This is a genomic window from Nitrosospira sp. Nsp1 (genome assembly GCF_900100985.1).
GTDB lineage: Bacteria > Pseudomonadota > Gammaproteobacteria > Burkholderiales > Nitrosomonadaceae > Nitrosospira.
On sequence record NZ_FMUF01000007.1, the window covers coordinates 57,672 to 115,342 of the forward strand.

55 protein-coding genes and 3 pseudogenes (2 of these 58 cut by a window edge) are annotated in these 57,671 nt (G+C 51.3%); 31 read left to right on the forward strand and 27 right to left on the reverse strand.

Going from position 1 to position 57,671, the window contains the following annotated elements; genetic code table 11:
- Positions 1-31, reverse strand: the beginning of a protein-coding gene (locus BLP78_RS06180) for a ChaN family lipoprotein (protein ID WP_256330119.1). The gene continues 1,208 nt to the left of window position 1, outside the view; 31 of the gene's 1,239 nt are visible here — the first part of the coding sequence; it begins with the start codon at positions 29-31; its stop codon lies off the left edge, out of view.
- 91 nt (positions 32-122) lie between these two features.
- Complete coding sequence (purL, locus tag BLP78_RS06185) at positions 123-4,157, reverse strand: phosphoribosylformylglycinamidine synthase (protein ID WP_090457610.1); 4,035 nt, start codon at positions 4,155-4,157, stop codon at positions 123-125.
- Between the two features lie 324 nt (positions 4,158-4,481).
- Here purL and BLP78_RS06190 point away from each other — a divergent pair, with 324 nt between their 5' ends.
- Positions 4,482-6,029 carry an NAD(P)H-hydrate dehydratase gene (locus tag BLP78_RS06190; RefSeq protein WP_090457612.1) on the forward strand — a complete coding sequence of 516 codons (1,548 nt, stop codon included), beginning with the start codon at positions 4,482-4,484 and terminating at the stop codon, positions 6,027-6,029.
- Positions 6,030-6,800: 771 nt separating this feature from the next.
- The gene (locus BLP78_RS06195; RefSeq protein WP_143002898.1) at positions 6,801-7,784 is read left to right on the forward strand and encodes a glycosyltransferase family 2 protein; all 984 of its coding nucleotides are present in this window, start codon (positions 6,801-6,803) and stop codon (positions 7,782-7,784) included.
- A 212-nt stretch (positions 7,785-7,996) separates the two neighbouring features.
- Here the strand turns inward: BLP78_RS06195 and BLP78_RS06200 are convergent, their stop codons facing one another.
- Positions 7,997-9,211: a hypothetical protein gene (locus BLP78_RS06200; RefSeq protein ID WP_176752797.1), complete on the reverse strand. Its 1,215-nt coding sequence runs from the start codon at positions 9,209-9,211 to the stop codon at positions 7,997-7,999.
- Between the two features lie 755 nt (positions 9,212-9,966).
- On the opposite strand from BLP78_RS06200, the gene BLP78_RS06205 reads away from it, so the two are divergent.
- Positions 9,967-10,569, forward strand: coding sequence for a peroxiredoxin (locus tag BLP78_RS06205; protein WP_090457617.1), 603 nt, complete (start codon positions 9,967-9,969; stop codon positions 10,567-10,569).
- Between the two features lie 133 nt (positions 10,570-10,702).
- A complete protein-coding gene (locus BLP78_RS06210) occupies positions 10,703-11,179 on the forward strand; it encodes a ferritin-like domain-containing protein (protein ID WP_025041698.1) in 477 nt (158 codons plus the stop codon).
- A 129-nt stretch (positions 11,180-11,308) separates the two neighbouring features.
- Here BLP78_RS06210 and BLP78_RS06215 read toward each other — a convergent pair whose 3' ends face one another.
- The 12 genes from BLP78_RS06215 to hemP all read right to left on the reverse strand — a co-directional run bounded on the left by BLP78_RS06215 (position 11,309) and on the right by hemP (position 21,076).
- Entirely contained in the window at positions 11,309-11,551 is a 243-nt protein-coding gene (locus BLP78_RS06215; RefSeq protein ID WP_090457619.1) for a hypothetical protein, read from the reverse strand.
- 153 nt (positions 11,552-11,704) lie between these two features.
- A complete protein-coding gene (locus tag BLP78_RS06220; RefSeq protein WP_090457621.1) occupies positions 11,705-11,995 on the reverse strand; it encodes a hypothetical protein in 291 nt (96 codons plus the stop codon).
- A gap of 238 nt (positions 11,996-12,233) precedes the next feature.
- Positions 12,234-12,698, reverse strand: coding sequence for a hypothetical protein (locus BLP78_RS06225; RefSeq protein WP_090457623.1), 465 nt, complete (start codon positions 12,696-12,698; stop codon positions 12,234-12,236).
- Positions 12,695-13,270, reverse strand: coding sequence for an acyl-homoserine-lactone synthase (locus BLP78_RS06230; protein WP_025041701.1), 576 nt, complete (start codon positions 13,268-13,270; stop codon positions 12,695-12,697). The genes BLP78_RS06225 and BLP78_RS06230 overlap by 4 nt, the downstream gene beginning before the upstream one ends.
- Positions 13,271-14,036: 766 nt before the next feature.
- Positions 14,037-16,283, reverse strand: a complete 2,247-nt coding sequence (locus BLP78_RS06235) for a TonB-dependent receptor (protein ID WP_090457625.1) — start codon at positions 16,281-16,283, stop codon at positions 14,037-14,039.
- A gap of 160 nt (positions 16,284-16,443) precedes the next feature.
- On the reverse strand, positions 16,444-17,193 hold the full coding sequence (locus BLP78_RS06240; protein WP_090457627.1) for a PepSY-associated TM helix domain-containing protein: 750 nt from the start codon (positions 17,191-17,193) through the stop codon (positions 16,444-16,446).
- Positions 17,190-17,849 (reverse strand): hypothetical protein, encoded by a 660-nt coding sequence (locus BLP78_RS06245; protein WP_090457629.1) that lies wholly within the window; start codon positions 17,847-17,849, stop codon positions 17,190-17,192. Before BLP78_RS06245 ends, BLP78_RS06240 begins: the two co-directional genes overlap by 4 nt.
- 52 nt (positions 17,850-17,901) lie before the next feature.
- Positions 17,902-18,918, reverse strand: coding sequence for a multicopper oxidase domain-containing protein (locus BLP78_RS06250; protein WP_090457631.1), 1,017 nt, complete (start codon positions 18,916-18,918; stop codon positions 17,902-17,904).
- Positions 18,919-19,038: 120 nt separating this feature from the next.
- The gene (locus BLP78_RS06255; protein WP_143002899.1) at positions 19,039-20,061 is read right to left on the reverse strand and encodes a DUF2325 domain-containing protein; all 1,023 of its coding nucleotides are present in this window, start codon (positions 20,059-20,061) and stop codon (positions 19,039-19,041) included.
- Between the two features lie 100 nt (positions 20,062-20,161).
- The gene (bfr, locus tag BLP78_RS06260) at positions 20,162-20,626 is read right to left on the reverse strand and encodes a bacterioferritin (RefSeq protein ID WP_090457635.1); all 465 of its coding nucleotides are present in this window, start codon (positions 20,624-20,626) and stop codon (positions 20,162-20,164) included.
- Positions 20,627-20,628: 2 nt separating this feature from the next.
- On the reverse strand, positions 20,629-20,862 hold the full coding sequence (locus BLP78_RS06265; protein ID WP_090457637.1) for a bacterioferritin-associated ferredoxin: 234 nt from the start codon (positions 20,860-20,862) through the stop codon (positions 20,629-20,631).
- 28 nt (positions 20,863-20,890) lie between these two features.
- On the reverse strand, positions 20,891-21,076 hold the full coding sequence (gene hemP, locus BLP78_RS06270; RefSeq protein WP_090457639.1) for a hemin uptake protein HemP: 186 nt from the start codon (positions 21,074-21,076) through the stop codon (positions 20,891-20,893).
- Positions 21,077-21,242: 166 nt separating this feature from the next.
- On the opposite strand from hemP, the pseudogene BLP78_RS06275 reads away from it, so the two are divergent.
- The 3 genes and pseudogenes from BLP78_RS06275 to BLP78_RS06285 all read left to right on the forward strand — a co-directional run.
- A pseudogene (locus BLP78_RS06275) lies at positions 21,243-21,392 on the forward strand (recombinase family protein); the annotation flags it as partial.
- Between the two features lie 106 nt (positions 21,393-21,498).
- The gene (locus BLP78_RS06280) at positions 21,499-21,951 is read left to right on the forward strand and encodes a type II toxin-antitoxin system RelB family antitoxin (protein WP_090457643.1); all 453 of its coding nucleotides are present in this window, start codon (positions 21,499-21,501) and stop codon (positions 21,949-21,951) included.
- 38 nt (positions 21,952-21,989) lie between these two features.
- A complete protein-coding gene (locus tag BLP78_RS06285; RefSeq protein WP_090457645.1) occupies positions 21,990-22,298 on the forward strand; it encodes a type II toxin-antitoxin system RelE/ParE family toxin in 309 nt (102 codons plus the stop codon).
- Between the two features lie 347 nt (positions 22,299-22,645).
- On the opposite strand, the gene BLP78_RS06290 is transcribed toward BLP78_RS06285, so the two are convergent.
- The 8 genes and pseudogenes from BLP78_RS06290 to BLP78_RS15780 all read right to left on the reverse strand — a co-directional run bounded on the left by BLP78_RS06290 (position 22,646) and on the right by BLP78_RS15780 (position 24,807).
- Entirely contained in the window at positions 22,646-22,927 is a 282-nt protein-coding gene (locus BLP78_RS06290; RefSeq protein WP_090457647.1) for a helix-turn-helix domain-containing protein, read from the reverse strand.
- Positions 22,924-23,250 carry a type II toxin-antitoxin system RelE/ParE family toxin gene (locus BLP78_RS06295; RefSeq protein ID WP_090457649.1) on the reverse strand — a complete coding sequence of 109 codons (327 nt, stop codon included), beginning with the start codon at positions 23,248-23,250 and terminating at the stop codon, positions 22,924-22,926. The genes BLP78_RS06290 and BLP78_RS06295 overlap by 4 nt, the downstream gene beginning before the upstream one ends.
- A gap of 46 nt (positions 23,251-23,296) precedes the next feature.
- Positions 23,297-23,425: a hypothetical protein gene (locus BLP78_RS15935; RefSeq protein ID WP_256330121.1), complete on the reverse strand. Its 129-nt coding sequence runs from the start codon at positions 23,423-23,425 to the stop codon at positions 23,297-23,299.
- A 153-nt stretch (positions 23,426-23,578) separates the two neighbouring features.
- A pseudogene (locus BLP78_RS16215) lies at positions 23,579-23,693 on the reverse strand (IS3 family transposase); the annotation flags it as partial.
- Between the two features lie 77 nt (positions 23,694-23,770).
- Positions 23,771-24,100 (reverse strand): DUF2442 domain-containing protein, encoded by a 330-nt coding sequence (locus BLP78_RS06305; RefSeq protein WP_090457653.1) that lies wholly within the window; start codon positions 24,098-24,100, stop codon positions 23,771-23,773.
- Positions 24,055-24,234, reverse strand: coding sequence for a DUF4160 domain-containing protein (locus BLP78_RS06310; RefSeq protein ID WP_090457655.1), 180 nt, complete (start codon positions 24,232-24,234; stop codon positions 24,055-24,057). Before BLP78_RS06310 ends, BLP78_RS06305 begins: the two co-directional genes overlap by 46 nt.
- Positions 24,235-24,250: 16 nt before the next feature.
- Entirely contained in the window at positions 24,251-24,406 is a 156-nt protein-coding gene (locus tag BLP78_RS16220; RefSeq protein ID WP_371128861.1) for a zincin-like metallopeptidase domain-containing protein, read from the reverse strand.
- A gap of 53 nt (positions 24,407-24,459) precedes the next feature.
- Entirely contained in the window at positions 24,460-24,807 is a 348-nt protein-coding gene (locus tag BLP78_RS15780; RefSeq protein ID WP_218118929.1) for a zincin-like metallopeptidase domain-containing protein, read from the reverse strand.
- 252 nt (positions 24,808-25,059) lie between these two features.
- Between BLP78_RS15780 and BLP78_RS06325 the strand changes: the two genes are divergently transcribed.
- From BLP78_RS06325 to arfB, 21 genes and pseudogenes are all read left to right on the forward strand, one after another.
- Positions 25,060-25,881 carry an ABC transporter permease gene (locus BLP78_RS06325; RefSeq protein WP_090457661.1) on the forward strand — a complete coding sequence of 274 codons (822 nt, stop codon included), beginning with the start codon at positions 25,060-25,062 and terminating at the stop codon, positions 25,879-25,881.
- A gap of 111 nt (positions 25,882-25,992) precedes the next feature.
- Positions 25,993-26,769, forward strand: coding sequence for a sulfotransferase family 2 domain-containing protein (locus tag BLP78_RS06330; protein WP_090457664.1), 777 nt, complete (start codon positions 25,993-25,995; stop codon positions 26,767-26,769).
- Between the two features lie 464 nt (positions 26,770-27,233).
- Positions 27,234-28,610: an ABC transporter ATP-binding protein gene (locus tag BLP78_RS06340; protein ID WP_090457668.1), complete on the forward strand. Its 1,377-nt coding sequence runs from the start codon at positions 27,234-27,236 to the stop codon at positions 28,608-28,610.
- A 362-nt stretch (positions 28,611-28,972) separates the two neighbouring features.
- Positions 28,973-32,161 carry a glycosyltransferase gene (locus tag BLP78_RS06345; RefSeq protein WP_176752798.1) on the forward strand — a complete coding sequence of 1,063 codons (3,189 nt, stop codon included), beginning with the start codon at positions 28,973-28,975 and terminating at the stop codon, positions 32,159-32,161.
- Positions 32,162-32,192: 31 nt separating this feature from the next.
- A complete protein-coding gene (locus BLP78_RS06350) occupies positions 32,193-32,891 on the forward strand; it encodes a hypothetical protein (protein ID WP_090457672.1) in 699 nt (232 codons plus the stop codon).
- A gap of 33 nt (positions 32,892-32,924) precedes the next feature.
- Entirely contained in the window at positions 32,925-33,875 is a 951-nt protein-coding gene (locus BLP78_RS06355; protein WP_090457674.1) for a glycosyltransferase family 2 protein, read from the forward strand.
- Positions 33,876-34,334: 459 nt separating this feature from the next.
- Positions 34,335-35,720 carry an ABC transporter ATP-binding protein gene (locus BLP78_RS06365; protein WP_218118930.1) on the forward strand — a complete coding sequence of 462 codons (1,386 nt, stop codon included), beginning with the start codon at positions 34,335-34,337 and terminating at the stop codon, positions 35,718-35,720.
- Between the two features lie 81 nt (positions 35,721-35,801).
- On the forward strand, positions 35,802-37,847 hold the full coding sequence (locus BLP78_RS06370) for a DUF4915 domain-containing protein (protein ID WP_143002901.1): 2,046 nt from the start codon (positions 35,802-35,804) through the stop codon (positions 37,845-37,847).
- Between the two features lie 36 nt (positions 37,848-37,883).
- On the forward strand, positions 37,884-38,897 hold the full coding sequence (locus BLP78_RS06375; RefSeq protein WP_090457680.1) for an acyltransferase family protein: 1,014 nt from the start codon (positions 37,884-37,886) through the stop codon (positions 38,895-38,897).
- A gap of 99 nt (positions 38,898-38,996) precedes the next feature.
- The gene (locus tag BLP78_RS06380) at positions 38,997-39,848 is read left to right on the forward strand and encodes a class I SAM-dependent methyltransferase (RefSeq protein ID WP_090457682.1); all 852 of its coding nucleotides are present in this window, start codon (positions 38,997-38,999) and stop codon (positions 39,846-39,848) included.
- The gene (locus BLP78_RS06385; RefSeq protein ID WP_176752799.1) at positions 39,845-41,236 is read left to right on the forward strand and encodes a glycosyltransferase WbsX family protein; all 1,392 of its coding nucleotides are present in this window, start codon (positions 39,845-39,847) and stop codon (positions 41,234-41,236) included. The genes BLP78_RS06380 and BLP78_RS06385 overlap by 4 nt, the downstream gene beginning before the upstream one ends.
- 194 nt (positions 41,237-41,430) lie before the next feature.
- On the forward strand, positions 41,431-42,540 hold the full coding sequence (gene wecB, locus BLP78_RS06390) for a non-hydrolyzing UDP-N-acetylglucosamine 2-epimerase (protein WP_090457686.1): 1,110 nt from the start codon (positions 41,431-41,433) through the stop codon (positions 42,538-42,540).
- An 89-nt stretch (positions 42,541-42,629) separates the two neighbouring features.
- Entirely contained in the window at positions 42,630-43,637 is a 1,008-nt protein-coding gene (locus BLP78_RS06395; protein ID WP_218118931.1) for a glycosyltransferase family protein, read from the forward strand.
- A 423-nt stretch (positions 43,638-44,060) separates the two neighbouring features.
- On the forward strand, positions 44,061-44,921 hold the full coding sequence (locus BLP78_RS06405) for a sulfite exporter TauE/SafE family protein (protein ID WP_090457691.1): 861 nt from the start codon (positions 44,061-44,063) through the stop codon (positions 44,919-44,921).
- Entirely contained in the window at positions 44,918-45,235 is a 318-nt protein-coding gene (locus BLP78_RS06410; protein ID WP_090457693.1) for a DUF1634 domain-containing protein, read from the forward strand. Before BLP78_RS06405 ends, BLP78_RS06410 begins: the two co-directional genes overlap by 4 nt.
- A 620-nt stretch (positions 45,236-45,855) precedes the next feature.
- Positions 45,856-46,098, forward strand: a complete 243-nt coding sequence (locus BLP78_RS06415; protein ID WP_090457695.1) for an AbrB/MazE/SpoVT family DNA-binding domain-containing protein — start codon at positions 45,856-45,858, stop codon at positions 46,096-46,098.
- Positions 46,052-46,318, forward strand: coding sequence for a type II toxin-antitoxin system PemK/MazF family toxin (locus tag BLP78_RS16225; RefSeq protein ID WP_371128862.1), 267 nt, complete (start codon positions 46,052-46,054; stop codon positions 46,316-46,318). The genes BLP78_RS06415 and BLP78_RS16225 overlap by 47 nt, the downstream gene beginning before the upstream one ends.
- 1,293 nt (positions 46,319-47,611) lie before the next feature.
- Positions 47,612-48,004 (forward strand): annotated as a pseudogene (locus tag BLP78_RS15940) (glycosyltransferase); the annotation flags it as partial.
- 89 nt (positions 48,005-48,093) lie between these two features.
- Positions 48,094-48,537: a glycosyltransferase family 2 protein gene (locus tag BLP78_RS15945; RefSeq protein WP_256330126.1), complete on the forward strand. Its 444-nt coding sequence runs from the start codon at positions 48,094-48,096 to the stop codon at positions 48,535-48,537.
- 58 nt (positions 48,538-48,595) lie between these two features.
- Positions 48,596-49,483 carry an SDR family oxidoreductase gene (locus BLP78_RS06435; RefSeq protein WP_090457697.1) on the forward strand — a complete coding sequence of 296 codons (888 nt, stop codon included), beginning with the start codon at positions 48,596-48,598 and terminating at the stop codon, positions 49,481-49,483.
- Between the two features lie 115 nt (positions 49,484-49,598).
- Entirely contained in the window at positions 49,599-50,033 is a 435-nt protein-coding gene (arfB, locus tag BLP78_RS06440; RefSeq protein ID WP_090457797.1) for an alternative ribosome rescue aminoacyl-tRNA hydrolase ArfB, read from the forward strand.
- 88 nt (positions 50,034-50,121) lie between these two features.
- Here the strand turns inward: arfB and BLP78_RS06445 are convergent, their stop codons facing one another.
- From BLP78_RS06445 to BLP78_RS06455, 3 genes are all read right to left on the reverse strand, one after another.
- Positions 50,122-51,669: a sensor histidine kinase gene (locus BLP78_RS06445; protein WP_090457699.1), complete on the reverse strand. Its 1,548-nt coding sequence runs from the start codon at positions 51,667-51,669 to the stop codon at positions 50,122-50,124.
- 38 nt (positions 51,670-51,707) lie between these two features.
- Positions 51,708-52,172, reverse strand: coding sequence for a response regulator transcription factor (locus tag BLP78_RS06450; RefSeq protein WP_090457701.1), 465 nt, complete (start codon positions 52,170-52,172; stop codon positions 51,708-51,710).
- Positions 52,173-52,387: 215 nt separating this feature from the next.
- Positions 52,388-53,074: an alpha/beta hydrolase gene (locus BLP78_RS06455; RefSeq protein ID WP_090457703.1), complete on the reverse strand. Its 687-nt coding sequence runs from the start codon at positions 53,072-53,074 to the stop codon at positions 52,388-52,390.
- Between the two features lie 129 nt (positions 53,075-53,203).
- On the opposite strand from BLP78_RS06455, the gene BLP78_RS06460 reads away from it, so the two are divergent.
- Positions 53,204-54,301 (forward strand): transglutaminase-like domain-containing protein, encoded by a 1,098-nt coding sequence (locus BLP78_RS06460; RefSeq protein WP_090457705.1) that lies wholly within the window; start codon positions 53,204-53,206, stop codon positions 54,299-54,301.
- Between the two features lie 331 nt (positions 54,302-54,632).
- Here the strand turns inward: BLP78_RS06460 and yjgA are convergent, their stop codons facing one another.
- Positions 54,633-55,163, reverse strand: coding sequence for a ribosome biogenesis factor YjgA (gene yjgA, locus BLP78_RS06465; RefSeq protein WP_090457707.1), 531 nt, complete (start codon positions 55,161-55,163; stop codon positions 54,633-54,635).
- Between the two features lie 384 nt (positions 55,164-55,547).
- Between yjgA and pmbA the strand changes: the two genes are divergently transcribed.
- Together pmbA and BLP78_RS06475 are read left to right on the forward strand one after the other, a co-directional pair.
- Positions 55,548-56,906 carry a metalloprotease PmbA gene (gene pmbA, locus BLP78_RS06470; RefSeq protein WP_090457709.1) on the forward strand — a complete coding sequence of 453 codons (1,359 nt, stop codon included), beginning with the start codon at positions 55,548-55,550 and terminating at the stop codon, positions 56,904-56,906.
- Between the two features lie 137 nt (positions 56,907-57,043).
- On the forward strand, positions 57,044-57,671 hold the 5' portion of the coding sequence (locus tag BLP78_RS06475) for a phosphoglycerate mutase (RefSeq protein WP_090457711.1). 413 nt of this gene lie beyond the right edge of the window; the window shows 628 of its 1,041 coding nt (coding positions 1-628); the start codon lies at positions 57,044-57,046; its stop codon lies beyond the right edge, outside the window.

Sequence of the window (57,671 nt, forward strand, 5' to 3'; positions counted from 1 at the left end):
GAGCAAAGATAGCACTCCAAAAGATCTTCAAGCGGGATATTCCTTCATCGAACCCTCCTTTTCATATCCAAACTATCCGGCTCAGCAAGCACCGGCACCGCGGGCGTCGGCATGCTCATGCCTCACCCCATCCATTTACGTGCATTCCTGAACATCCGCATCCATGGCGCATCCTCACACCAACCGGGATGCCATGAATGCTGGATAGCGCGAAAGCCGCGCTCCGGGTGAGGCATCAGTATGCTGAAACGCCCGTCTGCTGTCGTCACGCCGGTAATGCCCTGAGAAGATCCGCTGGGATTAAGCGGATAAATCTCGGTGGGTATTCCGTGATTATCCACGAAACGCAGCGTAACCAGCGGCGAGATTAACGCGATTTCGTTCTTATCGGTGAATTCAGCACAACCCTCACCGTGCGCAACGACAACAGGCATCCGGCTCCCCGCCATGCCGTCGAAAAACAGCGAAGGACTTCGCTGGACCTCCACCATGACCAGACGTGCTTCGAATTGCTCGGATTTATTTCTCACGAACCTTGGCCAATGCTCAGCCCCCGGAATGATTTCGTGCAGATTGCTCATCATTTGGCAGCCATTACATACGCCCAGCGCAAAGGTATCATCCTGCGAGAAAAAAGTTTCAAACTCATCGCGGGCACGCGCGTTGAACAGGATGGAGCTGGACCATCCTTCCCCTGCCCCGAGCACGTCGCCATACGAAAAGCCGCCGCAAGCGGCGAAGCCCTTGTAATCACCCAGGGAAACGCGCCCTGCAATGATATCGCTCATGTGTACGTCCGTCGCATCAAACCCGGCACGATCAAAAGCTGCGGCCATTTCGACGTGGCCGTTCACGCCCTGCTCGCGCAAAATCGCAATCCGGGGTCTGGCGCCGTGAACGTAAGGCGCGGCGATGTCGTTGTCTACATCGAAGCTCAACCGCGCATGCAGACCCGGGTCACGGACATCGAGTATGCGATCGTACTCCTGCTGAGCACACTCGGGGTTATCGCGTAGCTTCTGCATCCGATAAGTCGTCTCCGACCAGGCGCGATGCAACTCGACGCGCTTTTCCAAGAATACCGGCTTGTTGTTGCGCAGAAACCGGATTTCATCCCCGTCATTGACGCTACCGATAATAAAGCTCAGGTCGCGCAAACCTTCCGCCGATAGAATATCCAGCACATGCTGGCGCTGTGCCGTCTCTATCTGGATCACCGCGCCCAATTCCTCGTTGAACAGCGCAGACATGATGCGCTCCAGGAATCTTCCACCCAGCGCTTCCGGCTTCAATTCGCTGCCATCGATGTCGCTTGCCGCCGCATCGAAACACAACTGATCCAGATTGACCGTTATGCCAACACGCCCTGCGAAAGCCATCTCGCACAATGTGACAAACAGCCCGCCATCCGAGCGGTCGTGATAGGCAATTATCCTGTTTTCACGATTCAGGCGTTGTATGGCGGCGAAGAACCCCTTGAGTCGCTCCACACCCTCCACTCCAGCCATGTCCGGCACATCGTTGCCCACCTGCTTATAAACCTGGGCCAGCGCCGAACCGCCCAAGCGGTTTCTGCCCGCACCGAGGTCGATCAGGATCAGTTCGGTCACGCCGCAATCCGTGCGCAATTGCGGCGTGAGCGTTTTACGCACATCCGCTACTCTTGAAAATGCGGAAACGATCAGCGACAAGGGCGCAATCACCTCTTTCTTGACTTTCGCGTCCCCGAGGCCGGCTTCCGCTTCCCACACCGTCTTCATCGACATCGAATCTTTGCCCACTGGAATGCTGATTCCCAACCGCGGACACAATTCCATCCCTACCGCCCGCACCGCGTCGAACAGGGCTGCATCTTCACCAGGATGCCCCGCCGCGGCCATCCAGTTGGCGGAAAGCTTGATCTCTCCGATATGTTCAATCAACGCTGCCGCCATATTGGTGATAGCTTCGCCTACGGCCATGCGGGCTGAAGCGGCTGGATCAATCAGCGCCACCGGCGTACACTCGCCCACCGCGAATGCTTCGCCCAGATAGGCGCGGTAACCCATCGACGTCACCGCCACATCCGCTACGGGGACCTGCCACGGTCCCACCATCTGGTCACGCGCAGTCATTCCCCCCACGCTGCGGTCGCCGATGCTGATGAGAAAAGTCTTGTCCGCTACCGCCGGCAACCGAAGCACGCGGTATGCCGATTCTCGGAGATCAAGATCCGCCACATCAAACGGCGCCAGCGTTTTGTTGATATGCGTCGCTTCCCGTGTCATTTTTGGCGGTTTGCCCAGCAGTACGGAGAGATCCATGTCCACCGGCCGGTTGCCGAATGCCGGATCCGCCACGACAAGCTGCTCGAGTGCCGTTGCGGTGCCCACTACTGCGAATGGGCAGCGTTCCCGCGCGCAAATCGCCCGGAACGACTCCAGCGATTCGGGCCTGATCGCAAGCACATAACGTTCCTGCGCCTCGTTGCTCCAAATCTGCATCGGCGACATGCCTGGCTCTTCCGAGGGAATATCACGTATATTGAAATAGCCGCCCCGTCCGGAATCGTGCAGCAGCTCGGGCAACGCATTCGATAAACCGCCCGCGCCAACGTCATGAATCGAAAGAATCGGATTAGGCTCGCCCCGTCTTTCCAGTTGCCAGCAATTATCGATGACTTCTTGCGCGCGCCGTTCCATTTCCGCATTGCCGCGCTGCACTGAATCGAAATCGAGACTCTCGGTGTTCGTTCCCGTATCCATGCTCGAGGCCGCGCTACCACCGAGGCCGATCAGCATTCCGGGTCCGCCCAGTTGAATGAGCAGCGCGCCGGCTGAAAATTTTTCCTTGAAAGAATGCTGCTCGGCAATATGGCCGATGCCTCCGGCTAACATGATGGGCTTGTGGTAACCGCGCATCTCGCCGCCGACGGATTCCTCGAATGTGCGGAAGTATCCCGCCAGATTGGGTCGCCCGAACTCGTTATTGAACGCTGCACCACCGATGGGGCCTTCAAGCATGATTTGCAGAGCCGATGCGATCCGCGCCGGCCTGCCGTAAGAATGATCCGTCCCCGTTTGCCCGTACGCTTCCCAAGGTTGGATAAATCCCGGGATATTCAAATTGGAAACCGAGAAACCGCTGAGCCCGGCCCTTGGTTTGGCACCGCGTCCGGTGGCCCCTTCGTCGCGGATCTCCCCGCCCACACCGGTGGCGGCGCCCGAAAAAGGCGAAATAGCAGTGGGATGATTATGCGTTTCCACTTTCATCAGGATGTGTGTCTGCTCATCGGCATAACCATACGCATTACCCTTGCCGGGGTAGAAGCGCGCGATTTTCGCCCCCTGTATGACGGATGAATTATCGGCATAGGCCACCACCGTGCCTTGCGGATGCTGCTGATGGGTATGGCGAATCATCGAGAATAGCGATCTCGTTTCGGGCTTGCCGTCAATCACCCAGTCAGCGTTGAAAATCTTGTGGCGACAGTGCTCCGAATTGGCCTGAGCAAACATCATCAATTCCACATCGGTGGGATTGCGTCCAATGCGCATGAAATAGGCTGCGAAATAGTCGATTTCATCGGGTGAAAGCGCGAGCCCCATTTCGTCGTTGGCCTTTTCCAACGCCGCTTGTCCGCCTGCCAGCACATCCACTGACTGGAGCGGCGCGGGGGCAAAATGCCTGAATAAACTCTCTGCCGCGTCGAGCGAGTCCAGCACCGCCTCAGTCATACGGTCGTGTATCAGCGCGGTCAGCGCGCCTTTGGCATGAGCGGAAAGCTCGCCCGCTGCCTGATCTACTGTGCGGAAATGAAAGATGACGCCCCGCTCCAGCCTTTCCACCGCCTCCAGTCCGCAATGGCGGGCAATATCGGTCGCCTTGGTCGACCATGGCGATAGGGTGCCGGGGCGTGGCACCACCAGCAGAAAATTGCCTTGGGACAATTGGATTTGTGATGCCCCAATCCCTGTCGTGGATATCTCCGCTGGAGAACACTTGAGCAACCTTCCAAGAACCGCAATTTCATTCTCCCGCAAATCGCGCGTCACTGCGCAAAAGTACCAATATTCTGCATAAATATGGGAAACTTGCGGAGCGGTAATTTTAAGGGCGGCCGCCAGTTTTTCCAGGCGGAACGGGGAAAGTGCGCTACCACCGCGAAGTCGAAGCATTCGATAACCTGAACCGATAAATTGAGAGTGTGATTTTACACGAGAAGACAGGTTGTCCGTAGCCGGGAAGCTTCAACCCGGATAATTCATTAGGCGGCTCTGCGAGCCTGCCCGAGTGCTGGCATCTCGCGTCCTAATGGATTATCCGGGTTTAAAAAGGGGTGCTTACTCTTTTAAGGGCTGGCTTGCTGCCATAAGGTGTCCTCAAGGAAAATATTGCGCAGCTTTGCAATTCATTATGCGAGTTGATACACAAGAATCAAATTTCCTGAAACGTCATGTAATGACGGGATCAGGTTTATAGATACCTGGACGGTCGATACCATGAGCCCACCAAAACATGATAATTCCAGCGCTGTTTATCTCGCCGCCGAGATCCGGGAGATCGAGCAACTTGCGGCCGCCTTACCCGGGTGGCCCCAACTCATGGAGAAAGCCGGTTTGGCCGCCGCTGAAATTGCGCGAGAAAGACTTCTGACCGCCGGCAAAACGAGAGCGCTGGTGCTGGCCGGCCCGGGCAACAATGGTGGCGACGCCTTCGTGGTAGCCCGCCATTTGCACGGATGGTGGTACAAAGTCACATTGGTGTTTACCGGTGAGCGCAAACATCTTTCGGACGATGCGAAACAGGCATTGAACGCCTGGCTCGCCGCGAGCGGCGAGGTGCTCTCCGAAATCCCTGAAAATGAAACGTGGGATGTCGTAATAGACGGCTTGTTCGGCATTGGTCTTGATCATGGGGATGGGCGAAACCTGGCGGCCAGATATCTCGATCTTGTCGAGGCGGTCAACAGCATGAATCTGCCGGTGCTCTCACTCGACATTCCCAGCGGCCTGAGCAGCGATACCGGCACGGTGCATGGCGCCGCCATCAGGGCCGCCATCACCGTTACGTTCATCAGCCTCAAAGCGGGTCTTTTGACCGGACATGGCCCCGAGTATTGCGGGGAAATATTTGTACGCGATCTTGGTCTGGACGTTTCGTCGCTGAAAGAGCCAAGCTCATGGATGATGAATCAGGCCTATGTACAACAATTATTGCCGCCACCCCGTCCCTCGAACAGCCATAAAGGCATGTTCGGCAGCATCGGCATCATCGGCGGCTCAGCCGGAATGGTCGGGGCGGTACTTCTGGCGGGAATCTCGGCGCTGAAGCTGGGCGCAGGCCGCGTCTATCTCGGGTTGATTGACGGCAATGCGCCCGGTGTAGATCCAGCACAGCCTGAATTGATGTTGCGTCCTCCCCATGATTTATTCAAACTCGACAACCTGAACTGCATGGTTGTCGGCCCTGGGCTGGGCAGGGAACCAGACGCCAGTTTCTGGCTGAGCTGCGCGCTGGAATCAGACTTGCCGCTCGTGCTGGATGCCGATGCTTTAAACATCATCGCAACCGATTCCAGAATTGCCGGCCTGCTCAAGGCACGCAAAGCACGCAAGGCCTCTTCCATTCTTACGCCTCACCCTGCTGAAGCTGCACGCCTGCTGAATACCGATATCTCAGCAATTCAAAACGACCGCATGACCGCGGTGGCAAATCTTGCAACCCGTTTCAATTGCTGCGCCGTGCTGAAAGGTGCCGGCAGCATTTGCGCCGAACCCGGCGGCAAACGGTACATCAACGTTACGGGAAACCCGGGTTTAAGCAGCGCGGGTACAGGGGATGTATTGTCCGGCATTGCTGGCGCTTTTCTGGCGCAGGGACTCAGCCCGGAAAATTCCCTATTACTCTCGGTCTATCTGCATGGCGCTGCAGCGGACGCATTGCAGAAACAACATGGCGGCCCGGTGGGGATGATCGCGTCGGAAATCCCGAATGCCGCCCGGACCTTGGTTAATCGATGGATTTATGACAGCGGAGTGCTACTATAGTGCAACCACTACTGCTGCAATGGTCGTAATTACGGGATCCGGCTCGGCTAACAATGCCGGACCTAAAGGAATCGACTGCAAAAGCGTCTGGCCGATTCATATTTCGCCACTTTTTCGGTCAATAGAATAACTATCGGCCTTCAAAATCCTCAAAATCTGCACTCACCCAATCACTTTTTCGTTGCGATTCTTCAAATCCGTCAGGCTGCTAGCGCTGCTGATGCGCCAAGTCATTCTTGGCGATCGCAGGAAAATTCCAGGCGCACGTGCGAAATGATCCCTCTGGAGATCCGGATCTCCAACGCGAGTTCGGAGAGGATTCAACCGTCTGGCTGCCAACCTCCAGCGACATCTCGGCGTGCGTAGCCAAGATGAGGAGGCACTGCTCCACCCTGCGCGACCGCATTCCGCGTCGTTGCGCCTTGCCGTGCACCCCAAAACCGTACACTCATCCCGTCCAACTACCGGATTTAGGTTGAATTTACTGAAGCTGGATAATATCACTCACAATGATGTTAGCGTATTATTTCACTAATAACCGACCTCTTATAAATTTGACTGTCATATGGTCAGCCACTAGAATGAGCGGCTTTTTTTGGCAACCTTCATGGTCAGTTGGATGTTTAACATACTGTTTCAGCCCCCACGCTCGTGAAAAATTTCGTGAGGACCCAATTATTCGCTCGCTGGAAAATTTTTTGGGCTTCGAGCATATTCGGAAATGTGAACCGAGCGGCAGGTCAGGGCCGAAAGAAAACGACGCTCATCTCGATGATCAGAGACGAGAAAGGCATCCTCGAAACTTTTTGCGCACATGCCTTATCCTTGTTCGATCGAATTATCCTTATTGATCACCTCTCTTCTGATGGCACGAGAGAATACATAAAACTGCTATCAGAAAAACATTCGAATATCGAATATTATTTCTTCGACGAACCCGGCTATTATCAGTCCGAATTAATGACCTGGGCTGCAAAAAATCTTGTGAATAACAAAGCACCGGGATGGGTATTCTTTCTCGATGCAGACGAATTTTTGCCGTTTAAATCAAAGGAGGAGTTCGATCGCAAGCTTTCACAGTTCGGCTCATCCCCGGTAATTTTCATGCCATGGCTTAATCTGGTACCCCTGGATATGGAAAGCGGCAACGTGATCAACCAATTTTTTCTGAAACCGCCCAAACCTTCGCGCCATCGCAAGATCGCGTTCCAACCCAACCTTATTCCTTCAAGCGATTATTTTATCGTACAGGGCAATCATGCGTTCTTCATAGGCACTAATTCTTCGAAAGTAAAATTTCCCGCAAAAGAAAGTTTTCCCATTTATCACCTGCCGATAAGAACAAAACGCCAGCTCCAGAAAAAAATTCTGAACGGGGTGAAGTCATACCGGCACATGGGTCGCAATCGTAATGGCAAAATAGGTTCTCATTGGGATGAAATTCATCAAATTATGGAAGAAACCAGCCTTACGAATGAAATGATGGCTGGAATTGCGGCCCAATATAGCGATATGTTGCATCCGCCTTATGAAAGAAGTCTCGATCAGCTACGGAAAGAGGGCTATCGCGAATTGCAGATGGAGATATGTTTTTCAAAACTCATGATTTCCTTCGATAGCATCGTGAAGGGCAGAAAAGACGGGGTGATCGGCGAAAACGATGATTCTCCCAGCCAACCGGCAAATTACCGGAAGATAGATTTCAATCGATCCACGCGTTCCGTGCAGATTACTGAAGAACAGGAATCCAGTTAAACAATCAAGGCGGAGAGGACATCATGTTTACTGCCAGCGAACGCATCACTTTGGAATGATTATTTTTCTGTCTTCTCGTAGCCATTGGTAAAGATTGAAGAGCAACCGCTCGATATCCGTCTATTACGAAAATCAGGGATAACGATGCGAGCCCTTGGTGAAATCAAACCCGATTGATTCGCGCAGCGGTTGGCGATGGCAAGCCATGATCGTCAGGAATTGCTGATCCGCACATTCCTATTACGTTTTTTGTACAATTTCCTGAAACGGGATTTAAGTTCATTTAAATGAACTAACGAAGAAAAGCACATCAAAAGTTTATTTTTTAAAATGGAGACCTTGAGAGCGGTAAGCCACATACCGGTTATTTTTCTTTCCGAGCCGATCTCAATGATTTCCTTCAGGGTGGGAAGTTGAGAGACTCTCTTCGTTCGAATTCGAAGAATCTGCCAAACAGTGGGTAGGTCAGACAACGATTCAGGCAAAGGCGCACCCACCGCGAGAAAATTCATTTTGGTGCGCAGGCATTTTTCGCAAATACCACAGTTCTTGCCGGTCAATGGGCCTTGCCAGCAAACACGAAGATTGCGCATACCTGTCGGCCAGTCAGTAATCCCTTCCGCCTTCTCCGTCCGGGAGAATTCCACCCCATCATAAACCACCCTGAAATCGCTGCTTGACAGCATGGCATAGGTAATCGGATTGCCTCCCCATGGAAGAGTGAGGTTTCTGTAATCGTCATCCGACCCTGACAGCGCTGTCCCGGCCATTCCTTGCCAATGCCGCAAACACGTGGAAATGCCTGCCCCAAACTCTAAATTCCAGTTCACGGCGGTTTCGGTTCTCCAATTGGTTTTTATGACAGCGAGGGGGACACCTAAAGACCTTAACGACTCTACAGCAGTTTTGTAGGTCGTCTCGAATGCCTGATGCGCGTCGAGTGGTATATCGAAACCATGGATCAGAACACCCGCAATCAATTTCTTGTTTCTGCGCCCGACTTTTCCGGAGACATGCCTCCATGCCGTAAACGAGGCGTCGAGCCCTCCCGAAAACGCAGCAACTGCCTGATTGCTGATAACAGACGAGGGCGGCTCATTGGGAGTGCGTACTTCCTCCGCCGCACTGATGTTTATACGCTGGTACAGGTCAGGACGCCAATTGACCCAAGAAGCGACCAGGTCTTCCAGGTTTTCCAGTAGCGACGCGCTTACCGGACCCTCAACATGCAGGTTCTTCCCGTGATGCATGGCAAAAAACACCAGTCCGGTAGCTGCAATATCGTGCACAGTCAACCTTGGGGGAAGTATGGAATCGTCTCCTGAAATATCCCACCAGATCTCCTTATCATCGAATTTCACTGTTCGCTTGACGTTACCACGCGAGCGTGTCTCGGAAAGGGAGACTTTAAGGCTATGTTTTTTCACGAATGGATTTTTTAATTTTATGCCCTCTGTACGGTTTTCAGCAGAATCGGCGGCGCGTGGTGCAACTCATCATCTGGTTATGCTCACGCCCTGCCAAGGCAACATCGCTGATATTCGGTTGCGGTTAATGTGTCGTGTTGCGTAGTCTTGATGGGTTGCGCTACGCTCCACCATCCTACCCAAGCTTCGCGGGATCCCTCGGCGACGCTTCGGGGCGCCGTTCCATTCCAGGAGTCGCAACGCAGCCATGTGCCGCAAAAACCGTGCGATTCCCCGTAGCGGCCTCACCCGGAATAAAAAAGAAAGGTCGCGATGCATAACACAGTGTAGTGGAAAAGCGCTTCATACAGAGTATATAGCCTCACGCGAAATGGGTAGGTCGGGCTTTGCCCGACAATCGAAAAAACAATGTCGGGCAAAGCCCGACCTACTTGGTTGGGTGTGCAAATCGCCAGGAAACCCAGTTTGGGTTAGCGTAGCGTAATGCAACAGGAATCGTGGATGTGAAATACCGCCAACGGTTAACCCGCATTTCTCACACATAGCAGGTGCATCGCGGCCTAAACCATGAGAAAGTTGTTCTACGGGAATGACTTGGCAGAGATTTGGAGCTGTGAGGTGCGGCGCACAGAGGAACCATTGACATGCGGTCTATAATGGTAAATGGAGCAATGTAAAAATGCCGAAGATATGCAACACCCGAAGCGCATTTGATGAAAACGCTTCGATTCCATCAACCAAAAAGGAGAATCTCAATGTCAGTACTTGTAACCCATCTCGCGCCCGACTTTACCAAGCCCGCTGTCCTGCCGGATGGTACGTTCAATGATACTTTCAACTTCCATACGGAAATTTCCGGCAAATACGCCGTGCTGTTTTTCTATCCGCTCGATTTCACGTTTGTCTGCCCTTCGGAGATTATTGCTCACTCGCATCGGGCGGAAGAGTTCCGCAAACGCAACGTAGAAGTGATCGGCGTGTCCGTTGACTCCCAATTCACTCATTATGCCTGGCGCAATACCACGGTGGACAAGGGTGGCATCGGTCCTGTGGGCATCACCTTGGTAGCCGATGTGGGCGGCGATGTCATGCACGCGTATGGCATCGGCCATCCGGATCACGTTGCGCTGCGAGCCTCCTTCCTGATCGATAAAAGTGGTGTCGTGCGCCACCAGGTCGTCAACGATCTGCCGCTTGGGCGCGACGTGGACGAAATGCTGCGCATGGTTGATGCATTGCAGTTCCATGAAAGCCACGGCGAAGTCTGCCCCGCCGGATGGAAAACAGGAGATCCTGGCATGAAGCCGAGCCCGGAAGGGGTAGCAGAATATTTAGGTGCTCACGGCTCGGCGCTGTGAAGCATCGTGATGCGTTGCACAACACTATACGGCAAGGAGATGCTGCGAAAATGAATAGCCCCGCTGTGCTGCCGGTTATGGGATAGACGTAGCCACCACCCTGCCGATTCTTGCAATCCCAAAGGAGAAACTCATGGACTTCGATAAAGACAAGGCGATCGCACTGTTGAACAAGATCATGGAACTGGAACTCGCCGGGGTGGTACGTTACACGCACTATTCATTGATGGTCTATGGCTACAATCGCATTCCTGTCGTCGCATGGCTCAAGGAGCAGGCTGAGGAAGGATTGCTACACGCGCATAAGGCCGGCGAACTTGTTACGCTGCTGGGCGGATACCCATCACTTTCGATCGGGCCTCTGCTGGAGACACATCACCACGACATCGGCGATATCCTCAGGGAATCCCTGGCTAATGAAAAGGAGGCATGTGCCGCCTATTACCAGTTGCTGGAGGTGACACAAGGCAAATCGGTGCTATTGGAGGATTATGCACGAGGCCTCATCGTCGAGGAAGAGATGCACGCGGATCAGGTCAACAAGATGCTGCGCCGAACCGGCAGAACCGGGGTTTATGAGGCGCCCCAGAGCGGATCTCAGCAGCCATAAACGGCAACCGGGGCCTCTTTCTCCAAAGGAAGAGGCGGTCATGGCAGGGTAATTTTTACGCTGGACGAATGGGTCAGCGTGAATGCACGCTGCCTTCGCTCCAATCGAATGGCAAGACAAGAAACGGGATTACTCTCTATTTCCCGTACTGCTATGCACCATGCCGCTTAACTGAATCATCAAGTCAATCTCACTTTCCTCTTCACTCGGAATGTCGCTGGATAGATGGGATTCCAGCAACTCACGGAGTGCGGCCAGAGGACTGGTATCAGGTGCGTCGCCGGATTCGGCCGACTGCAAGGCCGTTTCGGCTGAACCCGGGCCCGTCCCTTTAGACCGGGTAATCGTTCGGTACCTTTTATATATACCCATGCGCCTGATCCGGGTGTATCCAGGATGCCAAAATTTTAACTGCCAACTTCAACTGAGAAGCCCGATGATGGTGGAGAAATTCGTGAAGGGTTCACTAGGAATTTTTTCCCGCCATTCCTGGCACTGATTGACATGAAGTCGTATCATTTGTACTCAGCCAAAACGTTTTTTCCGGATTTTGACTTTTGATGTGGCGAGATAACCGCGTCGGTCCAATCTGGGAGAACCTCCCAGGTCATCCTGGACATTAACCGATGATCCGCGAAGGTCGGCGTGGCTTTCGCCTGCGGCGCCGAGGCTGTCAAACATCGCAATGATTGGGTCGGCGCTAAAGTTTCTGCGACCTGATATGGCGCGCCTTTGCCGAGCAGGGCCGGCGCCAGTCTGGGCGTTCTCTGTTTCTATCGATAACAGCTTCACTAACGCGGGTAATAAGGGATGCATGGTGCCTCCTGTGATAAACAGCGCTGCTCAAGATGATTTGCAAACTGGTCAGAATGTTCAGGTTACCCGAAATAGATGACGTTACGATGAAGCTTTATCCAGGTTTGAAAAAACAACGGAACCTTGCGATTTACTTCAGTACCCTGGCCTGCTGTCGATAGCTGAGCGGTTGAATAATCGATATAAAAACCGGGGGCAGAAAATTATTCCGGCTTGGCCCGCCTGCCGGTCGATATTTTTATCCCCGTCCCGAATATTCGAATGTTATCGGCTCCAGCATTGGCCGCTCGCATTCATCCCGCATCAGTGCGGCAGTTTCTCCCAACGCGATTTCCTGGAGGCGGCAGCGCATATTCAACACCCCATTGCCGGACTCGAAAACACCACAGGTATGCAAAGGTTCGCGGCTCGCTTTATACCGGTCAGATGCCATGTTGGGCGCCACGTCAGACCCCACGTTATTCATCACCGCCACCGGCAGATGCGGGTAGCGCCGTCTCGCTTCCCGTATCCATTGCAGCAGAGTCGCCTGTTGGGTGCAATCCTGCACCGCCCCATCGACTAGGACCATATCGTATGCGCCCAGATCCGGCTCGGGGAAGCTTTCCAGCGATTTCCGCTCGAGCCTGTGTTTTGACTTCTCAAGCAATAGTTGCAGAATTCGACGGGTATCCTGCTTTTCCCCCATCAGCAGAATATTCATGCTGCCTCCCTTTGCGCATGCTCTGGAAGTGTGCCGAACAAGGAAAACTCCGTGATTGCATCGATCTCGATATAACAAGCCACGGTCAAAACCCGACCGATCTTGATAGGTGGCCCTATTCTCGAGACGTTAACGCCAAGCTTGCGTATCAACCTCTCGACCGCGACGGTAGTCACGGTTACGTAACGCTTGATGCCGTTGTGCCGGGCAAAACGGAATAGCGTCTGCATCATCTTTACCGGGATCTCGCTGAAGCCGAAACCCGCGCTTTCGTATTTCGGTACCGTCACGGCGAATCGGCTTAATTCCCACACATCGGCTTGCTGGGGTGCCGGCTGCCCATGCAATAGCTGAGGGAAAGTATCCTTCAACATGTTGGGTCCCATGGTCGGAAGCAACCGCCAGCAACCCAGCACCTCATCTTCATCTCCTTTCGCCAGGACATACACCGGATTGGCATGATCGAACTCATCATGCTCCATGCCGTTATCGTCGGTGACTTCCCAGCCCAACCGCTCATGAAAAACCTCATGCCTCAGCCGATACATTCCCGCCACTGCCCGTTGGTCCATTGACCCGTTTCCGTGTTGCGCAAGCATTATCTGTCCCATTGTTTTCACCCGTCGTTTGGTTGATGACGGTGCTATGAAACAACGGAACCCAAACCTAGAATAGCTGTAGAATCTTACAGGCGAAAGGAAGAAATACCTGCTGTAACCGTTAGTTGTAGCGGGTTTGCGGTGTTAGCACAGACCTGTATTCGAGGGGCATTTTCGGGAGAATTAGTGGTAAAAACGAGCTTGGATAAGGTGTCTTTCAGCAATTGTATTGCTGTGATGTTTCAGGTATTCACCTGGGTTCGATGCCGTCATGAAAATTTTGCAATGAAACCTGCACGGACGCGATGACGGTCGATATCGGCTTTGGAAAGTACTTGAAAAAGACGAGGAAAACGAAGACGCGAGTGAGCGTTTTTTGAGGAAACCGGCAAAACAGAGGTGTGAGCAGCGAGGTAGAAGGCGCAATAATTGCAGCGCATTGCGCCTTCAACGAGGTCCGTCAAGCTTCCCGTCGGGAGATCGTTACCGTAGCGACGCAGCAATTTTTGGTGAAGGAATCTGTGCTGAACGCATGCCAGCCGGGATGATGGTGGCAATAGTTACGTATCGCTTGGACTCTCCGCTGGTTGACCCGAAATTGATGGGCTCGACGGGCGTCTTCATACGGCGCAATGCGCTGCGCTTATTGACGCCCTACCGTCGAGTTACAGTCTGGCTATTCTCGGGTCTTGTGCGGGTCTACTGCCTTGCATGGTTTAATTTCAGTTCATGAAAGTGTTCAATTAAAATTGAGGCGAATGCTGCCGAAGGCGCTTAGGGGGTTGCCGGGCAAGGCCCCGGCAAACGTGGGATTGGTATAATAAGTTTTATTGGTCAGGTTTTTTACGTTGACCGCGAGTTCCACCTGTTTGATACGATAAGAAATGGCCGCATCGTACACAACGTAAGAAGGCACCTTCAGCAAGTTTAAACTGTCGGCATAACTGTTGCCTTTATAGGTCACGCCAAAGCCCAATGTTACACCCCGTGCAATCCCGCTTTGAATCTGGTAGCTGTTCCACAAACTGGCCATATTCGTGGCAACGCCTACTGGCCGAGTTCCAAAAACACTTCTCGATATGCCAAGAACAGCATTGTTTGCCACATTGCGTGACAGTGTTTCGGGGTCCATCCACACGCCGTTACCTATGATGCTCAAGCCATCAATTGGGCGCAGGCTCATGGTTACTTCCACACCGCGCGATCGATCGTTTCCATCCGGGGTTGGGTTATTATTACTACCTGGCAAAGTGACGAAATAATTGCTGCGGCTGCTTTGAAACAGCGCCACGTTCACGTCCGCCCTGCCATCCAGCAGCGTGGTTTTCGCCCCCACTTCTATCTGATCCGAGGTTTCCGGCGCATTCGATACTGCTCCAGCCTCCGTCGTCAGGTTGACGAAAGCACCCGTACTATAGCCCGCGTAAAATGCCAGATTCTTGGTGGGTTGATAGACTCCACCTGTCGAGTAGGTAGTAATCGACTTTGTTTGAACAACCTCGCGATATCTGGAGTCAGTAACTCCCGCAATCGTCGTAGTCTGAAAACCCTTATCGCTCCACTGGACCAAGTCATTTCGTATACCGAGGCGCAGCTTGAATTGCTCACTCAGATCGATCTGATCTTGCGCATAAAAAGAGGTTTGATCGCTATTGATCCGGCGGTCAAACATTGGCGCGAATCCTGTAACTCCCGGCGAGCTTAATGAAGTTTCCAAGCCGGATAAAGTATAAAGATTGACATTTGGTAAATTGAAATCACGACGGATAGTGGCAATGTCGGTATTCTTGTATTCGAATCCACCCAAAAAGGTATGCTTAACCGGTCCCGTACTTGTTTTCCAGATAAATTCGTTTTGAAAAGTGGCAAACGCCGCATTATCGAGTTGATGGCGCCCATTGCGTCCAGTAATCTGGCCGAGTGCACCTGCACTACACCTCGAATTCACCACGCTTCCACAAGCCTGATTTCCTCCCCCATTTCGAAGTATATCCATCGTCCGCGTATCGTATGTGAATGCGGTTCGCATGGTCAGGCCGTCGGATATTGTCCAGTTATGGACGGCGCTAATCCGATTGATTATATTGCTGGTCCGGTTGAACGGGCTGTAATAGCGGTTGTTGCGAGAGACTGATAACTGGGAATTACCATCGAAAACGGTACCGTAATTATCCGGTTTGATATGTATGTCGCGATGGTCGTAGTCTATCAGGAGCGTTTTATCGTCCGCCAAGCGCCAGATGAAACTGGGGGACACCTCATAAATATTCCGCTCGAGTCCGCGGAAACCATCGGCATGCTCTATATCCGAAATGACGCGTCCGGCAAAACGATCCCCGATGGGGCCTGTCAGGTCTACGAATCCGTTATAGGTGCCGAAGCTGCCGATCATGGTCCCCGCAGTCATACCAGGCGTCCTTTGCGGCTGTTTGGTAATCATATTGATGCTGCCACCGGGGCCGGCGACGCCAAACAGCGCAGAACCCGGGCCTTTTAATACCTCGATACGCTCGACATCGTACATGGTGCGGTAATAGCCGTTTTGCGGCGCGGTTCCGTCAGGCATGTTGTCGCGAAAAAAACTCAGCGGCAGGCCGCGCGACGTAAAGTTATTGGCGAATCCGTAGCCACCACCCATCAGGGGCTGGACGCTGCTGACGTTGCGCATGGCGTCATTCATGTCGATCACGCCCTGCTCGCGCAACAGCGCGGCCGGCACGACGGCAATGCTTGCGGGAATATCCCGCGAAGGCGTATCCGTCTTGCTTCCCGTCGTCGCCACATCCTCAATCGTGCCGGGGCGGACCCGGCCGGTGGTAATCTTGATTTCCGGCAACTCCGCCTTTTTTTCGGTTTTTTCAGGATTGCCGCTTTTTTCCGGATTGCCCGTACTTTCCTGGGCTACCGCATGCGAGGGTATAAGTACCCACGCCAGCAACAAGGCCACATGGACGCGCCGGAATTCGAACTGAGACAGTTTTTTCATTGATCGCTCTGTTATATTTTAATTATTGGCTGGCTACAGGCGACGATGGCGTTGGCTGGCTATGGGATTGTTTGCCCTGCGGGAGCAAGGGAACTCTAGATTTATATGGGCAGTGTTTCGCCTCGACTCTTGTTGATTGGCGATGGGAAAAAAGATGATTTCATGACAGCGATAGCGTGGTGAGCATAAGAACGACTGCAGAGGTCAATACTGTGCCGATCAACCCCGCCGCCATCAGCCGTGGGCCATGCAGACGGCTCCACAGCAAGGTGCCGGTTATCGCGAGAACCAGCAAACCGCAAGCCAGCGTATCGGTGAGCAATATCCACACATTGGACATGCCGGTTCCCTTGTGAAAATTGGCCAGCGTTGCCCAGGCGTTGGCTTCTTTCTGTTCGATACGTGTTTCCATGTCGCCTTGCCAGTATTCCGCATTAAGGCTGAGGTTGGGTGTGGTAAGCGTGACGCGCCAATTTTCGGGCTGGTTTATCTGGCCGCCACCCCAGGGAACCGGACCGCCGGGTTTTTTCACGATACGCGATTTGGCGTGAGGCATTTTAAATTTCACGCGCAGCCAGGCTTCCAGCGCCTCCGCCGATTGCAAGCTACCCACCGGCGGTGTGAGCGTCTGGTGAGTTTCGTGCTGCGCGGCAAGCAGGATTTTCATCTCGCTACGATGATTCAGCAGAATACCGGAAGTGCCGAATATCAGGCCGAGTACCGCTCCCCATAACCCCATCCAGGCGTGCGTTCGGCGCAGCCAGACAAGAAAACGGCCCCGCTTCATACCCTGCGATAAAAACAGGTAACCGCGCGGCTCGGTAACCGGGCGTGGCATTGCGCTTGCCCCGGCCGCGCTTTGCCTGGTTGCAGGTGCGGGTGCGGGTGCGTCGGATTGCAGCGTACTCATCTGTAAATGCTAAATGTAACCTTGTGACTCTCGACAGCGTATGCCTTGCCCTCGAAATTGCCCGGATTGATCAACTCATGCTTCGCCTCGACCACATAAAGACCGGGTTCCAGCACGGTAAGCGGAACCTCTCCTTTCTCGTCCGTATGCAAATGCTTTTCCCAGCCATTGGGCGCAATAATGATGACCTCCGCCTTCGGGACGGGCTTCCCCTGGAAGCTCAAACGCAGCAGGTTGTCGCTGCTATGTATATCGAGTGGCAAACTGCCGCCGTTGCCCAGCCGCGCATAGAGAAACCTTCTTTGCACCGGGGCGGGGTTTTCGCCCTGCGGCTCGCGTATGGGTTGCTTGAGCGCTTGTACCAGCACCGTCGCTCCCCCGCCGGGTATCGCAAAATAATTACTCTGGCGACTGGCTTCGACAGACTTTTCCTTACCATTCGCATCGATCACAGTCACTGTCGGTTGAATGATGTTGTCGAGCTTGCCGGGTGAGACTTCGCGCCGATCTTCGGCATATTCGCCGAAATAAAGCTTCGAGGCTGCGGTTTCACCCTTGTCGCTTTCGAGCCACAATGCGTGTGCTGCGGCGTTGAAGCTGAGCAGGCTACCCAGGATGGCGACAGCGGCGGCAGGGATAATGGCTGCAATCTTCATGATATTTTTTCCTTTTTTTGTATACACCGAGGTGAGCTAAACTATTTCAAGGCTATTTCGAGCGGCCTTCCTTTGTTTCAGGCAGGACGCGCCAACGCGTGGACATCCCCGCCATCATATGATCGTCCACATGGCAATGCAGCAGCCAGTTGCCAGCCGAACGCGGCGTCATGTCGACCGAGGTCATGCTGGCGGGCAGCACTTCGACCACATCGGTGCGGCGTCCATGGTCAAGCACCGTCTGCCCATGCCAGTGCACGGTATGATTGTCAGTTTCGTTGCCGAGCGCGACGACATGCCAGCGGACGCGCTTTCCCAGACTTGTTTCATAGCCATGCAGATTACCGAAAATACGACCGTTGATCGTATGCTTCATGCCGCTTTCTTCCCCGTTTTCTTCATTGAAGATCATGAACAGGGTCGTGAATTCCTGATCCACGTCTCGCGGCGCGGGATCGACGGCGGAGCGCGCCATGCCCTGCCGCGTGACGATAATAGTGCCGATGAGGCCAAGGTTTGCTTCTTCATCTTCCATGACATGAGAGTGGTAAAGCCAGACTACCGATGAAGGGTCTGCCGGGCCGGGGCCTGCGTCTGCGTCCACCACCCAGGTATAGGTAAATGATTTACCGGGAGGAACGGCCGCCCCCATACCGGAACCATCCGCGCCTTCACTGGATTTGTCGTAAAACAATCCGTGCGGATGCATGGAAAGCGGCCGGTCGGTTTTATTCAGGAAATGAACTTTAAGGGTATCTCCCACCACGGCTCGAATCTCTGGCCCCAGAATTCCCGTCCATGCAGGCTGTGGCAGCGGCTTACTATAGTTTTTGTCCGCATAACCGATATAACGGTATTTAGGATATGTCAACGTCTTACCCCATACCCCGAGCCCGGCATCCGGCTTGAGCAGGTTTTGCCCGGATGGCGCGTAGTTCCAGGAAGTTTGCTCCGCCGCTATCCAGTACTCTCTCACTGCCGCCTGTGCTGCCTGGGCCGGAATCCACATACAGAAGGCAATAATAAAAGTCGCCAGTGCCGTAATCCTGCCTTTATAACCAACACTCATGTGCTTCTCCGGGACCATGAAGCAACCAGCTGGCGGGCCTCCTCCGCTTGGCGTCCGCCCACGCGCCTCTGCCGTGGCTGCGCACGTGAATCATGTTTAGCTCTGTCATGGATAACTTTATTAGACGATGGAAGTGGATTGAACAGGGCTGTCGCACCCGGCGGGTGCCGTAGCTAACGCAGCCAGCGTTGCCACACCCTTGCGAAAAGTAGGCAAGCCTGAACGGTCGAGCAACACGCAGGGCTTGCCCGAATACTTACAGTAGCGCTTCACAGTGAAGTAGGTGTAGTGGTTTACGCAATCGACCGGGCAAACCACCAGATCGGCATGGTCGAGCAAGGCAGGAAGATGATCTCCGCCGTGAAGCGGACCTCTACGATAGATGAGTAACCTGCCGCCTGAAGCCTCTACCATGCGGTGATACTCCGGGTAGAGTGCAGCGCGACCACCCACGCATAGGACGCGACGCCCGGCAAGATCGAAACCAGCATGCGCGCCGGCTTGTTTCTCATCAAGACTATCGCAATCCCCTGCCGATTCTGCGGTAGATGCACTGCCAGGACGCCGTGATGCCGTGGGCGCCGCAGGCGCCCCAGGCGCGGCGGAGACCTTGACCAGCGGAACCCAATCTGTTTCTGGTGGGACAGGAATTTCCGCATCGGCGAGCTTGCGCTCAAGCAGATCGATGCGTGACAACAATGCTTGATGACTGTCAGCCGGCTTCGATGCGGTTATTGGATCCTCTGCCGGCAAAAATGAGGGCTTATTCGAAGCCCATCCGTGGCGCACAGTACTGGTGAGTCCGGTATGCTGTAAAAAGAAGGTGCTGCGATTGATCCCGAGAAACGAAAACGACTTGACGACCTGATCGAATTTCTTTTCCAGCAATGCCAGTAAATGGCGGGCAAAAGAATCATCGGCGTTGTGGGCGCTGTAAGCGCTGTGCGGATTGGCACGGCCGGCCCCGCTAACGGCTTCTTGCCGCAGGCCGGATAGCACGTGGGCGCTCAAGTCTTCAACGGCATGGAGGCAAGCAAGTAGAATCACGTCGGGGCGGGGTGCTTCTGCAATCATGGGGGCGGTAACGCTCAAGGTCGCTGAACCGGTTGTCCTGGTTGCCCTGGTTGTCTTTAGCTGCTTCACAGCCCGCGCTCCGTGACAGGTTATAAAAAAATGCTGGCTTGCCCTGTACGGACTGGCTGGCTAAAGCCGCTGGGTAGGAGAACCCAGCGGCACGGATTATTTACATCTGGCTCTGCAGCCAGTTCTGTATGCCCACCTTCTGCATTACTTCCAACTGTGTTTCCAGCCAGTCGATATGCTCTTCGGTATCTTCGAGGATTTCTTTAAAAAGCTCGCGCGAAACATAATCCTTCGCCATTTCGGAAGCGGAGATGGCGGCAAGCAGCGTCTCCCGTGAAGTCATTTCGAGCCTGAGGTCGCAAGCGACGCATTCTTCAGCCTTTTCACCGATCAGGAGCTTGCCGAGCTCTTGCAGATTGGGCAATCCTTCCAGAAACAGGATGCGCTCGATCAATGCATCGGCATGCTTCATTTCCTCTATTGATTCTTCGTATTCTTTTTTGCCCAGGCTTTCAAAACCCCAGTTTTTATACATGCGGGCATGAAGGAAGTACTGATTGATAGCCGTCAATTCGTGTTGCAGTTGGCGGTTGAGCCACTGGATAATGTCTGCGCTGCTTTTCATGTTTATGCCTCCTCAGGCGAGATCTCGTATAAACGAGTGGGTTTGTGTAGATGATGTTGCGACAAGGTTTTTTGCATCAGTGCTTTTTCCAGCACCTCCTTGGCATGGCAGGCACATATTCCGCATTGCCCGCTCACACCCAGGCAGGTTTTCAAATCCCGCATCCGGTCGGCGCCTTGGGAGACAGCTTCGCGGATTGCGGTATCAGTTACACCTTTGCATACACAAATATACATGATGAGCGCCTAAAGTCTACTAATTCAACTATTTGGTTAAAATAAGCTTGCCGTTACGGGTACGCCGCAACCGGTATTGTTCGCCCTGGTGCTGGATAAATATCTCGTCTCCCTGCGAAAACAGGGTGTCGCTAAAGATGCGCCTGTTGCGGTCCAGCAAGACGAAGTTCTGTTTATCGACGTTGGTATCCGGAACTGTATGTGACTTTTCCATTTGGGCCGCTTCCGCAATTATTAATGAGAATGATTCGTATTATAGGCAACTTTAAACGAAATGCAAGAGTGCGGATAAAAATATTTTAGGGATTTATTTTGGACTGGATTTTTGGGCTTGGTATCTGTAGCAACCAGCAATAACTGCAACTGACCGGGCGGATGGCATCAACACCACGACCGCTGGCAGAAAGCTGGTTTTTCATACCATGGGCGCACTGGCCGAGTTCGAACGTGCGCTGATTTCCGAACGGTCAAAGGCCGGGATGCAGGCTGCAAGAGAACGGGGGAAGCATTTAGGTCGGCCAGCTAAATTAAACCTAAATCCGGTACCAGCTCTTTATTTTTATCTACCGTTGCATGTCTCCTTGAAATCATGCACAATTAACCCTGTTTAATTGAGAAATTAACAAGGAGCAGACCATGCAAAGCATGACCATAGAGCAGCTACGCGCTGCAAGTAACGCCGGCGGCGTGTCAGGCGTGACCTTGAAAGGACAGGGCGGAGCGTTTCTTGTCCAGATTGCCACCCGCAGCGGTTCCGGTGCCGTGCTGTCGAAGGCACGCAGTACCGAGCCGCGCCGCTTCGGCAATCCGCTGGCCGCGTTGAAGGTGTTGCGTGATATTGGCATCACGGTAGGCAAGTTCGACGCGAGCGAATACGACCCCGCAGACAAGGAACCGGACGCGGGCAACCGGGGCAGAGCAGATGCCATGCGTGAAGCGCACGAAGCCGCCGCCTATAACAACTGGCTGGCCGGCGAGATTCAGGCATCCATTGACGACCCCCAGCCGAGCATTCCGCACGATGAAGTCATGGCGCGGATGGATGCCCGGATTGCTCGCCACAAGGCGGCAGGAGAAAAGCGCGCATGAACCAGTCGCCACAGCAGCTCAAGGTAACCGACTGACCTATGACAAAGGCAAAAATCCTTTATCGCATCGTCTGGAGACCGATAGCCGAGGCCGACCTGGATAGCATCATTGACTACATTGCCCAGGACAATCCGAACAAAGCGGAGACGTTCGGCCAAGAACTGCGCGACAAAACTTTGCCGCTTGCGCAGCATCCCAAGCTCGGCCGCACTGGCAGGCCTGGTCTGCCGGTTTTCCTGCGCGAGCTAATCACACATCGGAACTACATCGTTTTTTACCGCGTGCTGGATGAGGCGCGCACCGTCGAGATATTGAGAGTGAAGCATACGACCCAACAAACGCCATGATTACCAGCCCCGGCGCGCGAGCGCAGGTTTTTCAGAAGTGGCGAAGATGAATGCATGGTCGAGTAGCCCAGAGGAATCTCACCTATGCCGGAATGACTGAACGATAGGAGCGGTATGAATCGAGAGGTTCACATACCGTTGCGTGAGAGCCTAAAGGTGAGATTCCTCTGTACCACTCGACCACATACCGATGAGTTGACGCGTGATGATATATTCGATGCGCTCGATATAATTGGTTCTAGTCTTCAATATTTATTTAGCATGTCTCAAACTGAACACCCCCACAGCCACCTTCCCGGTGGCGTGGGGGTGAGTCTTATTGCTCGGTACAACCAGCTTTGAAAAAATTAAACCGTTTCAAGCTCAAGATGAACCCGACGACCAATCGCCGTAGCAATGTTCACCAGTGCATCGAGTGAGAAGCGCGACACACGACCTCGTAGAAGATCGTTCATGCGCGGTTGAGTAACGCCGCAGCGAGTAGCCGCTTCCGCTTGCGTCCAGCCGCTTTCCTTCACGATAGCCGCGATTTTCTGCATAAGTTCGGCCCGTGTGCGCAAGTTAGCCGCTTGTTCTGGCGTGTCCGCAATCGCATCCCACACACTGGCGTAGTCCTCTATCTTGCTCATTTGCTGCCTCTTATCAATTGGGCCAAGCGCTCTTTGACGATATCTGTGTCTCGCTTCGATGTGGCTTGCGTCTTCTTTTGGAAGGCGTGAAGCACGAAAACCGCGTCAGCGAAGCGAGCCGTATAAATAACCCGGTAAGTGCCGGAGTCATCCCTCACCCTAATTTCCTCAACACCCCTGCCAATTGAAGGCATGGGCTTGAAGTCGTCGGGTTGTTCGCCACGCTGCACTTTGTCAAGCTGATAACCCGCATCGTGCCGTGCGTCTTCCGGAAAATCCCGCAGGAACTTGAGCGAGTCGCCAAGGAATCGTACCGGTTTCATGCAATGAAGTATATCCATTTAGATATATTTTTCAAGGTGAAATTCCTTAAGCCAGCAGTGCCAATTCCTGTTCGTCCGGCTTTGCGGCAGGGCGCGGCGCATAGACGATGGAGCGGGCAATCCCCGCCAGTTCGCATTGCCGCGTCAGCGCCAAGGGATCACGCGCGCTGACCAATGTTTGCGTGCTTCTACTGGCATATCCCGGACTTTTTTTAAGCTAATCCAGTTCCGTCTTGAGCCGCCCGATTTCGGAGTAGAGTCGCTCCGGGTGGGCGGATTGATCCAACCGGCCTGGGGCCGCGCCTGGCGTCAAATATGCCTGCTGCCTGTTCTTGCAACTCCTTCTTCCACAGCCCCACCTGGGTAGGATGCACTCCAAACCCCTGGGCAATCTCGTTTATCGTCTTGACCCCCCAGATGGCCTCAAGCGCCACCTTGACCTTGTATTGACCGCTGAAATTCTTGCGCTTACTTTCACTCACAACCGCGGCCAGGCGCAGCCTTGACCACGCTGCACTTTTTATTTCAGCCTCCAAACTCCGTATTTCTTGATCTCGTCGTGCATGGCGTCCGGTGCCAGGTCAAGTTCACCTGGCCAGGTTACCGCGCCAAGTTCGACGTACACCTGGGCGAATAGATCCGGATCGGCCAGCACGGCAAAAACACCGGCATCGGGCGCATGTACCCTCTCAGCCATATCGACTTCGCCTTCCAGTCCATCGATGAAGCGAACGTGTAGCCGATAGTCGTCAAGTGCTTCTACTGCCTTCACCCGCCAAGGTGCCTTTACTTGTATAGGCGGGACTACAGAAGAGGCGATATCTTCTTTGGTGATTGCCTGAGTTGACATAATTCCCAATCCACTAAAGTGCGTATGTCGATTACTACTTCATCTTCCGCATAAACCGCGTGAAAATGCGGCGGCGAATGATTGCACCAATACATTTGAATTATAATGCCATAAAACGTGCTTAGGATCGGCATGATTCTCTCTCCTTGGTTAAGCGGCTTTCTGTGTGCTTTGGTTACTTTCCACTAAATCCATGATATAGCGGTGTGCTTTGCTGGATTGGTTGGCTGTGGTGAATATTGCGCGTTTGTCGCTTTTCAGCACCTTAAACCATGATTCGATATACCCGGCATGATTCGCGATCATTGATGCGGCAAAGCCGGGTTCCGCATTCAGGAAAGCACTTCCAAGCTCAGCAATCAATCCTCGAAAGCGTAGAATTCTGTACCGAATCGGCTGCCGAAGTCACGCGCTAAGCGGTGCTTGGCTCCGGTCCAATGCGTCAGCTCGTGCAGGGCTACGCTGTAGAACTCGATCTCGGAAGCAAAGCGGTTTCGTTCCGGTAGGCAAATCTCATCGGTCGAGGGGCGGTAAAACGCTTTCTCACCTTGTTCGCGGATGGCTGCGCGCCAGGCACGTAAGCCCGAGAGCCAGCCTGAATGTGTAAAATATTTTGTGTTATTCTTTACGCCTGCGTTTACGCTATACGTCTGCGCGGCACGCCGCAAATGAATTCGTCCAATGCTGCATATGTTATCAAGCGCCACTCTCGAAGCGGCTAAAATGATGCCGCATGAGAAAGACTGTTGCCGCTGACAGTGACGCGGCCTTGCTGCGATATCGAAACTGAAACGGAAACTGAAGCCCCGCCGTTTCGCGATTCTGCAAAGCGTCTTGATGCAGCGCGTAAAAACGTGCACCGACGCACACTGCAACTTCTCAACTAATTAATATCCGCCACCTATATCATTCACCTTGTGGCCACAACCGTACATGCAATACCTTTACCATCCCACTCCATGCAAAACTTCTCCATCCTGCCGCGCGAAATGGCCGCTAGCCTTTGGCGTAATCGCGACCTGATCATCGCGTTGGTCAAACGCGAGGTCATTGGACGTTATCGAGGCTCTGTCATGGGCATTGCATGGTCGTTCTTCAACCCCTTGCTCATGCTGGCGATTTATACATTTGTGTTTTCCGTCGTATTCAAGGCACGCTGGGGTGTAGGCGGAGAAGAAAGCAAAACGGATTTCGCGATTATTCTTTTTGTCGGCATGATCGTGCATGGGCTCTTCGCCGAATGCATCAACCGAGCGCCTGCACTGATATTATCCAACGTCAACTATGTGAAGAAAGTGATTTTTCCGCTGGAAATACTGCCGTGGGTCGCATTTGGCTCGGCGCTGTTCCACACAATCATCAGCGTTGGCGTGTTGCTGATCGCTCAGCTAATCTTCAGCCATCAGATGCCATGGACAGCAGTTCTTTTCCCCTTTGTCCTGCTGCCGCTGATTCTCATTGCAATGGGTTTCGCCTGGTTTCTGGCGGCGTTTGGCGTATTTGTACGTGACATTGGGCAAGTCACCGGCATGTTCACAACTGTGTTGCTGTTTCTCTCGCCGGTGTTCTATCCTTTAAGTATCTTGCCGGTAAAATATCAGGGCTGGCTGCAGCTCAATCCGCTCGCATTCATCATTGAGGAAGGGCGCAAGGTACTGGTCTTCGGCCAGTTGCCGGATATTGGACAGTGGGCCATTCTGATGGCGGCAGGATCAATAATCGCCTGGGGCGGGTTTGCCTGGTTCCAGAAAACCCGCAAGGGATTTGCGGATGTTCTCTAAAATTCAAAAACATCGCAAAGAGTTACCGTAATCTTTTATCCATTATTTAAGTGGACTGAATGGATTAATTCTAGATTCGGTTAAGCTTTGGAATACAAAAATGGAAATAATATGCGCTTTCTTCAAAAATTAGATACAAATTTGGATAAGAAATCAGCTATTTTTGTACATATTCAGAAAACGGCGGGAACCTCGATAGTTAATCTAGCTAGACAGCATTATCATCAAAAGCACATCATTAGCCATGGCGACTATTTAGAGAAAGCTAATCATTTCACGTCCGACCAAGATTTTCGCATGGATGAGCAAATTATTAGCAATCTCCGCAATGTACGCTTTTTATCTGGGCATTTTGGTCATGATTTTGCCAGGCTGTTTATGCATGGAAGATACTCGTTCACATTCTTGCGCGACCCCATAGAAAGAGTTCTGTCTTTCTATTATTTCTGCAAAAATCGAGACGCGAATGAATTCGAAATGTACAGGCTGTGCCAGCAATTACCACTGAATGAATTCTTGAGGATGGGCTTGGAGCAGTCGGAAGTTAGTTCATTTATCTGGAATAATCAAGTTTGGCAACTTGCCTGTGGTTTTGGAAATCCTGAGAATCGTGGTTTGTCGTCTTTTAAACCAAAGGAGCTACTTGATCTGTCGGTAAAGCATCTTAATGACTATTCTTATATAGGTTTCGCGGAAACGTTTGAAAACGACAGCGATAAGATATTTGAAGATCTTGGGGTTGTTCCCCCTAAAGAAAGGATCACTTCAAATGCTAATCCGGGCCGGCCAACAGCGAAGGATTTACCGAGGTCGACATTGGATTTGCTTGAGCAACTTACCAGCCTTGATCAAATTCTCTACGAGAAGGCTTGGTCTCTACGAGCTTAATAGCTTATAAGCTTATAAAAGTAAGTGACTAGCCATGTCCGCTAATCACCTCAGCAGCAGTGGCTCTCGTCTTTAGAGAATGTCAGGCGCGAAGTTAACGAATGGCGCCAGTGCCATATGAAATGCGCCTTCATCCTGCATTGCAGTGGGCAACGCCAGTTGAATATGCTCGAGTAAGGGAAAATGCCTTTCCCGATAGGCGTATCGATTCAGAAATTTCCATTTAGACCGGTACTGATTCTGGGGTAGGGTCAGGAGCCGGAAATTTCTACTTCTGACCAGTACTAATTCTGGGGCAATCATAACAGTACCCCGCAAACATGCCCTTGGCGCAGTTATCATGGCACATCACTGCTGATCGCACAGCCATTCTCCGCCATCAGCTAATGGGGATAGTGATGCTTTCCCCTTTTGTCTTGTTTCCTCAGGTTCAAAGGAAAAGTCATGACCGTGAAAGCGCAGTAATGAAATCTGGCAACATCGCAATCTCCAACGATATCGCGATCAGCGTCCAGAATCTCTCGAAGTGCTATCAGATTTATGATGCGCCCCGCAATCGCCTTAAGCAGTTTGTTTTTCCTCGCCTCCAGCACCTGCTGAGGCGAGAGACCAAACAATATTTTCGGGAGTTCTGGGCGCTCAAGAATGTTTCATTTGAAGTCAAGAGAGGCGAGACGATCGGCTTGATCGGGCGCAATGGTTCGGGCAAATCGACTCTGCTGCAAATCATCTGCGGCACGCTGGCACCCACGGGTGGCATTGTAGAAGCCAAAGGGCGCATTGCTGCTTTGCTCGAACTGGGCTCCGGGTTCAATCCAGACTTTACCGGGCGTGAAAATATCTATATGAATGGCGCTGTGCTTGGATTAAACAGCGAGGAAATCGACGCTCGCCTCGATGCCATCGTGTCATTTGCCGATATCGGGCAGTTTATTGATCAACCGGTCAAGACATATTCGAGCGGCATGTCGGTACGTCTGGCATTTGCTGTACAGGCGCAGATAGACCCCGATATTCTTATTGTTGATGAAGCGCTCTCGGTTGGAGACGCAAAATTCCAGGCCAAATGTTTCGCGCGCCTGAAACAGCTCAAGGATAATGGCACAAGCATTCTACTGGTCACTCACTCAAGCGAGCAAATCGTAGCCCATTGCTCCTCTGCGATCTTGCTGAATAATGGCATGCAGCTTGAAACAGGCGAACCGAAACGTGTGGTAAATCGTTACATGGATTTGTTGTTTGGTAAGGAGAAACGCGATGTTGGCGCTGAACCCATCGAGTCAGCAGATGAACTCGCTCATGTTACAAAAGCTGAAGCTTTGTATCAGCTAAGCCAGGCGTGTGACGCCTTTGCAACGCGTGGGGGATATAATGTCCACGAATACCGCTGGGGTAATGGCACAGTTTCTATCCTGGATTTTTACCTGGCTGCGGACGAAGAACCCTACCCTTCGGCGATCACCGTCGGGCAGGCTATCACACTTGCGATATCCGTGAAATTTCACTGCGATCTGCTACGTCCCATATTAGGCATCAACATCAAAACGAAGGATGGCGTAACAGTATCCGGCATCAATTCAGAGATGAGTGATAGCGATATTTCCGATTTTCAAGTGCTTTGGAAAAAAGGGGCTGTAATGCATGCCAAATCCCACTTCAAATGTGGGCTTGCTCCAGGGGATTATTTTATTTCGATAGGCATTGCTACGCGAGAAGGCGAGGAGATCATCCCGCATGATCGACGCTATGATTCGATACATTTTGTTGTCAGGCCGCATAATCATTTTCATGGGCTTGCTGACCTCGAGCTTAACCTGTCGCTTTGTAAAATAACAGCATGAAGTGCGGTTTTTGAAACGAAAATAGAATTACGTTCTTCCTGGATTTTTGACGCAAGAATGTGGCACTTAAGCTCATGCACCCCAAACTCTAATCGCACTTTCTTCCCATTGCTCGGCATACAGAACCAATAGCTATGGGCGAAATCCCGCTCCCCGACGGGACTGTATAAAACATTGTTCTCGCACCTTATATAAGAAGTTCGGAAACGTTTTGCGTGCTCTTCAACGTCGTAAAAGCACTCATGTTTGAAGCCGAAAACATTTTTAATTTCCAATTCCAGCGATCATTGATGAAAAGCGAAATTTTAACTTCAATCTATATAGCTGACGCAAAGAAAGGTATTTGGTCAAGACCCGGGTATATGGGTATTGCTTATAGCGATGGGGACGAGGTTGAAGATCGTATTGCCGAAGCTATCGATCAAGCAACTGATATTACGGTTCTTTCTGCGGAGCTACGGCAACATTGCATTGACTGGCCTTCCCTGTATCACCTATCTGGTACTCGCGCCAATATCTTGCGTCCATTTGACGCTTCGCTCAGGGGAGACATTCTAGAAATCGGTTCTGGCTGTGGCGCAATTACACGTTATCTTGGTGAATCCGGCGCGAATGTTCTAGCCCTTGAGGGCAGCCCACGTCGCGCGGCTATCACGCACTCCCGGACACGAGACCTTGAAAACGTTACGGTGCTAGCGGAAAAACTTGACCAGTTTCAAAGTGCCTGTCGATTTGACGTAATTACCCTCATCGGAGTCCTCGAGTACGCGAACCTCTTTATGGCGAGCGAAAATGCAGCATTTGCCATGCTCCAGCACGTTCGGACTCTGCTCAAACCCCAGGGCCGGTTAATTATCGCCATTGAAAACCAGTTAGGGTTGAAATACTTCGCTGGTGCGCCGGAAGATCACCTTGGCCAACCCATGTATGGCATTGAGGGTCGCTACGCCGCGAATCAACCGCAAACTTTTGGTCGAGTAGTGCTGGCTGATTTACTGGAAAAAGCAGGCTTCGTCGTGGCCGAATTCCTGGCTCCGTTTCCGGACTACAAGCTACCCGTCTCGATTTTGACTAGAGAAGGTCTTTCCAGCCAACGCTTTGATGGCGCTGCGTTGGCATGGCAGAGCGTAAGGCGCGACCCCCAGCTCCCGTCGAGCACGAATTTTTCGCTGGAGCTGACCTGGCCCGAAATATTCAAGAACGGATTGGCTTTGGATATGGCTAATTCTTTCTTGATTGTGGCATCAGCATTGCAGCAACAAATCGTTAAATCCGGCACCCTGGGGTATCACTATAGTACTGATAGAGCCCCACAGTATTGTAAAGAAACGGTATTTGAGCAAACTGATGGAAACATGATAACGGTGAACTATCATAACCTGGTCGATCGCGAGCAGGATAATAGGAAAAACCAAATCATCAGCTTTACAGGGGTGGAAAAAGCACCTTATGCAGAAGGCGAACCCCTATGGTTCGAGTTTGTAAAAATAGTCACCTGTGATGGATGGTCCTTTGAAGAAGTTGGCCTCTTCATTCAACGCTATGTAAATTTGCTCGCAGTCATTGCCAATCAGAAGGGATACTCAATTGGCAGATTGCAGTTGGCAGATAAGTTGCCCGGTGATTTTTTTGATATGACGCCTCAGAATATTATCGTCAACCATATCGGGCAACCACACGCAATAGATCCTGAATGGGCCCTTGCAGATGATGTCGAAGTCGGCTTGCTCCTTTTTCGTTCATTGCTCTGGGGAACCGGATCGGTGTGCTTTGGCAGGCATTCCACAGGTAACCTATTCTCGCGGCGAACATTTATCAAATTGGCTCTGGCTGCAGCAGGCTACTCGCTGACTGGTGACGATTTCATGCGCTTTGCCGAGCTCGAGTCCATTATTCAGCAACAAGTGACGGGGCGTTCATCGCGGGAATTCTTAAACAGGTGGTTAGAGCAGCCGTTGCTGACCTCCGTAACCAGACGCGATGAGCAACTCGCCAGCCTTAGCCACGTCATAGCCAAGCGCGACGGGCAAATTGCCAAGCTGCAGCATGAGATTGTCGAGATACATGAGTCCACTTCGTGGCGGCTAACCAGCCCAATTCGTGAGATCAAATCAGCGCTAATGCCTTTAAGCAAAAATTTAACACCTGTAAGATCGGCGAGATTCACCCGCTCCCTCTGGTTCAATAAGCTGTTGCGTCAAACATATAAGGGCCTGCCATTGCCCTGGCATATTAAACAACGGCTCAAGGAAATTTATCTGCGCCGGCCTGGCGCCTGGAAAGTAAATCGCAAAGACGTCTTCCAGCTTGACAAGAGTCGGGATGCATTCCCTTCGGTGGTGGCGAGCGCAAAACAATTTGATCCGACTGACCCCTGGGTATTAGTGATCGATTTACGAATACCCACACCCGATCAGGATTCCGGTTCTGTACGCATGTATGCAATTCTCCGTTTGCTGGTTGAGATGGGGTTTCGTATTACTTTTGTCTCCGATTCCGAGGAACACTTGCCCCATTATAGGGAAGCGCTGGAAAAACAAGGCATCGGCATTCTTTATGGATCTGACGCGGCTCATAAGCACTTGGCGGCTGTGGGGGGCAAGTATCACTTCGTATTGTTATCACGGCCGGAAACAGCTTTTCGGTACTTGCCTCATGTCCGAGCATACGCGCTATATTCCCAAGTTATATATGACACTGTTGACCTTCACTGGGTACGATTCGAGCGGGAGATGCTGATTTCAGGAGATCGTGCCCTGGTTGATACCATCGCAAGCTTTCGGCGCATCGAGCTCTTCAATTGTGCTTGTGCGGATCTGGTGCTCGCGATCACTGATGATGAAAAAGATCACTTACTCGCTGAGCAACCCGACGCTAAAGTTAGCGTGCTGCCCAACATCCATGAGATTTTTTTCCCCAAAACGCCTTTCGCGCAACGCAGGGGCATACTCTTCATTGGCGGCTTCTGGCACAAACCCAATGAAGACGCCGTGATATCTTTCGTCAGGAATATTTTTCCGCGAATCAGGGAAAAGGTTCCCGACGTGGTCTTTTATATCATTGGAAGCAATATGCCCGCCTCGATAGAATCGCTACGCTCGGCCAATGTGGTACCTCTCGGGTTTGTGCCGGATACCGCTTCCTACTTTGAATCTTGCCGTATATTTGTAGCGCCATTGCGTTTTGGCGCAGGGATGAAAGGCAAAGTTGGCCACAGCATATCGCATGGACTGCCCATTGTTGCCACGCAGATCGGAGCAGAGGGCATGGATCTTCGGCATGAAAAGCATCTTTTAATTGCGGATGATCCTGACGATTTCGCCGACCTGGCGGTTCGACTTTATAATGACGAAACGCTGTGGCACCGACTCTCTACCGCAGCACTTACGCACTTGGATACAAATTATTCACTTGCAGCGGCACGGAAGCGGATGATCGAAATCTTTCCCAAAACGAGAAATGCATCGAACCGGGATGAGTGTCGTGATGACAGCGCCATGATCCAGGGCTGCTCAACAAGCGCTACAGCGGCGAGGGCGCCGTATGTGTAGTGGTCCACAGAGGCGGTCGGAACGACGAATATTGGTAATCGGAATATATCTTGCGGATAAAGAGAATCTTGCGTCCCAGATTACCCGGGAACTTGCTTTAAGCAGCAATTGGGACGTAGAGCAACAATGGTTCTCACTGGGCAAGAGTCAGCCAGATTCGAATCTGGCGCCATTCACCGTACAAGTTACGGATACGTTTTCGCCGAAATTTTTACTGTTGAATCAGCTACTCGGGAGAATTGATTTACACGAATTCGAATACGTTATCGTGAGTGACGACGACATCCAGTTGCCGGCTGGTTTTGTGGATCGCTACCTCGCCCTGGTCTCCTGCTATGACCTCGCCTTGGCCCAACCGGCGCGGACGCATGATAGCTATATCGATCATTGGTTCGTTGAACAACTGGATGGTATCGATGCTCGAAGGACGCGTTTCGTTGAAATCGGACCTCTGTTTTCGCTACATCGAAGCGCATTTGATCATTTTTTACCATTTGACGAAGCCAGCCCGATGGGTTGGGGTAATGATTTTGTATGGCCGGTCCTGGCAGAAAAACATGGCCTTAGAATGGGCATAGTCGATGCTGTACCGGTCGCACATAACTTTCGTAAACCTGTAGCGTATTACGACCATGGGGCTAGCGCGAAGCACATGAGCAAGTACCTGGCAGAACGACCGCATCTGTCAAAAAAAGACGCCTTTTTTATATTGGAATCTCATGTCGGATAAGCTGCTGTTCGCCTGCCATGCTTTGGTCAATCAATGCTGAGCGTAGTAATTTGCACGTACAACCGGGCCGCGTTACTGGATAAGGTGCTGGATAGCCTCTGCAAGCAGACGCTGCCTGCGCATGATTTCGAAGTCGTAATAATAAATGATGGATCTGTCGACAGTACTGAGGCGGTAGCGGCTTTTTATGCTGCAAAGCTCCCTCTTCGCTATGTTTATCAACGCAACGCCGGGTTAGCCAGCGCAAAAAATCACGGTCTATTTGCCTGTAAGGGTGATGTGGTGCTTTTTCTGGACGATGATGATATTGCGACGGAAACCTTGCTGGAAGAACATGTTAAGACACACACTGAATTTCCTGCTGAGCACTTTGCGGTACTCGGATATACCGCGCTTAGCCCGGACATCAACGAAGACCCACTCATGCATTTCGTTACGGAGATCGGCTGTTTCTTATTCTCTTATCCATCGCTAAAGCATGGTGATGCTCTGGATTACACTTATTTCTGGGGCGGACGTTCTTCTTGCAAACGCTCCCTATTACTGGAGTTCGGCGTATTCAACCCGGTTTTCCGATTCGGCGCTGAGGATATTGAATTGGGTTACCGGCTTTCCAGGCTGGGATTGCAGGTTATTTACAACAAGAACGCCGTATCCTACACAATAAGGAAAATTGATTTCGATGCTTTCTGTCATCGCCTTGAGCGCCAGGGGGCTTCAAGTTATGTCTGTAGTCAACTCCATCCTGCACCTGAAATTCAACAGTGGGCTGGAACGGCTAACTCGGAGCAAAGCTGGGCGATGATCGGTGGCCACTTTGACGCCATCATTAGATCAGCCCGCCATCTTGACTCAATGGTCAATCTGAAGCTCGCAACCGGCTTGGATTTGGATGAAGAAACACGCAGTCTGCTCTACCGTGCGTACTGGGCAGCATTCAAGGCTTGCAAGATAAAGGGAATCATGGAAAAGAGAAAGTGTTGATGAGCCGACAGAACATCAGTCACCTATCGTCCGGATAAAAAGGCTGCTCCAGTCTGGGCTGCTTGTTATTAGTCATTAGTCTAGACATACATCTAACGATTTTAATGGTTATCAAGGGAACATTCTGGCGCGAATTAATCATATGTCCTGCCAAAACATGACGGTTAGCCGAGGTAAAGTTTTTCACTTGGCACTGATCGATAACAACCGTGACGGGTCGACCATTTTTATCGACCCCTCCTATGAGCGCGATGCTCACCAAGTGCTGGAATTTCGCCATCTGACCTGGCTGGTTATGTTAACTGCCTGTGAGGCCAACTCGGCATTAATAGATAGATATATATTTCAATTTAAGGCATTGATCATCACGCCAGTATTGATGCCTCCGGCTTGCCTCACTCGCATATCTTATGCACTGGCAGGCACGAGAACAGATGAGAGCCATAAAACGATAACTTAATGATGAATTCCAGCGATATCGCCATCCGCATCCAGAACCTTTCCAAGTGCTATCAGATTTACAGTTCGCCCCACGACCGTCTTAAGCAATTTGTTGCGCCACGCATGCAATTTTTATTAGGAAAACCGATCAAGCGATATTTTCGGGAATTCTGGGCGCTCAAGGATATATCTTTTGAAATTAATAAAGGTGAAACGGTAGGTATCGTTGGATGCAACGGCTCAGGCAAGTCAACGCTTTTACAAATCATCTGCGGCACCCTGGCGCCTACTGGCGGAACTGTAGAAACCAGAGGTCGCATTGCTGCGTTACTGGAACTCGGCTCTGGCTTTAATCCGGAATTCACCGGACGCGAAAACGTATACATGAATGCAGCCGTGCTCGGCTTGAGTAAGAAGCAAGTTGATGACCGGTTTGATGACATTGCCGCTTTTGCTGACATAGGGCAGTTTATCGAACAGCCGGTCAAGACTTATTCAAGCGGAATGTATATACGGCTGGCATTTGCAGTTGCCGTCAACCTCGACCCGGAAATTCTGATTGTTGACGAAGCGTTGGCGGTAGGCGATGAGCTTTTTCAGCGTAAATGCTATTCCAAAATTGAAGCCATAAAAAATAAAGGTGCTACTGTCTTATTCGTGTCTCACTCGGGGGCCACGATTGTTGAACTATGTAATCGTGCCGTGCTGATAGATGGTGGGGAGAAACTCGCTATCGGAACGCCAAAACAAATTGTTGGGCTGTATCATAAGATGCTATTTGCGCCGCACGATAAGCGATCGGTCATTCGTGACCACATACGCGGCACGCCAACAATTGATTTGCTATCGATCACATCAAAAAGTGACATGCACTCGGATGTTTCAGACGTTGCGAAGCAAGAAAATGCCGATCTTCAAGAAAACTATGATCCGTACCTGAAGCCTAAAAGTACAATAGAGTATGAATCGCGCGGCGCTTATATTGAGTCGCCTCAAATTCTGACACTTTCCGGTAAACGTGTTAATAATTTGGTTTGCGGTCGAATTTATAGATACGTCTATACGGTGCGTTTTGAATGCAATGCCAGTAATGTCCGTTTTGGAATGCTGATTAAAACAATCTCGGGAGTGGAGTTGGGCGGTGCGATATCTGCCGGAAATTTATCCGATAGCATTCAAATTGTATCGAATGGTTCACGTGTCCAGGTGGAGTTCCAATTCAAGTGCATATTAAACAACGGCATATACTTTCTAAATGCGGGGGTTAGCGCGTTGCATAATGACTCTGAGGTTCATCTGCACAGGTTGCTCGATATCGAGATGTTCAGAGTTCTGCCAAATGATGAAACAATGGCGATAGGGAATGTAGATTTTGAATGCTCACCCAATGTAATATTTATCTAAAAAATTTAGCATCAATTATCGAGCCTAGGGCACGGAAAATAATTGCGGTTTTTGTATTTGGATTCTTCTCAGGACAAAAAATTGAATGATTGTGCTATCGAAGATAACTTACTTGTTTCTTGTCCGGGCATTGGCGGAATGGTGTATTTGGAGGGAAGCAGCGATGCAATAATTATAAATACAAGGCCATCGACTGGAATTTGTTTTGGAAAATCAGAGCTTGTTTGGGCAAACCAAGACAACGGAGGCCGTTATTTGACGGAGGCTAAAAATGGCTTGGCTCGGCAAATTGAGATCTCTCCATGCCCACTGGATATTCACGATGTCTTGTTAAAAGATGACAAGATTTATCTGGCGTCAACGTACGACAACGAAGTTGTATGTCTTAACAGCAATTATCAACGTATAAATGCATGGAATTTACCGGGAGAAAACGACTCCGCACACCTAAACAGCATTGCAATTTATCAAGGCCGGTTGATCGCATCCTTATTTGGACGTTTTAAAAAACATAGAGAGTATAAGAACGGTACATTAGGGCTCGGGGCGATTATTGATGTCCATACCGGTGAAACATTGATTGGCGGTTTATCGCAACCCCATTCATTGACTGTAAAAGGTGATCTTCTATACTTTTGTAGCTCGGAAGAAAAGAAACTCCATGTATATGATGGAAAAAATATAATTAATACTGTTCTGCTGCCTGGATACTCAAGAGGGGTTGCCGTCGGCAAGAATTACATTTATGTCGGTATAAGTTTATCAAGAAATGTTGAGCCCGTAGAACATGAACTTGCGAGCGGCGCGGTATCGGTTATCGATAAAATCTCTTTACAATGTATCGGTTTAAAGTTAATACCTTTTAGAGAAATCTACGACATTAGAATAATTCCCCGTTTTGCCGATCTGTTGAGCCTTGTTGCGGCCAATGCCAGCGAAATTGAAAAATTTAACCAAACCATTGCAGAGCGTGATAAACAGATCTTTCAACTCAACCAGGTCATTTTCGATGGCAATAAGGAAACCACTAAGTGCATTAAAGAGGTCGCCGAGCGCAACAAGCAAATTGTTGAGCTGAATGGGAAAGTAACAGCACTTCTGTCGTCCACCAGTTGGAAAGTAACAAAACCAATACGCGCCGCAAAGAACATCATCAATTCCCTTAGGTTAAATGATGCACCGATAGCCGCCGAACAAAATGCTGATCAGTCTAAGTCAGGGCCTTCCACAATACCACAAAGGCTTGTCCACACAGCGCCCGTGCACGACAGCAATTTATTGAATCAAGAAGTATCGAGAACTAAAGAATCGTTCATTAAAAAATCCGAAATTCAAATTCCGATTGCGGAAAGGACCCCACCCATGCTTATTTGGAAGGATGACTTACACCTGCAAATCAATGAAGTGAACTTCCATCTTGCTTGGGACACCGCTGAATTGCATGGTGGAAGCTCAACAGCAGACGATTTTCTTCTTGGAAAACCTCGGCATATGGTAGAAAAATCAGTTGAAATTGGGCGCCAGCAAAAGATTAGCAAGATTTTCGAAATGGGAATATTCAAAGGCGGCAGCGTGGCTTTGTATGACCAAATTTTCCAGCCAATCAAGATCGCAGCGATCGACTACATGCCCGAGCCCGTGCCTGCGCTGAGTAACTATATAGCCCGCCATAGCAAGCTCGACGTTCTCAAGCCATACTATGGCGTAAGTCAGGCAGATCGCCCAACCATGGAAAGAATATTGTCGTTCGAGTTTCCCGAGAGGGACATTGATCTTATTATTGATGATGCTTCGCATTTATATGAAGAAACCCGCGACGCTTTCAATATCAGCTTCCCATACTTAACCCCAGGCGGTCTTTATATCATTGAGGATTGGGCTTGGGCACACTGGGCCAATGATCCCTGGCAAAGTAAAAATTCTTATTTTTATGGTAAAACCGCCCTGAGCAATCTGCTTATTGAGCTATTCATGTTATCCGCTAGCAGACCGGATTTCATTACCGAAATAGTTGTAAATCATAATTCTGTCACCGTAAAAAAAGGTTATGGGGAATTGCCAACAGATAACTTTAACATTGCCGATCATTATTTATTAAGAGGGAGGCACTTTGGTGCCTGGCTGTAAGCCTATTCTATTTAATGAGAAAAATAGAAAATTGCCATGAAGGAGTTCAACTCGGCGATTATTCAAAAAAAACGGTTACTACCAGGTATTCATGGACTCAGGGGAATAGCGGCGCTAGGAATAGTACTTTTCCACTTGCAACACTTAACCGGAATTAAGCCGCCGGCTTCTTTCCAATTTATTGGGAGAGATTTTGGATACGCTGTCCATCTTTTCTTTATTCTGAGTGTATTTTCATTAATGCACTCTACTGAATACAAGACTACCGACAAAGATTGGATAATAAATTATTTCATTAAGCGATTTTTCAGGATAGCCCCACTATTCTATTTTATAGCCGCCTTCGAAATTGGTCGTCAAGCTTTTTCGGGCGGAATCGTTACAGATTTGACAAGCATTTTTCTTAATTTGACTTTCATTTTTGGATTCGTTTCTTTCTCTGGGTTCGTCTGGGGAGGGTGGTCTATTGGCGTTGAAATGATTTTTTATGCGATATTTCCGGTACTTCTTTTAACTCTTCGAAATCATAAATCTGCTCTGATATTTTTGTTCTTCGCTATCGTTGTTAGTGGCTTAATTCGCTCGGCACTCCACACCCAGCATGTAAACGCCACTTCGCCGACGCAGTGGGACTGGAGTTATTTTGCGTTCGGCCCAAATTTATGTTTCTTTGCCATGGGGATATATGCTTACCGAGTCAGCCATTTGCTAGAAAAAGAGGCTGGTTTTACGAGATTCATTATTCCGCTGATAGCAGTAGCCTCCATCAGTGCGCTGATGTTTTTTGGTATGGGGAAGTATCTTTATAACGACGCAAGATGGGATATCGTGGCTTGGGCGCTAAGTTTAACTGCATTATGTATATGGCAGAGCCTGATGCCGAGTTTTGCAATTGCTAATAAACCATTTGAATACTGTGGCGAGCAAAGTTTTAGCATCTACCTTATTCACCCCATCATTATTACATTCTTGAAAGACTATCTAATACGAAGTTACGAGGCTCTTTACCGCATCTTGGGGCGTACGCATTTTTTGTTTGTGCGGCTTTGATAATTGCTGCAACTCTTATAGTTGCTAGATTTATTTACAAATTCATTGAAGTACCAGGGATTCGTCTTGGCCAGCAATTAATAGCACGGAGGGCACAGTATGAATGTGGAAAAACAACACATTTACGAATATACGGTTGATCTTGCTGGACAAACTGCACCTGTGCATGTGATGCATCTGGTCGGGGTTTCTAAACGAGTACTGGAAATTGGCTGCGGACCCGGTTCGGTCACTAAAATTCTTGCACAACAGGGAAAATGTCGGGTAACGGGTATTGAACTGGACTCCGATGCAATAAAAAGGGCAGCTCCCTATTGTGAGAAGATCATGCAAGCCGATTTGAACTCGGAAGAATGGCCGCATGTGCTTGATAGTTTAGAACCGTTTGATGTTGTGGTGGCAGCCGATGTACTTGAACATTTATATGACCCCTGGACCACCCTGAAACGCATGGCTTCTTACATCGGCTCGAACGGCTATCTCGTAATTTCGCTGCCTCACGTCGGCCATGCAGCCGTGGTGTCATGCCTGATAAATAGCGATTTCGAATACCGGGACTGGGGTTTGCTCGACCGTACGCATATTCGTTTCTTTGGCTTCAAGAACATTGAGGCCTTATTCGCTCAGGCCGCACTTAAAATCGTTGATGTCAGATATGTCATTAAACCGCCGGAAGAAACTGAATTTGCTGCAAGCTGGTCTATGTTGCCGCCAACGGTACAGGATGCAATAAAGACCAGTGCTTATGCCGATGTGTACCAGGTAGTGGTCAAAGCTGTGCCCCTCAGCTATCCCGGTAACGTTGTGTCGCTAATCCCACCTGAACAACAATTCGCGCAAACCGTTATAACAAGCCCAGCATCATGGAGAAAACGAATAGCGCGACACTTGAGTTCCCGGCAAAAACAGCACATCCGAAGCAGCCTCAAGTTATTCGGAATAAACCTATGACGATACGTCATCAGTCATCGGGAGACGATAACGAAATTTCGACATTTCGCGATCAGCCTACTCCCAGATTAATAGCCTTTTATCTTACCCAGTTTCATCCAACACCCGAGAATGACCGCTGGTGGGGCAAAGGATTCACCGAATGGACTAACGTCACAAAAGCCGAACCTCTTTTCGCAGGCCACCACCAACCACATCTTCCAACTGACTTTGGTTTTTATGACTTGCGTGTGCAAGAAACGAGGCATGACCAGATCAAGGTGGCAAAACAGTATGGCATAGACGGGTTTTGCTATCACTACTACTGGTTTTCGGGAAAAAGAATATTGAATTTGCCGTTGGACGACATGCTTTCCGACCCCGAAAGCGATATGCCGTTTTGTCTATGCTGGGCTAACGAAAACTGGACGCGGCGTTGGGATGGGGCTGATCAGGAGATTCTGATAGCCCAGGAATATCTGCCGGATGATGATCTTAATTTCATTAAATCCTTGATACCGTTCTTTCAGGATAAGCGCTATATTCGTGTAGATGGGAAGCCTTATTTTTGCGTATATAGACCCCAAGGCCTTCCGGATGTTAGTAAAAGTATTGTGGTCTGGCGAGATTACTGCCGCTCGATTGGTGTGGGCGAAATACATATAGGCGCCGCGCTGACACACGGGAATGAGGAATACGCCGAGTTTGGATTTGACAGCGGCGTAGAGTTTCCTCCGCACAATCCCCGAACGGCCAATATAAATAACCAGGTAAAATTTTTTAACGCTTTTCGTGGCAATCTCATGCAATATGAAACAATTGCCCGGTCATATCTCAACAGAATTTACAGCGCCCCGCGTGTTTTTAAAACTGTGTTTCCATCATGGGATAATACGGCGCGCATTAAAGAGCGTGCGTTCGTTGTTCTGAATGGCACCCCTGAAAATTATGAATGCTGGCTCGCATCCACTATTGATCTGGTAAAACAATCGAATAGAAATGACGAAGACGAACTCGTGTTCATCAATGCGTGGAATGAATGGGCTGAGGGATGTCATCTTGAGCCTGACCGCTTATATGGTCACGCGTTTCTCCAGGCCACTCAGAATGCTAAGATGGGTTTACGAAGGTTTGCCACGTTCCCGGACACCGATTTATCAGAGATCCGTAACATAGGCGGCAGGAGATTCTGGCAGGACATCTCATGTGTTGTTATCCATCATGCCGAGTTAAAGATTGAGAGCTTAAGACTCGTCGTGAATCAAATACCATGGTTGCGTCGTTACTCGCCCGGGACGGCGACGCGCTCTCCTCGACGCTTAAGACTCGTCGTGAATCAAATACCATGGTTGCGTCTCATATTGCTTCCTATAGTCAGGGCGGTACGGATCTTTCTGGCACCAAGGTAAATTTCCCGGATATGCATGAACGGTCAAGAAAGCGCCGCAGGAGCGGGGAACGATTACTTGGTCACGCTCAACAGTGAGACGGCGCGTTATCTTGGGCGAGGGCAGATAATTTTTAAGGTCTGTTAAAGAGAAAAGTCTGCGCTTTTATCCACCCTGTATCAATTTGGCGCTCTCTTACCCTCGAAAAATAGAAAATGACCTACAAAATTCTTTGCGCTGTAGGTACCCGCCCCGAAGCCATCAAAATGGCCCCGATCATTCAGGCGCTAAAAAAAAATTCCAACATCGAATGCAGAGTTCTGGCAACCGCTCAGCACCGAAATCTTCTGGATCAGGTCTTGCGCATTTTTGATATCAAGCCTGACTTCGACCTTGATATCATGCGTCCTGATCAAGCGCTGACAACACTCACCGCACGCCTGTTGCTCAATCTCGACGATGTGCTTCTAGCCGAAAAGCCTGACGCTGTGCTTGCTCAAGGCGATACAACCACGGTGATGACCGTTGCTCTTGCCTGCTTCTATCACAAGATCCCGTTTGGGCACATTGAAGCGGGCTTGCGTACCGGTAACATGGTGGATCCATTTCCTGAGGAGATGAATCGAGTAGTGACGGGAAGATTGACGAAGTGGCATTTTGCACCTACGGAAAATGCCAGGCAGAACCTGTTAAAAGAAAGTATCGCAGATGAAAACATATTTGTAACTGGCAACACAGTGATCGACGCACTGCTAAGTGTTGCTGAACATGACACTTCCCTTCCCTTCGTGCTAGATCCCACTCGCCGCCTGATTCTGGTGACGGCACACCGCCGGGAAAATTTTGGCGAACCATTCAGGGAAATTTGCCGCGCCATTCTGGCACTGGTGGAGCGCAATGAGGACGTGCAGGTGTTGTACCCGGTGCATCCAAACCCAAATGTATATAATATAGCTTCTGAAGTTTTAGGTAATCATCCAAGGATTACACTTTGCGAACCACTGGACTATTTGTCGTTCGTCGCAGCCATGAAACAGGCCTACCTGATTCTGAGCGATTCAGGGGGAATACAGGAAGAAGCCCCTGCTTTGGGTAAGCCAGTACTGGTGTTGCGCCGCGAGACGGAACGACCCGAAGCTGTCCAGGAGGGCGTGGTGCGGTTGGTGGGCTCGGATTTCGAAGAAATCACGGCTGTAACGCAACATTTGCTGGATGACGGGATGGCATATAAAAAAATGGCTCGCGGCGTCTCGCCTTATGGGGATGGCAAGGCAGCTGGCCGTATCGCAGCGGTGTTGCGTGACTATTTCGCAACATGCGGCTGATTTATCTTTCCCCCGTTCCATGGAGTAGTTTTTCCCAGCGACCGCATGAGCTCGTCAGATATTTTCATTCGCTCGCTGGAAGCGAGGTTTTGTGGATCGATCCATACCCAGGCCGATTCCCAGCCTTGTCCGATGTGCTGGTTCGGCGCCCCAAATGCGACGATACGGCGCGGGGCATTCCAGCCTGGCTGACCGTCGTTAAACCAAAAGCATTACCGATAGAGCCACTGCCGTTTTCAGAAGTGGTTAATTGCCTGCTCTGGGGAGATGTTGAATTGGCCGTTGACCGGTTTGCTGACAGCGTGACCATACTCGGTATCGGCAAGCCCACGGCGCTGGCGTTGCGATTGCTCTCAAAGAGAACCTTCATCTCGTCTTTTTATGATGCGATGGATGATTATCCGGCTTTCTATAAAGGCTGGTCACGTCATGCAATGGCAAAGCGGGAGAGGAAGATGGCAGGTCGGGTATCCAGGGTACTGACATCGTCGTCCGCATTGCGGGATCGACTGGCGTATCTGGCGCGGGATGTCCGCCTCGTTCTGAACGCTTGTGCAGCGGAAAGAATGCCTGAAGTGCCGGCAGTGCAGCCGCTGGATGAGGAGCGGCCATTGGTAATTGGCTACCTCGGCACCATTGGGCACTGGTTCGACTGGGAGCTTGTCGTCACCCTGGCGAACTCGCATCCCGAGACTATATTACGGCTCATCGGCCCCATGTATGTGCGATCGCCAATACCACTACCGGATAATGTGCGTCAGGAGCCAGCGCTTCCCCATCCAGAGGCACTGCGGGCAATGCGTCAGTTCGATGTTGGCTTGATTCCGTTCAAAAAAGACACGCTCACCGCTTCCGTCGATCCGATCAAATTCTACGAATACCGAGCCTTGGGGCTACCTGTGTTGAGCTCAGCTTTTGGAGAAATGGCCTCCAGAGGTGAGGGTCAAGGCGTTTATCTTATCGACCGCGATTCAAATATGACTGATATCGTCAACCAAGCGTTGGCCCATCGCACGAGCCCGGATAATACCGCACGGTTCAGAAAGGAAAATTCATGGGAGAGCCGGTTTAATCAAGCAGGTGTCTTTGTCTTGTGACACGGCCGAGCCGTTCTGGCTTCTCCTCAAGCTCGAGCGAGTAAACTTTGCAGAAGGTTATCGGTTATTCTGGCGCTATGTCTGTCAGTTTCAAAGGTTAAGTGTAACAGTCCAACCAGGATAAGTCGCATTAAGCTTTTCAGGTATCTGGAGGCAGAGCCAATCTTTGGCTTGCTCGAAGATGAATATGAGTTCCATCAATCGAGGCCCAATACCGGCTCGAGCTGTCACGGCAGACGAACACGTCACGCAGGCCTTGGGGGTCGAGTCGGAAGCCCGATTTCCTCATCGAACGCATCTCCTGCAGCGAGGAACAACAGCCGGTTGATTACGAAAAGCTTTATTACCGCGGCAAACTGATCAGGTTTGCTACTCGACTGTCCCGGCGTCCGCGCACGCGGACGTAACCCGGAAGTCGCTCCAATGGAAACATCAACCATTCTTTGGCTATTCGTGGCCGCCTTCGGCGCGAGCGCGCTTGGCGGCGTGCTCGGCATGGCAAGCGGCATCTTCATCGTGCCAATTCTCACGCTGCTGTTTGGCGTCGACATTCACGTGGCAATCGGTGCGAGCATCGTATCGGTCATCGCCTGTTCATGCGGTAGCGCAGCGCCGTTCTTGAAAAGTCGATTAACCAATATCCGGCTTGCTATCGTTCTGGAGACGGCCACCACGCTCGGTGCGCTGACCGGTGTGTTCCTGATCGGCATCGTCTCGACCTCCTTCCTCTATGGCCTGTTCGCCTTCATTTTGGCCGTCTCTGCAAAGCAGATGCTTGCGCGACGCCGTGAAGCGATCGATGCAAGTGCGCCCAATGCCGGAAGCTGGGCCACGGTGCTGCGCCTGCATTCGAGCTTTCCCGACCATGTGCCAGGTCGACACGTGTCTTATCAGGTCGACCGCGTGCCGCTCGGCCTATCCCTGATGTACGGCGCGGGCCTGATCTCGGCGCTGCTCGGCATCGGCTCTGGCGTGCTCAAGATCCCGGCGATGGATACTGCCTTGCGACTACCTATCAAGGTTTCGTCCGCCACATCCAATTTCATGATCGGCGTGACGGCTGCCGCGAGCGCTGGAGCCTACTTCGTGCGGGGAGACATCGACATCGGCATTGCCGGCCCCGTCGCGCTGGGATCGGTAGTCGGGGCACTCGTCGGAGCGCGCCTCCTGATGGAGCTTCCCGCCGACAAGCTGCGCATCTTCTTTGTCATTGTCCTTGCGTTGCTCGCTGTCCAAATGCTCCTGAGCGCCCTGGGCGTGCATATCCCCGGAGGTCCGGCATGAAGCCCATGACTGACAATTACGAGCGCCACGAACAGATCATCGCGGCGTTGCTCTGGTACGGCACGTGGCTTGCCTCGGCCGTCATTGCTGCCGGGATGGCCCTGGGCGCTCTACCGCAACTCGAGGATTCGCTTAGCTTCGGTCTCAGCGGCTACGACATCGTGAAAGCCGGTGTAGCGCTGTTCATTCTTTTGCCGGTTGCGCGTGTGGCGCTGATGCTGGTCATCTTCCTGCGCGAGCGTGACTATGCCTTCACGATGATTTCGGCGCTTGTCCTGGCGATCATTGGCACCGGAATTCTGATCGGTCTTTGAAGGTATCCAGGTAAAGAAAAATCGCGATTAAACAAGGATGCCGGGAAGTTTTACCCTGAGCCCATCGTATTTGTTATGCTTGACAGGGTTCATTTCATAATCAGCCCGATCTACATAGTTGAATGATGCAAGGTTGCGACTATGCGGATTGCATGGTAGGTCGGGCTCCGCCCGACATCGTTTCTTGATTGTCGGGCGGAGCCCGACCTACTTATCAGTTTGAGTCTCTGCAGCAGAGTGCGCTGGCCACGACCCCCGGCTTTATCGCGCACTTGCTGGCCATACCGAGGGATAAAGATGCGGAGAATGAGACGGACGCTGAGCGTGATACTCTAGCGCTGCGTAATGTAGATTTTTCATGATTCTGAGCAGCGGATGGTGGGCTGAATCTGATACCCACTCGACATGACGATCGGTACCCGATCTACATAGTGAATGATCGCAAAGATTACGACTATGCGGATTGCACAAGGTAGGTCGGGCTCCGCCCGACACCGTTTCTTGATCGTCGGGCGGAGCCCGACCTACTTATCAGTACACCTCTGGCAAGTATCTACAATGTTGACACATCCCGGTTTTGTCGCTATTACATTAGCATTGGCTCAACATAGGAGGCTGTCATGCGCGTAATCGTTAAAAAGTGGGGCAATAGTGCATCGGTTCGCATCCCTGCCGGGATCATGGAAGCTGCCTGCTTAAACTTGGAAGATCCGGTGGATATTCGTGAAGAAGATGGTCGCATCGTCATCGAACCGATTCACAAAAACAAATACGACCTTGCTCAGATGCTTGCCGACATAACACCGGAAAATCTGCATGCTGAAGTTGATTTCAGTACACCGGTCTGCAAAAAGCTTTTGTAATGATTCATCGCTATGTCCTGAGGCTGGCGATATTGTTTGGTTGCACTTTACTCCCCAAGCTGGGCATGAGCAGACTGGGCACTGTCCGGCACTCGTGATTAGCCCTTCGTCCTGCAACGGAAAAACCGGCCCTATGTTGTGCTGGCCGATCAAATCAAAAGTCTTGATTGGGTTGCGCGCAAGGCAGGCCACAAAGGCAAAGTCTCACCCGGCGAATTAGCTCAGGTCCTGGAAAAAATTGCTGTCCTCATCAACAAACAATAATTCTCATCAGAGCAGAATTGGAACGGTTGGTACTTTAACCTGGTATTTCATAAATTAACGCACGCCTCCTCCCATCAGGGCGCTGCGGGGCACAACGCATGAAATCGCTATAACCTGCTGCACTCTATTCCAATAGATTTACCAATCTCGATGGATGATGGCGCGTGCCAGCATCTCCCAGAGTTATCCTATCCACCGTTAAGTGATTCAATGTATTCATTTTCCTCGGCTATGGAATTGCCTATGCTTGAGGTTCCGATTTAAAATCAATCAAGAAACTAATGCCCATTATTAAAGATCGCGTAGTTTCACACAATCAAGATAGGAGCGCGGCGAGCCAACGCCGTCGCGGCCAACGGTAACGCTAAGCATTGGAAGGAATGGTGATGGCGGGCTGAATCTGATACCCACTCGGCGTGACGATCGGAGCCCGATCTACATAGTAAATGATGCAAGGGTTACGACTATGCGGATTGCACATGGTAGGTCGGGCTCCGCCCGACATCGTTTCTTGATCGTCGGGCGGAGCCCGACCTACTTATCAGCCGTTTACCGACAGGAGGACACTGGCGCGTTGAGCACTACCCTCGGCATTCTTGAGCATCTTCATGTGCATTTCAAATTGGCGCGAAGCGAGGTCATGCTGACTAGGGCCTCGACCACATTGACGCTGCTACCCTTCAGCGCCCCGCTGCTGAGCGTGACCTCGACATCGGCCTCGGATTCGTCGTCGGCCGAAACAGCCCATCGAGGCCGCGCGCGAGTTGGACCTCGGGAGGATTGGCCAGCTGCACAGGTATGCGCGTGCCTGAACCAGATCATTCAAGTAGGATAGCAATTGTTCAAGCGTTAAAATCCGTCGCAGAAAGTCATCAAACAAAATGAAAAACGATACTTGCTTCATGCTGCAAGATCTCCATCCTCATAGCTTTCCGTCCCAGGCTAGCGCATCCACCGCCAAAAGAGACGGATGTTGCCGCATGACATGGCGAATGATTCGATTGACGCCATCCTCATACGCTGGTAAAAAAATAGGCGAGGGAGCGTGCAGCAATGCAGCAATCCTTGCCGCGCGGGAACGGCGTGTCAGCTTTAATGGACGTTTATGAATTGCTGCAAGCTTCTCTGCCAATGCCGGGACGATGCACCAATAAGTTCAGGCTGGACGAGTCGTTACGACACTAGGTTCCCTTTGCTGGACAAGCATTTGCTTGCCCACAACGATCGCCAGGACAGATAAAAGAACCACATGGTTGTCGAGGTAAATACACGTCCGGATCCATTGCCTGTCTCGGTCATCATCGTTAATTACAATGCGGGGCAAATCCTGGCAGAGTGCATCCAGTCGACATTGCCTCAGGCAAGCGAAGTGCTGGTGGTGGATAATGCCTCTTCAGATTTCAGCCTTGAACTGTGCACGCAACGTTTTCCTGAAGAACCGAAGCTCAGGATCATTCACAACGCTGCGAACCTCGGTTTTGCCGCGGCCTGTAACGTAGGTGCCGCACAGGCTACTGCGCCTTATTTGTTATTCCTGAATCCAGATTGTGTTTTGAGGGGGGACTCATTGCCGAGCCTGGTTCAGGTGCTGGAAGCGAATCCTTCCGCAGGAATGATCGGCGGACTGCTGATCAATCAGGATGGCACCGAGCAGGCTGGAGGCCGCCGTGCCATTCCTACGCCCTGGCGTTCGTTTGTTCGTGCCTTTGGCTTGTACCGCTTTGAACGTTATTGGCCACGCCTTTTTTTGATTTTCATCTGCACAAGCAAGCATTACCGGGGAATCTGCTTGAGGTGGAGGCCATTTCCGGAGCCCTCATGCTGGTGCGCCAGAAGGCGATTGAAGATGTCGGTCCTTGGGATGAAGGTTATTTTCTCCACTGCGAGGATCTGGATTGGTGCATGCGCTTCCGGAAAAAAGGCTGGAGGATTCTTTTCGTACCGGATGCTCCGGTTGTGCACTATAAGGGAACCTGCAGCCGCTCTCGCCCCATATTTGTGGAGTGGCACAAACACAAGGGGATGATGCGGTTCTATCGCAAATTTTTCCGGCATGAGTATCCCGGCGTCGTGATGTGGCTGGTGGCGATGGGCATATGGCTGCGCTTTGGGGCAATCACGGCAATTTATAGCGCTCGACGCGCTGGACGGCTACTGGGTCTGGGACGAGAATAGCATTACGCCGGATTCCCGGTGCAAGCGCCTCAAAAATTTCCCGGTGTTTAACAAGACAATGCCTGACCTTGCATCTCCACATAAAATTATTGTCACGGGTGCGACCAGCATAATTGGGCACTTCTTGCTATCCAGGCTCGTAGCTGCCGGCTATGAGGTTCACGCCATTAGCCGTAATGGCGAAAAAAACGCGGCCACAACCGGCAAGCAGTTGATTTGGCATGAGTCGGATATCAGTCGTCCGGAGCAGTTTCCACCTATTGACGCGCGAGCACTCATTCATCTGGCGCCGCTCTGGTTATTGCCACCGCTGTTGCCGGTTTTGACCCTGCGCCAGACCAAGCGGATGATCGGTTTTGGTTCAACCAGTGTGTTCAGCAAGGTCGACTCTGCTGATGTGGGGGAACGGCATGTTGCTGGTCGCCTGGCTGAAGCGGAAGAGGCAATCGGGCGACTTTGCGGCGCTTCGGAAACAGACTGGACGGTATTTCGTCCAACGCTGGTCTATGATTGCGCTCGGGATAAGAATATTACGCGTATTGCAGGTTTTATTCGGCGTTATGGTTTTTTTCCATTGCTGGGAAAGGCGGCGGGGCTACGCCAACCTGTCCATGCCGATGATCTTGCGGAGGCATGCCTCATGGCGCTTGAGCAGCCTGCCACGTTTAACAGGGCATATAACGTGAGTGGTGGCGAGACGTTAAGTTATCGACAAATGGTCGAGAAGATATTCAGCTCACTTGGAAAACCCGCCCGTTTTTTTACCGTGCCGCCATGGATGTTCCGCAGTGCGATAAATGTCATGACGCTGGTTTCCGATAAGCAGAGTACAACGCTGGAAATGGCAACACGGATGAATGTTGACCTGTGCTTTAACCACACAGAGGCAACACTGGATTTTGGTTTCTCGCCAAGACCTTTTACGCCTCATTGGAATGATGTGTGAAAATGAGGGGTGCATGCTTTCCGTATAGACAGCGTTCGCCCATCTGTCAAACGGCGATGATGTCAAGCATGGCTAATAAAAACCGAAGTGGGGGCACTACTGCTCAGAAATAATGATGGAAAATCCCAGCATATTAACTGTCGCCATAAACACGATCGAGAACGAGATCGAGATAAAGGCGATCCGCGCGCAGGGTTCGGGTGGGCAAAATGTCAATAAGGTCTCCAGCGCGATCCACTTGCGCTTCGACATTGCCGCATCATCGCTGCCCGACATTTACAAAGAGCGTTTATTGAAACTGAACGATCAGCGTATCACCCGGGAAGGTGTAGTCGTTATCAAGGCGCAGCAGTATCGCAGTCAGGAGAAAAATCGCGAAGATGCGCTGAGACGTTTATACGAACTCATCGGGCGCGCAGCCGAATCGCCTCCGAATCGTAAACCCACCCAACCGACGCGCAGTTCGCAGAAAAAGCGGCTCGACAGCAAAACTCAACGAGGCCAGCTCAAGATCATGCGGAAAAAATTCTTGAGTGAGCAGCTGTCATAATGCGGTGAAGGGCTACGATCGCTTCCGAGTGCAAGCCATGCGCCGGGTTCAATCGCCGGCTTTATCAGGTAGTATTGGGGAGTTATTTCTAATGAATAGGCGCCAGATGAGATTCATTTTTGTCGGGCTCAGGCAATTCGACGGGTGAATTCGCAGGATTTACAATAGGGCCTTCAGTTTGTTGCACGCTCTTTTCTATCGTTGGGGCGCTTTTCGCGCCCTGAAAAACAACAGAAAAGGTGGTTCCGACATTCTGCTCACTGGAAACCGTGATGCGTAGTTTATTGTTCTCCGCCACGGTTCTTACTATTGATAAACCTATTCCGCTTGACGTTCTATTATGCAACGCTGCCCTGGGAGTATAAAAATACTCGTCGAAGATGTGCGGGAGGTCTTTATCGCTGATGCCTATCCCATAGTCGATAATAGTTACTGCTGCGGATAAGCTCTGCTTATCGAAAGAAGACCCGATCTCCACCGAGCGTCCGTCATATGAATAGGCGATTGCGTTTGCAATGATATTCTCGAAGAGAATATCAAGCTGACTGGGCACGCATTCCACGACAAAATCTTCGATCGACGCGTTGATATCGATGTGATGCGAATTGGCAATAGGTTGTAATTTATCGATGCACTTCGAAATGACACCCCCGATATTGACCCACGTCAAATTAGCGGGATCGCGGGCTGCGGCCTTTAATCGTTCAAGCTTGAGTACATCCAGAATAAGGCCTGCCATGCCGGCGGCTCGATCATCGACCTTCAAAATGACATCCATTATTTCCGGCGAGACTTCTCCGCAATAATTTCCCTTGATCAGGCTGATCTTGCTGCGAATGGCATCAAGCGGCGCTTTAAGCTGATGTGTCATCAGCACGGCGTACCGGTCCTTCTCTGTTTGTGCCCGGCTGATCTGCTCGTAGGCATCCACTATGTGGCGCTCGTGGACACGCACGACGATCGACAGTCGTGAAACAACATACCAGACAATGACAAAGAGCACGTCAAGCGTAAACATCCATAGAAATGTATGGATTTTAAGCGAGCTGATGCCAGATGCATTCGAGTCTATCAATACGGATTGAGGCGCCAGAAAAAGAAGCGGATTTTCAAACAATAGAACGACCGAATACATGACGCAAACCAGAACCGTAACGATCAGACTCTCAACCGTCGAAAAAAAGATGCACGATAAGGCGATGTGCAGCACATAAAAGAATGGTGCCGGGGTCGCCATGCTGCCAACGTAATGCACGACGACCGACAGGCATAGAAGGTCGACGATGATCTGCGCCCAGATATTTATAGATGGGGAGTTATATCTTGTCCGCTTGCGAAAATCCAGCGCATAGATGCAGCTGATATTTGCGATACATAACAGCACCGTTATGACAACAGGCCATCCCTGCTGGTGAGTGATGCCGATTTCGGTCAGCGTATCTGAAGCAACGAGCGCGAATATTTGAAAAATGAGGAGAACAGCGATGACCCCCCATCGAAAAATGATAAACCACCGCGCGTTACCAATCAGTACTTCATCGCTCAGCTTCGAGCCTGTTAACCCGGCATGCGGGAAAGCGAGCGAAGTTTTGGATGCATTTTTGGATGCAGCCCAGGAAAATTCGGCAATCGCCATGTTAAATTCCGCAGGAAGAATCTGCTGGAAATTCGAAATTACGCAGCGGCATCCAGTCGATGACGAACAATCGATAAAAAGCTGATCGCGTCAACTGGTTTTTCCACGATTAAAATCCATTCGTCGGATATGCCTGTGAAATAAGGACGGATTTCCTCGCCGAGAGAGGTCATGAATATCATGTGTAGCTCGGGAAAATGTTTTCGGAGTTCCACATAGGCTTCCAGCCCCGAGTCCATCGATTCAACCATTACATCGAGGATCGCCAGATCAGGAGGACTCGCGGGATTCTTCAGTAGCGAAGCGATGAAATCACTCATCGTCTGGTAGCTATCGACCGCATATCCATTTGCATCGAGAATACGCCTCACAGTATCGCGAATATCCGGATCGTCATCGACATGCGCGATTCGTTGTGTAGCACCGTTTTCTTTTGCCAATACCGAACCCGGCAGTTGGCCGGGTAGTTTATCGGTTTCCATGCGTTGAGTGGGTGCATGCATTTGGGTCTCCTCCGGTTTCTGTTTAAACTGCAGACAAGTTTACGGGTGCGTTCCCGTAAACAGCATAATATAGTCTACGTGAAGGGTGTGTCACGCACGTGTAAAAATTTTGTGAAGACTGCAATTTGTGCAGTCGGAAAGGTGGGGATGTAAAGATTACGCTGCGTTGCCCAATTTGATTCAGAAACACCAGTGATCGACACCACGGAGCGGATTCAGATCAAGACCCGCTTCAGCCATTCGCCAATATCGGCTATCTCCTCTTCGCAAACGGAATGCGCCATCCGATACTCATGCCATTCCACTGCATAGCCTAGTTCGACCAGTTGCCGTCTTGACGCGGCCGCCACTATCATCGGTATGACATCATCGCTTTCACCGTGCGCCATGAAAACGGATGCTGGTAGATTAACCCGGCACGCTTCCGCAACCAATGTTTGCGGCAGAGGGAGATTGCATGACAAAGCCATTACGCCGGCAAGTTTTTCCGGATAGCGCAAACCGGTGTGGAGCGCTAGCGCTCCACCTTGAGAAAAACCGGCTAGAACAATATTCTCCGACTTTATTCCTCGCTGGTTTTCGCGCGCGAGCAGCGACTCGACTGCCCGTTGCGACCCGTGCAAGCTTTCCATATTTTCGTGAAGGCCCGCATTCGTATCGATCATGTCGTAGTCGTACCATGCGCGCATCACCATGCCGCGGTTAATGCTCACCGGGCGCTTCGGGGCATGAGGAAACACGAAACGAACGTGTATTGCCGAAGGTAGCGCGAGCGCATCCACGATCGGGACGAAATCGTTGCCATCCGCACCGAGACCATGCATCCAGATGATAGTATGAGTTGGGCTGGCCCCGGTTTCCAGTTCAATCGCGGGAAACGGATCGGTAGGATTAGCGGTCATCAGGCGAGAAAAAAATTTGACAAAATTTGATTAATTGATTAGTTGACTTAACGCGAGGGTAGTATTAGATTCGCACTTTCGATTTTCAAGACAAAACTTCAAGACGAAACCCCTATAGCAGGAGAAAATATGAAACGCAGGGATTTTATCAAATTGGCGGGAGCAAGCGCCGCGTTATTTCCCGTCGCCCCATCCGTGTTTGCTCAACAGGTTATCCCGTCACGGCGGCATACTTACCGCTTGACCTATAAGTTCGAGCTTCCCGCCGACGGAAAAAAAGCGCGTTTATGGGTACCCTTACCCGACACCGACGATACACCCCATCAGTTTTCTCAAGGCAGCGTCTGGAGCGGCAATCCGACTGTTGCCAAGTTCGAGACCGTTCCCGGAACATCTTCACCCATGTTTTACGCTGAGTGGCGGGGTACCGGTCCACGCACCGTCTCGGTGAGCAGTATTGTGAAGACGGTTGATCGCTCTGTCGACCTGAAGCATTATTCCGAGCGAGGCACGGGCGCCATCCCTGCGGATGTGAAACGTTTTCTGCTACCGACAAAGCACATACCCCTAGACGGTATTGTACGCAAGACTGCAATGTCAATCATCAAAGACGCCAATGCCCAGACGCCTCTGCAAAAAGCGCATGCCGTCTATAACTGGGTGGTGGACAACTCCTATCGCGATCCGGCAACCCGTGGCTGTGGCCGGGGCGATATCAAGCTCATGCTGGAAAGCGGCAATATGGGCGGAAAATGCGCTGACCTTAATGCTTTATTTGTGGGACTGGCGCGCGCAGCAGGCGTTCCCGCGCGGGACCATTACGGAATTCGCATAGATGAATCAGCGACCCACAAAGCCCTCGGACAATCCGATGATATCACCACTGCCCAGCATGTCCGGGCGGAATTTTATCTTGCCGGCCTGGGCTGGGTACCTGTGGACCCCGCCGATGTGCGCGAACTGGCGCTGGAAGAGGCATTGCTGATCACCAATCCGCGAGTGATTGAACTGCGCGAAAAATTATTCGGTGCATGGGAAATGAACTGGGTGGCATTCAATCACGGCAAAGATATCACCCTGGCAAAAGACAGCGTTTTTAAAGAACTGCCGTTTTTCATGTATCCCCAGGCCGAAATTGGCGGCCACGAACGGGACAGCCTTAACCCGGCCGAGTTTGCCTACAAAATTGTCTCATCGGAACTCGTGGGGACGGGCGTCAAGTTTTAGTGAGTGGAGAATGCTGAACAAGCCCCGGTTTTGCAAGCAGGGGCGCAGTTCGGCTGATACTTCGCAACACATCCCTAGCCCGGATGTTTCATAAATTCGCGTGATGATTGTGCAGGATTTTGTTTTGTAGGGAGATTTCGTGAAAGAGTAGCGTAGTTATTCATACGCCCGACTGAACGAAATTTTCATACGAAATAAAAGACCAGCAAGGGCGCGCGTCAATTTATGAAATATCCGGGCTAGCTATTCAAATTTCAAATTTATTTCCAACCCGCGTGCTTTCCATGGCATGCGGAAGGGACGGCTATTCAGTTATGCGTTCCGTGGTTCGTCATTCGTTATCGCTCCACTCCGAGCCTTCGGGAATAATTTTTTGCAGTTCATGAAATAGCATACGAAAACTTTTGGGTGGCTTGTTCGCAAGCTTTTCCTTTTCCGCGTTGCGCGTCAGCAACCGCAATTGCTGCAGATCTGCGGAAGGATATTTTTGCCCAAGTTCGACCAACGCCAGTTCATCCGCCAGCAGCCGCTCGCGCCAGCGTTCCAGCAGATGCAGCCATGCCGTATGTTGCGCGCTCAGGCCGTTCCAGGCGTCAAGTTTTTCCTGTATTGGCGCCGCGTCTACGTCACGCATCAGCTTACCGATAAATTGCATTTGCCGGCGAAGCGCGCCATGCTTGCGTATCCGCTTGGCTTCGAGTATGGCGTCAGCCAGCGTTTCCGGCAGGTCAAGTTCGGCCAGCCGTTTGGGATCGAGCTGTATCAGTTGTTCGCCCATGTCCTGGAGCGCATGCATTTCCTGTTTGCGCCGGGTTTTGCTGACCGGAAGTGGTTCGGAATCGTTTGTTGGGGTTTTTTGCACTGTGCTTCCCAATTCAAGAAACTGCTATCATAGCGTCATTGAACCTAAATCCGGTAGTTGGACGGGGTGAAGTGTACGGTTTTTGGGGTGCAGGGCAAGGCGCAACGACGCGGAATGGTCGTTCCATTCCAAGAAGTTGCAACGCAGCCATGTGCCGCAAAAACTGTGCAATTCACCCCGTAGCGCCCTCACCCGGAAGGTGAGCGTAAAATAATATGAAATATTGTTATTAATCATAACACTGATCTATTAAATGAGCGGTCAACTGCCGGATTTAGGTTTAATGTAATCTCAGATCAGTCTGTTTGCTTCTTGGCTGAAAGATGCGCTTGCGGGTGCTATTTGTCAGCTAATCAATATAAGGTGTCTCCCCTTAAAATCGCCATGAACGATAATACTCGCCCTTCCCCGCGTTTTTCCTATCCTTTCCCCGTACTTCAAAAAATCGCGCGGGACGTTCTGGATTATGCCAAGAAAAACGGCGCCAGCGCTTGCGAGACCGACATATCGGATGGTTTCGGCCAGAGTGTGACCGTCCGGCGCGGAGAGGTCGAAACCATAGAGTACAATCGTGACAAGGGACTTTCGGTGACGGTTTACATCGGCCAGAAACGCGGCCATGCAAGCACCTCGGATTTCGCGCCCCAGGCAATAAACGACACGGTTGCAGCAGCCCTGTCGATTGCCGGACACACAGCCGCCGACGATTGCGCAGGGCTGGCCGATAGCGACTTGCTGGCGCGAGAATTCCCTGACCTTGATTTGTATTTTCCGTGGGATTTGCCGGTGGAGCAGGCAATACAGCTCGCCCAGACCTGTGAGGCGGCCGCGTTCGCGGTTGATAAGCGCATCACCAATTCTGAAGGGGCGAGCGTTTCGTTGAGCGAGTCCCAGTTTGTGTATGCCAACAGCCTGGGATTCATGGGCGGCTATCCGGGTTCTCGTCACAGTATCAGTTGCGCGGTGATTGCAAGCCAGGATGATACGATGCAGCGTGATTATTGGTATAGCGTCGCGCGCGATGCCGCTGATCTGGAGCATGCGGATAGCGTTGGCAGAAAAACGGGAATGCGCAGCGTTGCGCGCCTGGGCGCCAGGAAAATTGCCACCTGCGAAGTACCTGTTCTATTTGAAGCGCCGATTGCAGCCAGCCTGATGGGCCATTTTGTCGGCGCCGTGAGCGGCGGCAGCCTTTACCGCAAGTCGTCATTTTTACTGGATAGTATCGGCAAACAGGTATTTGCCCCCGATATTCAGATCCGGGAAGTGCCGCACTTGAAAAAAGGGTTGGCTAGCGGGTCATTCGATAGCGAGGGTGTCGCCACGCGTGAACGCAAAGTGGTAGAGAATGGCGTGGTGCAGGGATATTTTCTCGGCAGTTATTCCGCTCGCAAGCTTGGGTTGAGCACGACCGGAAATGCCGGTGGTAACCATAACCTTATTCTGGATAATGGCGCCGGGCTCGAGTTCTCCGCCTTGCTCAAGAAGATGAATAAAGGCGTACTGGTAACTGAATTACTTGGTCAAGGCGTAAACCCCGTCACAGGAGATTATTCACGCGGCGCAGCGGGCTTCTGGGTGGAGGATGGAGAAATCCGCCATGCCGTGGAGGAAATCACTATCGCAGGCAACCTGAAAGATATGTTGCTCGGCATCTCCGCAGTCGGCAACGACGTGATTGCGCGTGGTTCCAAGCAATGCGGCTCCCTGCTGATTGACCGCATGATGGTCGCGGGCGGCTAAATACTTCGAAAGCACTCGGTTTTTCAGCATCCGCTTTTCTGTTTACGCCCTGGGCGAATGCGCGTTGATTCGCCTTCTCCCCCGTCTGCTCGGCATTGCCGGCCCGGCAATGGTTTCGCCTCACGCTCGAACTCACGATGAATCTACATTTGCTTGTTCCTGCCCTCTTTTGGCCCGATGCCGGGCTTCCGGACATTTACCGTGATCTATCGCTGCCCGCACTGGAGAATCTGATTGCAAAATGTTCGAGCGATGACGATGAGTCGGAAGGACTGGAGGCTTGGCTCTGCGGGGCGTTTGGCGTCGCAAAACAGCAGGACTGGCCAGTTGCACCTCTTGCTCTGCTGGTCGACGGAGCGGAAGATATAAAAGCAGGAAACGATTACTGGATTCGCGCCGACCCGGTGCACTTGCATATCGAGCGTGATCAGATCGTGCTGGCTGATAGCCGTGTTTTCCGGATGTCATTGCAGGAGGCCGAGGCGCTTACCAGCGTGCTTAACCAGCACTTTGCGGCAAGTAACCAGGAACTGGTGTTCTTGCCGCTACGGCCCGATCGCTGGTATATGCGCGTAACAAAAACACCCGCGGCAAAAACACATTTGCTCAGCGAGGTTGCAAACAGAGGCATCAATGAATTGCTGCCGTTCGGCGTGAACCAAACGTTCTGGCGCGGCCTTTTCAATGAAATTCAAATGCTGCTGCATTCGCATCCGCTTAACCAGTCGCGAGAGGCACATGGCGAACCAGTCATTAACAGTACCT

Coding starts and splice junctions, on each gene's coding strand:
- purL (WP_090457610.1), bottom strand. CDS start 4,157: ATGCTTCGACTTCGCGGTGGTAGCGCACTTTCCCCGTTCCGCCTGGAA.
- BLP78_RS06190 (WP_090457612.1), top strand. CDS start 4,482: ATGAGCCCACCAAAACATGATAATTCCAGCGCTGTTTATCTCGCCGCC.
- BLP78_RS06195 (WP_143002898.1), top strand. CDS start 6,801: ATGATCAGAGACGAGAAAGGCATCCTCGAAACTTTTTGCGCACATGCC.
- BLP78_RS06205 (WP_090457617.1), top strand. CDS start 9,967: ATGTCAGTACTTGTAACCCATCTCGCGCCCGACTTTACCAAGCCCGCT.
- BLP78_RS06210 (WP_025041698.1), top strand. CDS start 10,703: ATGGACTTCGATAAAGACAAGGCGATCGCACTGTTGAACAAGATCATG.
- BLP78_RS06215 (WP_090457619.1), bottom strand. CDS start 11,551: ATGGGTATATATAAAAGGTACCGAACGATTACCCGGTCTAAAGGGACG.
- BLP78_RS06220 (WP_090457621.1), bottom strand. CDS start 11,995: ATGCATCCCTTATTACCCGCGTTAGTGAAGCTGTTATCGATAGAAACA.
- BLP78_RS06225 (WP_090457623.1), bottom strand. CDS start 12,698: ATGAATATTCTGCTGATGGGGGAAAAGCAGGATACCCGTCGAATTCTG.
- BLP78_RS06230 (WP_025041701.1), bottom strand. CDS start 13,270: ATGGACCAACGGGCAGTGGCGGGAATGTATCGGCTGAGGCATGAGGTT.
- BLP78_RS06235 (WP_090457625.1), bottom strand. CDS start 16,283: ATGAAAAAACTGTCTCAGTTCGAATTCCGGCGCGTCCATGTGGCCTTG.
- BLP78_RS06240 (WP_090457627.1), bottom strand. CDS start 17,193: ATGAGTACGCTGCAATCCGACGCACCCGCACCCGCACCTGCAACCAGG.
- BLP78_RS06245 (WP_090457629.1), bottom strand. CDS start 17,849: ATGAAGATTGCAGCCATTATCCCTGCCGCCGCTGTCGCCATCCTGGGT.
- BLP78_RS06250 (WP_090457631.1), bottom strand. CDS start 18,918: ATGAGTGTTGGTTATAAAGGCAGGATTACGGCACTGGCGACTTTTATT.
- bfr (WP_090457635.1), bottom strand. CDS start 20,626: ATGAAAAGCAGCGCAGACATTATCCAGTGGCTCAACCGCCAACTGCAA.
- BLP78_RS06265 (WP_090457637.1), bottom strand. CDS start 20,862: ATGTATATTTGTGTATGCAAAGGTGTAACTGATACCGCAATCCGCGAA.
- hemP (WP_090457639.1), bottom strand. CDS start 21,076: ATGGAAAAGTCACATACAGTTCCGGATACCAACGTCGATAAACAGAAC.
- BLP78_RS06280 (WP_090457643.1), top strand. CDS start 21,499: ATGCAAAGCATGACCATAGAGCAGCTACGCGCTGCAAGTAACGCCGGC.
- BLP78_RS06285 (WP_090457645.1), top strand. CDS start 21,990: ATGACAAAGGCAAAAATCCTTTATCGCATCGTCTGGAGACCGATAGCC.
- BLP78_RS06290 (WP_090457647.1), bottom strand. CDS start 22,927: ATGAGCAAGATAGAGGACTACGCCAGTGTGTGGGATGCGATTGCGGAC.
- BLP78_RS06295 (WP_090457649.1), bottom strand. CDS start 23,250: ATGAAACCGGTACGATTCCTTGGCGACTCGCTCAAGTTCCTGCGGGAT.
- BLP78_RS06305 (WP_090457653.1), bottom strand. CDS start 24,100: ATGTCAACTCAGGCAATCACCAAAGAAGATATCGCCTCTTCTGTAGTC.
- BLP78_RS06310 (WP_090457655.1), bottom strand. CDS start 24,234: ATGCCGATCCTAAGCACGTTTTATGGCATTATAATTCAAATGTATTGG.
- BLP78_RS16220 (WP_371128861.1), bottom strand. CDS start 24,406: ATGATCGCGAATCATGCCGGGTATATCGAATCATGGTTTAAGGTGCTG.
- BLP78_RS06325 (WP_090457661.1), top strand. CDS start 25,060: ATGCAAAACTTCTCCATCCTGCCGCGCGAAATGGCCGCTAGCCTTTGG.
- BLP78_RS06330 (WP_090457664.1), top strand. CDS start 25,993: ATGCGCTTTCTTCAAAAATTAGATACAAATTTGGATAAGAAATCAGCT.
- BLP78_RS06340 (WP_090457668.1), top strand. CDS start 27,234: ATGAAATCTGGCAACATCGCAATCTCCAACGATATCGCGATCAGCGTC.
- BLP78_RS06345 (WP_176752798.1), top strand. CDS start 28,973: ATGGGTATTGCTTATAGCGATGGGGACGAGGTTGAAGATCGTATTGCC.
- BLP78_RS06355 (WP_090457674.1), top strand. CDS start 32,925: ATGCTGAGCGTAGTAATTTGCACGTACAACCGGGCCGCGTTACTGGAT.
- BLP78_RS06365 (WP_218118930.1), top strand. CDS start 34,335: ATGATGAATTCCAGCGATATCGCCATCCGCATCCAGAACCTTTCCAAG.
- BLP78_RS06375 (WP_090457680.1), top strand. CDS start 37,884: ATGAAGGAGTTCAACTCGGCGATTATTCAAAAAAAACGGTTACTACCA.
- BLP78_RS06380 (WP_090457682.1), top strand. CDS start 38,997: ATGAATGTGGAAAAACAACACATTTACGAATATACGGTTGATCTTGCT.
- BLP78_RS06385 (WP_176752799.1), top strand. CDS start 39,845: ATGACGATACGTCATCAGTCATCGGGAGACGATAACGAAATTTCGACA.
- wecB (WP_090457686.1), top strand. CDS start 41,431: ATGACCTACAAAATTCTTTGCGCTGTAGGTACCCGCCCCGAAGCCATC.
- BLP78_RS06405 (WP_090457691.1), top strand. CDS start 44,061: ATGGAAACATCAACCATTCTTTGGCTATTCGTGGCCGCCTTCGGCGCG.
- BLP78_RS06410 (WP_090457693.1), top strand. CDS start 44,918: ATGAAGCCCATGACTGACAATTACGAGCGCCACGAACAGATCATCGCG.
- BLP78_RS06415 (WP_090457695.1), top strand. CDS start 45,856: ATGCGCGTAATCGTTAAAAAGTGGGGCAATAGTGCATCGGTTCGCATC.
- BLP78_RS16225 (WP_371128862.1), top strand. CDS start 46,052: ATGCTGAAGTTGATTTCAGTACACCGGTCTGCAAAAAGCTTTTGTAAT.
- BLP78_RS06435 (WP_090457697.1), top strand. CDS start 48,596: ATGCCTGACCTTGCATCTCCACATAAAATTATTGTCACGGGTGCGACC.
- arfB (WP_090457797.1), top strand. CDS start 49,599: ATGGAAAATCCCAGCATATTAACTGTCGCCATAAACACGATCGAGAAC.
- BLP78_RS06445 (WP_090457699.1), bottom strand. CDS start 51,669: ATGGCGATTGCCGAATTTTCCTGGGCTGCATCCAAAAATGCATCCAAA.
- BLP78_RS06450 (WP_090457701.1), bottom strand. CDS start 52,172: ATGCATGCACCCACTCAACGCATGGAAACCGATAAACTACCCGGCCAA.
- BLP78_RS06455 (WP_090457703.1), bottom strand. CDS start 53,074: ATGACCGCTAATCCTACCGATCCGTTTCCCGCGATTGAACTGGAAACC.
- BLP78_RS06460 (WP_090457705.1), top strand. CDS start 53,204: ATGAAACGCAGGGATTTTATCAAATTGGCGGGAGCAAGCGCCGCGTTA.
- pmbA (WP_090457709.1), top strand. CDS start 55,548: ATGAACGATAATACTCGCCCTTCCCCGCGTTTTTCCTATCCTTTCCCC.